Origin of the sequence: Microbacterium halimionae (assembly GCF_011761265.1) — a bacterium.
GTDB classification, from domain to species: domain Bacteria; phylum Actinomycetota; class Actinomycetes; order Actinomycetales; family Microbacteriaceae; genus Microbacterium; species Microbacterium halimionae.
The window spans coordinates 171,211-227,738 of the sequence record NZ_JAAOZB010000002.1; the positions used below are offsets into that span (position 1 = coordinate 171,211).

Annotated in this window: 58 protein-coding genes, 2 tRNA genes and 3 pseudogenes (2 of these 63 only partly in view); 42 read left to right on the plus strand and 21 right to left on the minus strand. The window is 63.6% G+C overall.

The genetic code is table 11. The features are described 5' to 3' along the window. The 6 genes from FHS06_RS08535 to FHS06_RS08560 form a co-directional block, all read left to right on the plus strand. Window positions 1–491, plus strand: partial view of an aspartate kinase gene (locus FHS06_RS08535; protein ID WP_167048418.1) — the final stretch only. 796 nt of this gene lie to the left of the window's left edge; the window shows 491 of its 1,287 coding nt (coding positions 797–1,287); its start codon lies off the left edge, out of view; its stop codon occupies window positions 489–491. Window positions 492–590: 99 nt separating this feature from the next. Then, window positions 591–1,661, plus strand: coding sequence for an aspartate-semialdehyde dehydrogenase (locus tag FHS06_RS08540; RefSeq protein WP_167048420.1), 1,071 nt, complete (start codon window positions 591–593; stop codon window positions 1,659–1,661). Beyond that, window positions 1,654–3,174: a malate:quinone oxidoreductase gene (locus FHS06_RS08545; RefSeq protein ID WP_208388212.1), complete on the plus strand. Its 1,521-nt coding sequence runs from the start codon at window positions 1,654–1,656 to the stop codon at window positions 3,172–3,174. Before FHS06_RS08540 ends, FHS06_RS08545 begins: the two co-directional genes overlap by 8 nt. A gap of 12 nt (window positions 3,175–3,186) precedes the next feature. Continuing rightward, window positions 3,187–3,783, plus strand: a complete 597-nt coding sequence (locus tag FHS06_RS08550; RefSeq protein WP_167048424.1) for a thymidine kinase — start codon at window positions 3,187–3,189, stop codon at window positions 3,781–3,783. 114 nt (window positions 3,784–3,897) lie between these two features. Then, complete coding sequence (locus FHS06_RS08555) at window positions 3,898–4,617, plus strand: FadR/GntR family transcriptional regulator (protein ID WP_310734785.1); 720 nt, start codon at window positions 3,898–3,900, stop codon at window positions 4,615–4,617. A gap of 12 nt (window positions 4,618–4,629) precedes the next feature. Then, window positions 4,630–5,889 (plus strand): alpha-hydroxy acid oxidase, encoded by a 1,260-nt coding sequence (locus FHS06_RS08560; RefSeq protein ID WP_167048426.1) that lies wholly within the window; start codon window positions 4,630–4,632, stop codon window positions 5,887–5,889. Here FHS06_RS08560 and FHS06_RS08565 read toward each other — a convergent pair. From FHS06_RS08565 to FHS06_RS08585, 5 genes are all read right to left on the minus strand, one after another. Beyond that, window positions 5,886–6,659 (minus strand): HAD-IIB family hydrolase, encoded by a 774-nt coding sequence (locus tag FHS06_RS08565; protein ID WP_167048428.1) that lies wholly within the window; start codon window positions 6,657–6,659, stop codon window positions 5,886–5,888. The two genes, FHS06_RS08560 and FHS06_RS08565, sit on opposite strands and share 4 nt — an antisense overlap. A 59-nt stretch (window positions 6,660–6,718) precedes the next feature. Further along, window positions 6,719–6,792 (minus strand) — tRNA-Pro (locus FHS06_RS08570). A gap of 16 nt (window positions 6,793–6,808) precedes the next feature. After that, a complete protein-coding gene (locus tag FHS06_RS08575) occupies window positions 6,809–9,307 on the minus strand; it encodes a hypothetical protein (RefSeq protein ID WP_167048430.1) in 2,499 nt (832 codons plus the stop codon). 102 nt (window positions 9,308–9,409) lie between these two features. Further along, entirely contained in the window at window positions 9,410–10,339 is a 930-nt protein-coding gene (locus FHS06_RS08580; RefSeq protein ID WP_167048432.1) for a metallophosphoesterase, read from the minus strand. Continuing rightward, window positions 10,336–12,939 (minus strand): transglycosylase domain-containing protein, encoded by a 2,604-nt coding sequence (locus tag FHS06_RS08585; protein ID WP_167048434.1) that lies wholly within the window; start codon window positions 12,937–12,939, stop codon window positions 10,336–10,338. The genes FHS06_RS08580 and FHS06_RS08585 overlap by 4 nt, the downstream gene beginning before the upstream one ends. 97 nt (window positions 12,940–13,036) lie before the next feature. Between FHS06_RS08585 and sp36 the strand changes: the two genes are divergently transcribed. Both sp36 and FHS06_RS08595 read left to right on the plus strand, forming a co-directional pair. Then, entirely contained in the window at window positions 13,037–13,252 is a 216-nt protein-coding gene (gene sp36, locus FHS06_RS08590; RefSeq protein ID WP_167048436.1) for a Sp36 family protein, read from the plus strand. 1 nt (window position 13,253) lies between these two features. After that, complete coding sequence (locus FHS06_RS08595) at window positions 13,254–13,721, plus strand: RidA family protein (protein ID WP_167048438.1); 468 nt, start codon at window positions 13,254–13,256, stop codon at window positions 13,719–13,721. Between the two features lie 11 nt (window positions 13,722–13,732). On the opposite strand, the pseudogene FHS06_RS08600 reads toward FHS06_RS08595, so the two are convergent. Beyond that, window positions 13,733–14,015, minus strand: a pseudogene (locus tag FHS06_RS08600) (AMP-binding enzyme); the annotation flags it as partial. 84 nt (window positions 14,016–14,099) lie between these two features. On the opposite strand from FHS06_RS08600, the gene FHS06_RS08605 reads away from it, so the two are divergent. Next, window positions 14,100–14,516, plus strand: a complete 417-nt coding sequence (locus tag FHS06_RS08605) for a hypothetical protein (protein ID WP_167048440.1) — start codon at window positions 14,100–14,102, stop codon at window positions 14,514–14,516. 18 nt (window positions 14,517–14,534) lie between these two features. Here FHS06_RS08605 and acs read toward each other — a convergent pair whose 3' ends face one another. Next, the gene (gene acs, locus FHS06_RS08610) at window positions 14,535–16,514 is read right to left on the minus strand and encodes an acetate--CoA ligase (protein ID WP_167048443.1); all 1,980 of its coding nucleotides are present in this window, start codon (window positions 16,512–16,514) and stop codon (window positions 14,535–14,537) included. A 366-nt stretch (window positions 16,515–16,880) separates the two neighbouring features. On the opposite strand from acs, the gene FHS06_RS08615 reads away from it, so the two are divergent. From FHS06_RS08615 to FHS06_RS08675, 15 genes are all read left to right on the plus strand, one after another. Further along, window positions 16,881–17,912 carry a TadA family conjugal transfer-associated ATPase gene (locus tag FHS06_RS08615; protein WP_167048445.1) on the plus strand — a complete coding sequence of 344 codons (1,032 nt, stop codon included), beginning with the start codon at window positions 16,881–16,883 and terminating at the stop codon, window positions 17,910–17,912. After that, on the plus strand, window positions 17,909–18,790 hold the full coding sequence (locus FHS06_RS08620) for a type II secretion system F family protein (RefSeq protein WP_167048447.1): 882 nt from the start codon (window positions 17,909–17,911) through the stop codon (window positions 18,788–18,790). The genes FHS06_RS08615 and FHS06_RS08620 overlap by 4 nt, the downstream gene beginning before the upstream one ends. A gap of 50 nt (window positions 18,791–18,840) precedes the next feature. Next, window positions 18,841–19,095 carry a DUF4244 domain-containing protein gene (locus FHS06_RS13980; protein WP_243845426.1) on the plus strand — a complete coding sequence of 85 codons (255 nt, stop codon included), beginning with the start codon at window positions 18,841–18,843 and terminating at the stop codon, window positions 19,093–19,095. A gap of 26 nt (window positions 19,096–19,121) precedes the next feature. Further along, window positions 19,122–19,430, plus strand: a complete 309-nt coding sequence (locus FHS06_RS08630) for a TadE family type IV pilus minor pilin (protein WP_310734786.1) — start codon at window positions 19,122–19,124, stop codon at window positions 19,428–19,430. Beyond that, on the plus strand, window positions 19,430–19,747 hold the full coding sequence (locus FHS06_RS08635) for an Rv3654c family TadE-like protein (protein WP_167048451.1): 318 nt from the start codon (window positions 19,430–19,432) through the stop codon (window positions 19,745–19,747). The genes FHS06_RS08630 and FHS06_RS08635 overlap by 1 nt, the downstream gene beginning before the upstream one ends. A 118-nt stretch (window positions 19,748–19,865) precedes the next feature. Further along, window positions 19,866–22,589: a type I DNA topoisomerase gene (gene topA, locus FHS06_RS08640; protein ID WP_310734787.1), complete on the plus strand. Its 2,724-nt coding sequence runs from the start codon at window positions 19,866–19,868 to the stop codon at window positions 22,587–22,589. Continuing rightward, window positions 22,586–23,209 (plus strand): dTMP kinase, encoded by a 624-nt coding sequence (gene tmk, locus FHS06_RS08645; protein ID WP_167048453.1) that lies wholly within the window; start codon window positions 22,586–22,588, stop codon window positions 23,207–23,209. Before topA ends, tmk begins: the two co-directional genes overlap by 4 nt. Before the next feature lie 110 nt (window positions 23,210–23,319). Further along, a complete protein-coding gene (locus tag FHS06_RS08650; protein ID WP_167050232.1) occupies window positions 23,320–24,465 on the plus strand; it encodes a DNA polymerase III subunit delta' in 1,146 nt (381 codons plus the stop codon). Continuing rightward, window positions 24,462–25,997, plus strand: a complete 1,536-nt coding sequence (locus FHS06_RS08655; protein WP_167048455.1) for an alpha/beta hydrolase — start codon at window positions 24,462–24,464, stop codon at window positions 25,995–25,997. The genes FHS06_RS08650 and FHS06_RS08655 overlap by 4 nt, the downstream gene beginning before the upstream one ends. Before the next feature lie 65 nt (window positions 25,998–26,062). Continuing rightward, window positions 26,063–26,138, plus strand: a tRNA-Thr gene (locus FHS06_RS08660). Window positions 26,139–26,526: 388 nt separating this feature from the next. Further along, window positions 26,527–26,754 (plus strand): MarR family transcriptional regulator, encoded by a 228-nt coding sequence (locus tag FHS06_RS13795; protein ID WP_208388135.1) that lies wholly within the window; start codon window positions 26,527–26,529, stop codon window positions 26,752–26,754. 9 nt (window positions 26,755–26,763) lie between these two features. Next, entirely contained in the window at window positions 26,764–26,997 is a 234-nt protein-coding gene (locus tag FHS06_RS13800; RefSeq protein WP_208388137.1) for a hypothetical protein, read from the plus strand. A gap of 340 nt (window positions 26,998–27,337) precedes the next feature. Beyond that, window positions 27,338–28,474 carry an alanine racemase gene (gene alr / locus FHS06_RS13990; RefSeq protein ID WP_243845427.1) on the plus strand — a complete coding sequence of 379 codons (1,137 nt, stop codon included), beginning with the start codon at window positions 27,338–27,340 and terminating at the stop codon, window positions 28,472–28,474. Between the two features lie 8 nt (window positions 28,475–28,482). After that, window positions 28,483–29,427 carry a D-alanine--D-alanine ligase gene (locus FHS06_RS08670; protein WP_310734788.1) on the plus strand — a complete coding sequence of 315 codons (945 nt, stop codon included), beginning with the start codon at window positions 28,483–28,485 and terminating at the stop codon, window positions 29,425–29,427. Continuing rightward, window positions 29,424–30,455, plus strand: a complete 1,032-nt coding sequence (locus FHS06_RS08675; RefSeq protein WP_167048459.1) for an acyltransferase family protein — start codon at window positions 29,424–29,426, stop codon at window positions 30,453–30,455. The genes FHS06_RS08670 and FHS06_RS08675 overlap by 4 nt, the downstream gene beginning before the upstream one ends. Window positions 30,456–30,492: 37 nt before the next feature. Here FHS06_RS08675 and FHS06_RS08680 read toward each other — a convergent pair whose 3' ends face one another. The 5 genes from FHS06_RS08680 to FHS06_RS14205 form a co-directional block, all read right to left on the minus strand. Beyond that, a complete protein-coding gene (locus FHS06_RS08680) occupies window positions 30,493–31,047 on the minus strand; it encodes a YdeI/OmpD-associated family protein (protein WP_167048462.1) in 555 nt (184 codons plus the stop codon). Between the two features lie 13 nt (window positions 31,048–31,060). Then, a complete protein-coding gene (locus FHS06_RS08685) occupies window positions 31,061–32,095 on the minus strand; it encodes an aldo/keto reductase (protein ID WP_167048464.1) in 1,035 nt (344 codons plus the stop codon). 25 nt (window positions 32,096–32,120) lie between these two features. Then, window positions 32,121–32,537, minus strand: coding sequence for a DUF1761 domain-containing protein (locus FHS06_RS08690; RefSeq protein ID WP_167048466.1), 417 nt, complete (start codon window positions 32,535–32,537; stop codon window positions 32,121–32,123). 41 nt (window positions 32,538–32,578) lie between these two features. After that, window positions 32,579–33,034 (minus strand): VOC family protein, encoded by a 456-nt coding sequence (locus tag FHS06_RS08695; RefSeq protein WP_167048468.1) that lies wholly within the window; start codon window positions 33,032–33,034, stop codon window positions 32,579–32,581. Window positions 33,035–33,195: 161 nt separating this feature from the next. After that, a complete protein-coding gene (locus FHS06_RS14205) occupies window positions 33,196–33,783 on the minus strand; it encodes a TetR/AcrR family transcriptional regulator (RefSeq protein WP_167048470.1) in 588 nt (195 codons plus the stop codon). Window positions 33,784–33,897: 114 nt separating this feature from the next. Between FHS06_RS14205 and FHS06_RS08705 the strand changes: the two genes are divergently transcribed. Continuing rightward, window positions 33,898–34,302 (plus strand): Dabb family protein, encoded by a 405-nt coding sequence (locus FHS06_RS08705; RefSeq protein ID WP_167048472.1) that lies wholly within the window; start codon window positions 33,898–33,900, stop codon window positions 34,300–34,302. 140 nt (window positions 34,303–34,442) lie between these two features. Next, window positions 34,443–34,889: a hypothetical protein gene (locus tag FHS06_RS08710; protein WP_167048474.1), complete on the plus strand. Its 447-nt coding sequence runs from the start codon at window positions 34,443–34,445 to the stop codon at window positions 34,887–34,889. A gap of 22 nt (window positions 34,890–34,911) precedes the next feature. Here FHS06_RS08710 and FHS06_RS08715 read toward each other — a convergent pair whose 3' ends face one another. Genes FHS06_RS08715 through FHS06_RS08725 form a run of 3 tightly spaced genes read right to left on the minus strand, consistent with a single transcriptional unit; the run spans window position 34,912 to window position 36,154 of the window. After that, window positions 34,912–35,616 (minus strand): hypothetical protein, encoded by a 705-nt coding sequence (locus tag FHS06_RS08715; protein ID WP_167048476.1) that lies wholly within the window; start codon window positions 35,614–35,616, stop codon window positions 34,912–34,914. Then, window positions 35,606–35,785 (minus strand): hypothetical protein, encoded by a 180-nt coding sequence (locus FHS06_RS08720; RefSeq protein WP_167048478.1) that lies wholly within the window; start codon window positions 35,783–35,785, stop codon window positions 35,606–35,608. The genes FHS06_RS08715 and FHS06_RS08720 overlap by 11 nt, the downstream gene beginning before the upstream one ends. A gap of 36 nt (window positions 35,786–35,821) precedes the next feature. Then, window positions 35,822–36,154: a hypothetical protein gene (locus FHS06_RS08725; RefSeq protein WP_167048480.1), complete on the minus strand. Its 333-nt coding sequence runs from the start codon at window positions 36,152–36,154 to the stop codon at window positions 35,822–35,824. Here FHS06_RS08725 and FHS06_RS08730 point away from each other — a divergent pair. Together FHS06_RS08730 and FHS06_RS08735 are read left to right on the plus strand one after the other, a co-directional pair. Beyond that, window positions 36,141–36,806, plus strand: coding sequence for a response regulator transcription factor (locus FHS06_RS08730; RefSeq protein ID WP_167048482.1), 666 nt, complete (start codon window positions 36,141–36,143; stop codon window positions 36,804–36,806). The genes FHS06_RS08725 and FHS06_RS08730 overlap by 14 nt on opposite strands. A gap of 77 nt (window positions 36,807–36,883) precedes the next feature. After that, on the plus strand, window positions 36,884–37,987 hold the full coding sequence (locus tag FHS06_RS08735; RefSeq protein ID WP_208388139.1) for a sensor histidine kinase: 1,104 nt from the start codon (window positions 36,884–36,886) through the stop codon (window positions 37,985–37,987). Window positions 37,988–38,354: 367 nt separating this feature from the next. On the opposite strand, the gene FHS06_RS08740 is transcribed toward FHS06_RS08735, so the two are convergent. From FHS06_RS08740 to FHS06_RS08750, 3 genes are read right to left on the minus strand one after another with little or no spacing between them, the layout of a single operon-like run. Beyond that, the gene (locus tag FHS06_RS08740) at window positions 38,355–38,738 is read right to left on the minus strand and encodes a cupin domain-containing protein (RefSeq protein WP_167048486.1); all 384 of its coding nucleotides are present in this window, start codon (window positions 38,736–38,738) and stop codon (window positions 38,355–38,357) included. A 14-nt stretch (window positions 38,739–38,752) separates the two neighbouring features. Continuing rightward, a complete protein-coding gene (locus FHS06_RS08745; protein WP_167048488.1) occupies window positions 38,753–39,706 on the minus strand; it encodes an alpha/beta hydrolase in 954 nt (317 codons plus the stop codon). Continuing rightward, window positions 39,703–40,344: a TetR/AcrR family transcriptional regulator gene (locus tag FHS06_RS08750; protein ID WP_167048490.1), complete on the minus strand. Its 642-nt coding sequence runs from the start codon at window positions 40,342–40,344 to the stop codon at window positions 39,703–39,705. Before FHS06_RS08750 ends, FHS06_RS08745 begins: the two co-directional genes overlap by 4 nt. A gap of 110 nt (window positions 40,345–40,454) precedes the next feature. Between FHS06_RS08750 and FHS06_RS08755 the strand changes: the two genes are divergently transcribed. The 3 genes from FHS06_RS08755 to FHS06_RS08765 are packed head-to-tail and all read left to right on the plus strand — an operon-like array spanning window position 40,455 to window position 42,873. Continuing rightward, window positions 40,455–41,231: an SDR family oxidoreductase gene (locus FHS06_RS08755; protein ID WP_167048492.1), complete on the plus strand. Its 777-nt coding sequence runs from the start codon at window positions 40,455–40,457 to the stop codon at window positions 41,229–41,231. A gap of 2 nt (window positions 41,232–41,233) precedes the next feature. Next, window positions 41,234–42,232 carry an aldo/keto reductase gene (locus tag FHS06_RS08760; protein WP_167048494.1) on the plus strand — a complete coding sequence of 333 codons (999 nt, stop codon included), beginning with the start codon at window positions 41,234–41,236 and terminating at the stop codon, window positions 42,230–42,232. Then, complete coding sequence (locus FHS06_RS08765; RefSeq protein ID WP_167048496.1) at window positions 42,229–42,873, plus strand: SDR family oxidoreductase; 645 nt, start codon at window positions 42,229–42,231, stop codon at window positions 42,871–42,873. The genes FHS06_RS08760 and FHS06_RS08765 overlap by 4 nt, the downstream gene beginning before the upstream one ends. A 74-nt stretch (window positions 42,874–42,947) precedes the next feature. On the opposite strand, the gene FHS06_RS08770 is transcribed toward FHS06_RS08765, so the two are convergent. Next, a complete protein-coding gene (locus FHS06_RS08770; protein WP_167048498.1) occupies window positions 42,948–44,324 on the minus strand; it encodes an amidohydrolase family protein in 1,377 nt (458 codons plus the stop codon). Window positions 44,325–44,412: 88 nt separating this feature from the next. On the opposite strand from FHS06_RS08770, the gene FHS06_RS08775 reads away from it, so the two are divergent. Beyond that, the gene (locus FHS06_RS08775) at window positions 44,413–45,036 is read left to right on the plus strand and encodes a TetR/AcrR family transcriptional regulator (protein WP_167048500.1); all 624 of its coding nucleotides are present in this window, start codon (window positions 44,413–44,415) and stop codon (window positions 45,034–45,036) included. A 46-nt stretch (window positions 45,037–45,082) separates the two neighbouring features. Here FHS06_RS08775 and FHS06_RS08780 read toward each other — a convergent pair whose 3' ends face one another. After that, the gene (locus FHS06_RS08780) at window positions 45,083–45,736 is read right to left on the minus strand and encodes a TetR/AcrR family transcriptional regulator (RefSeq protein WP_167048502.1); all 654 of its coding nucleotides are present in this window, start codon (window positions 45,734–45,736) and stop codon (window positions 45,083–45,085) included. 151 nt (window positions 45,737–45,887) lie between these two features. Here FHS06_RS08780 and FHS06_RS08785 point away from each other — a divergent pair, with 151 nt between their 5' ends. From FHS06_RS08785 to FHS06_RS08800, 4 genes and pseudogenes are all read left to right on the plus strand, one after another. Continuing rightward, a complete protein-coding gene (locus tag FHS06_RS08785; protein WP_310734789.1) occupies window positions 45,888–47,237 on the plus strand; it encodes an MFS transporter in 1,350 nt (449 codons plus the stop codon). A 26-nt stretch (window positions 47,238–47,263) separates the two neighbouring features. Beyond that, entirely contained in the window at window positions 47,264–49,525 is a 2,262-nt protein-coding gene (locus FHS06_RS08790; RefSeq protein ID WP_167048504.1) for a glycoside hydrolase family 3 C-terminal domain-containing protein, read from the plus strand. Between the two features lies 1 nt (window position 49,526). Next, complete coding sequence (locus tag FHS06_RS08795) at window positions 49,527–50,720, plus strand: glycoside hydrolase family 1 protein (RefSeq protein WP_310734790.1); 1,194 nt, start codon at window positions 49,527–49,529, stop codon at window positions 50,718–50,720. A 252-nt stretch (window positions 50,721–50,972) separates the two neighbouring features. Further along, window positions 50,973–51,857, plus strand: a pseudogene (locus tag FHS06_RS08800) (ADP-ribosylglycohydrolase family protein). Between the two features lie 10 nt (window positions 51,858–51,867). On the opposite strand, the gene FHS06_RS08805 reads toward FHS06_RS08800, so the two are convergent. After that, on the minus strand, window positions 51,868–52,323 hold the full coding sequence (locus FHS06_RS08805; protein WP_167048468.1) for a VOC family protein: 456 nt from the start codon (window positions 52,321–52,323) through the stop codon (window positions 51,868–51,870). Window positions 52,324–52,421: 98 nt separating this feature from the next. Between FHS06_RS08805 and FHS06_RS08810 the strand changes: the two genes are divergently transcribed. The 6 genes and pseudogenes from FHS06_RS08810 to FHS06_RS08835 form a co-directional block, all read left to right on the plus strand. Beyond that, entirely contained in the window at window positions 52,422–53,417 is a 996-nt protein-coding gene (locus FHS06_RS08810) for a helix-turn-helix transcriptional regulator (RefSeq protein WP_167048510.1), read from the plus strand. 28 nt (window positions 53,418–53,445) lie between these two features. Beyond that, window positions 53,446–53,754: a PfkB family carbohydrate kinase gene (locus tag FHS06_RS08815; RefSeq protein ID WP_167048512.1), complete on the plus strand. Its 309-nt coding sequence runs from the start codon at window positions 53,446–53,448 to the stop codon at window positions 53,752–53,754. 42 nt (window positions 53,755–53,796) lie between these two features. Continuing rightward, a complete protein-coding gene (locus FHS06_RS08820; protein ID WP_167048514.1) occupies window positions 53,797–54,159 on the plus strand; it encodes a carbohydrate kinase family protein in 363 nt (120 codons plus the stop codon). 2 nt (window positions 54,160–54,161) lie between these two features. Next, window positions 54,162–54,462, plus strand: a pseudogene (locus tag FHS06_RS08825) (SDR family oxidoreductase); the annotation flags it as partial. Then, window positions 54,439–55,947: an alpha-hydroxy-acid oxidizing protein gene (locus FHS06_RS08830; protein ID WP_310734800.1), complete on the plus strand. Its 1,509-nt coding sequence runs from the start codon at window positions 54,439–54,441 to the stop codon at window positions 55,945–55,947. The pseudogene FHS06_RS08825 and the gene FHS06_RS08830, both read left to right, overlap by 24 nt. Before the next feature lie 217 nt (window positions 55,948–56,164). Further along, window positions 56,165–56,528 carry the 5' portion of a hypothetical protein gene (locus FHS06_RS08835; RefSeq protein WP_167048516.1) on the plus strand. The gene runs 89 nt beyond the window's last position, so only the first 364 of its 453 coding nucleotides appear in the window; it begins with the start codon at window positions 56,165–56,167; the stop codon falls past the right edge of the window.

Consider the following 56,528-nt stretch of genomic DNA (forward strand, 5'->3'; position numbering starts at 1 on the left):
CCACCGACCTGAGCCAGGCCAAGATCACAGTCATCGGTGTGCCCGATGTTCCGGGCAAAGCTGCCGAGATCTTCAAGATCGTCGCCAAGAGCGGCGCGAACGTCGACATGATCGTGCAGAACGTTTCGGCGGCGACGACAGGTCGCACCGATATCTCTTTCACACTTCCCAAAACTGATGCACCTGCAGCCCTCCGCGCGTTGAAGGGCGAGCAATCTGAGGTGGGCTTCGAAAGCCTCATTCACGACGATCAGATCGGAAAACTCTCCGTCGTGGGAGCCGGTATGCGCACGCACTCGGGTGTGTCAGCGACACTGTTCGAAGCGCTGAGCGTATCGGGCGTGAACATCGAGATGATCTCCACGAGCGAGATTCGTATTTCGGTAGTGGTCCGGGGAGACGACCTGGCGAACGCGGCGCGCATTGTGCACTCCGCCTACGGTCTCGATGGCGACGTCGAAGCCACCGTCTACGCCGGTACAGGTATCTAGTCCAAAGCTCGAGGGCGTCGTGTGAGAGCACGGTAGAATCGGGCAACCCTGCGCGGAAAATCAACGGATGCTGCGCGCCCGTCACACTCGAGGAACACCATGACCCGCATCGCAGATTCAGGAATCTCCGTCGCCGTTGTCGGCGCCACCGGCCAGGTTGGCAAAGTCATGCGGGAGATTCTGCTGGAGCGCAACTTTCCGATCGGTGAGCTGCGTTTTTTCGCGACAGCGCGTTCTGCCGGCACCTCAATCGATTTCGGCGGACACAGTGTGATCGTCGAAGACATTGCGACTGCTGACCCGCACGGAATCGACATCGCGCTCTTCTCCGCGGGGGCGACCGGTAGCCGTGCTCACGCGCCTCGTTTTGCCGAGGCAGGTGTCACGGTGATCGACAACTCGAGCGCGTGGCGGATGGACCCCGAGGTTCCGCTCGTGGTGAGCGAAGTGAACCCGCACGCAATCGACGAAGCTCACAAGGGCATCATCGCTAACCCCAACTGCACCACGATGGCCGCCATGCCGGTCATCAAAGCTCTGCACGTCGAGGCGGGCCTTGAACGCCTCATCGTGAGCACGTACCAGGCAGTGAGCGGTTCCGGTCTTGCCGGTGCCCAGGAGCTTCTCGGCCAGGTGGAAGGTGTACTCGCGCAGAACAACACCCTCGCGCTTGTTCACGACGGTTCGGCTGTCGATTTTCCTCAGCCTGAGAAGTACATTGCGCCGATCGCTTTCGACGTCATTCCGTTTGCAGGAAATCTCGTCGACGACGGTTTCAATGAGACCGACGAAGAAAAGAAGCTTCGCAATGAAAGTCGCAAGATCCTCGAGCTTCCAGATCTCCGCGTTGCAGGCACGTGCGTGCGAGTTCCGGTGTTCACTGGCCACTCCCTGAGTATCAACGTGGAGTTCGCGCGCGAGATCACCCCTGACCGTGCTCGTGAAGTGCTGGCTTCTGCCCCGGGCGTTGCGCTCGAAGAGGTACCGACGCCACTGCAAGCCGCGGGTACCGACCCGAGTTACGTCGGTCGCATCCGCGCCGACCAGTCAGCTCCCGAGGGTCGCGGTCTCGTGCTCTTCATCAGCAACGACAACCTGCGCAAGGGTGCTGCTCTCAACGCTGTGCAGATCGCCGAGCTGGTTTCCGCGCGTATCACGGCAGCTGCCTAACCGGCTCTCGCACTCATCCTCCGCACGTAGACTTGATACCGTGACTGAATCCGTCGACGTGCTGCTCATCGGTGGCGGCATCATGAGTGCCACGCTGGGCACATTCCTGTCTGAACTGCAGCCGGATTGGAAGATCGTTGTCCACGAACGGTTGGGCGATGTCGGGCTAGAAAGTTCCAACGCCTGGAACAACGCTGGTACCGGACACGCGGCGCTCTGCGAGCTCAACTACATGCCGCCGGCTGCCGATGGATCTGTTGATCCGGCCAAGGCCGTGTCGATCAATGAGCAATTTCAGCTGAGTCGCCAGTTCTGGTCGTCGCTCGTAGACGATGGCGTGCTTGATGAGCCGTCGACCTTCATCAATTCGACTCCCCACATGACTTTCGTCACAGGCGAGAAAGATGTCGCGTACCTCAAGAAGCGTTACGAAGCTCTCCGGACCCAGCCACTGTTCGCGGGCATTGAGTACAGCGAAGACTCACGCGTTATCAACGCGTGGGCCCCGCTGTTGATGCAGAAGCGCCGCAAGGGCGAACCGTTTGCGGCTACGCGAGTTCCAGCTGGAACTGACGTCGACTTTGGTGCTGTGACGCACCAAATGTTCGACAACCTTCGCGATCGTGGCGTGGACGTGATCACAAACCGCGAGGTGAAGAACCTCACACGCATGAAAGACGGCAGCTGGCGTGCCAAGTATCGCAACGTGATCGGCGGTACTCCCGGTTACATCAACGCCCGCTTCGTGTTCGTAGGAGCAGGCGGTTGGGCAATCAAACTGCTGCAGAGTTCCGGTATTCCTGAAATCAAGGGGTATGGGGTTTTCCCGATCGGTGGGCAGTGGCTGAAGACGAGCAAGCCCGAGTTGGTCGCGCAGCACCAGGCGAAGGTGTACTCGCAGGCTTCTGTGGGAGCACCCCCGATGTCGGTTCCGCATCTCGACACCCGCGTTGTTGATGGTGAGACATCTCTTCTGTTTGGTCCGTTCGCCACGTTCAGCCCCAAGTTCCTGAAGCACGGCAAAGTCTGGGACCTCGTCACTCAGGTGCGTCCTCACAACCTTGGGCCGATGCTGAAGGTTGCTGTAGACAACCCGGGGCTCATCAAGTACCTCGTGAGCGAGTTGCTGAAGGACCACGCGAAAAAGGTCGACAGTTTGCGGGACTTCATGCCGACGGCAAAAGACGAGGACTGGGAGTTGCTCGACGCAGGTCAGCGGGCGCAAGTCATGAAGAAGGACCCGAAAAAGGGTGGCGTCTTGCAGTTCGGCACCGAGGTCGTCGCTTCGAAGGATGGCTCGATCGCGGGTCTCCTCGGTGCGTCGCCTGGCGCTTCGACAGCTGTGTCGATCATGTTGGAGCTGTTGAAGTCGTGCTTCCCCGATCGAATTTCCGGCTGGGAGCCGCGCTTGCGTGAGCTCATCCCAAGCTACGGCGACACCTTGAACGAGCGCCCGGCTGAAGCTGCCGAGACACTCCGCATAACGTCCGCAACTCTTCAGCTTTCGGCTTAGGAGGAGCGGCCGGTGGCCAAACTCTATTTTCGCTACGGCGCGATGAATTCGGGTAAGTCGACGGCGCTCTTACAAGCGGCGTACAACTACGAAGAGCGAGGACAGCGTGTTCTGCTGGCCAAGCCTGAGATAGACACGAAGGATGCCGGGCGCATCTCGAGTCGATTGGGCGTCTCGCGTGAGGTTGACTTTCTCATTCGTCCTAATGACGACGTGCGCGCGCTTTTTCGTGAGCATCGTCACGAGGGCGTGGCCTGCCTCCTGATCGACGAGGCGCAGTTTCTCACCCCGGTACAGGTCGATGATCTCTTGCGCATCGTCGTCTTCGAGGGTGTTCCGGCCTTGGCATACGGCATCCGCACCGATTTTCGCACCGAAGCCTTTCCGGGTTCGAGACGCCTCATGGAGCTTGCTCACAGCCTCGAAGAATTGAAGACCATCTGCCGGTGCGGGCGTAAGGCGCTCTTCAACGCACGACTTGTAGAGGGACGCTTTGTTTTCGACGGCGATCAGGTGGCAATCGACCAACTGACCGCTGACAGCGTCACGTACGAATCGATGTGTGCCGAGTGCTACCTGACTGAATCAGGCGGACGACTCGCCGTCTGAACGATTCTGAGCGGCGGACTGGACGCGAGCGGGGTGAGGCGGAGCCGACTTGCTACCTTCGCTTTGCTTGGTCAGACCACAAGCGCTATTGTGGTCTGACCATTGGAGGAAAATGTGACGATCATCGAAGAAGATGTGCCCACCCGAGCATGGCGATCGGTACTTGAAACGATCGAATCGCAGCTGCTTGAAGGTCTTTTAGCTCCTGGAGACCGGCTGCCGTCTGAGCGTGAGCTCGCAGCGAAACTCGGCGTCGGACGCTCTAGTGTGCGCGAAGCCTTCCGCGTGCTCGAGGTACTCGGGCTCATCCACACTGCGACCGGAAGCGGACCTTCTGCCGGTGCGATCATCATCGCCACACCGCGTGGTGGCATGGCGGCGCTTCTTCGACTTCAGGTCGCGGCTCAAGGCTTTCCGCTCGAAGACGTCGTGGCAACCCGCCTCATGCTGGAAACATCAGTCGTCGCAACGCTCGCGAACGAGACCGAACGCGATGTGGCGTCGATCAAAGAGATTCTCGATGCGATGGACTCCGTGACGCTGGAGCGTAGCGAGTTCGTGGCGCTTGATGCTCAGCTTCACGTCGCTTTGGCCGAGGCCACCGGGAACGTCGTGGTCTCCGCGATGATGGCGGGCCTGCGCTCCGCGATCGAGTCCTATGTGCAAGCCGGGGCTGCGGCACTTCCCAACTGGGAAGAGGCAGCGGCGAACCTGCGTCATGAGCACCGCGAGATCTTTGCGGCTATTAATGAGGGCGATGCGGCATCCGCTCAAACCCTCGTGCACGATCACATCACCGGCTACTACGCGGGTATTTCCCGCCACACTCTTTAAGGAAGGACCACGATGGTCTCGCGACAGCTCCCCAAGGTGCCCGAACTTCTAGAACTCATGCAGTTCAAAAAGCCCGAACTCAACGCGAAAAAGCGTCGGCTCGATCAGGCTCTGACGATTGCCGATCTACGAAAGATCGCTAAGCGCCGCACCCCGAAAGCGGCATTCGACTACACCGACGGAGCGGCAGAAGGCGAGCTGTCCCTCGCGCGCGCGCGCCAAGCATTCGAAGACGTCGAGTTTCACCCGGGCATCCTCAAGCCGGCGCCCGATGTCGATACTTCAACGACGATCCTCGGCGGGCCAAGTGCCCTGCCGTTCGGGATCGCACCGACAGGATTCACCCGTTTGATGCAGACCGAGGGTGAGAGCGCGGGAGCGGGAGCCGCGGCGGCCGCAGGGATTCCCTTTACGCTTTCGACCCTTGGCACGACGTCGATTGAAGATGTGAAGAAAGCAAACCCGCACGGCCGCAACTGGTTTCAGCTTTACGTCATGCGTGACCGCGAGATCTCGTACGGCCTGGTGAAGCGAGCGGCAGAAGCTGGATTCGATACGCTGCAGTTCACAGTAGACACACCCGTCGCTGGCGCGCGTCTGCGGGATAAGCGCAACGGGTTCTCTATTCCGCCGCAGCTGACGGTTGGCACAATCGTCAATGCGATCCCGCGCCCGTGGTGGTGGGTTGACTTCCTCACGACACCGAAGCTCGAGTTTGCTTCGCTGTCGACGACCGGCGGCACTGTGGGTGAGCTACTCGACGCTGCCATGGACCCGACCATCAGTTATGACGATCTCGACATCATTCGTGAAATGTGGCCCGGCAAGATCGTGATCAAGGGCGTTCAGAATCTCGCGGACTCGAAGCGACTAATCGACTCCGGCGTCGATGGAATCATTTTGTCGAATCACGGCGGGCGTCAACTCGACCGGGCTCCGATCCCGTTCCGACTGTTGCCGGAGGTCGTCCGCGAAGTAGGTCGCGACGCAACAGTGATGGTCGACACCGGGATTATGAACGGCGCCGATATCGTGGCTTCCATCGCTCTTGGCGCGAAGTTCACATTGATCGGTCGCGCGTACCTTTACGGTTTGATGGCCGGTGGGCGTGAGGGCGTCGATAAGACGATTTCGATCTTGCGCAGCGAGATCGAACGCACGATGCAGCTGCTCGGGGTCGCGAGCCTCGAAGAGCTCCAGCCCAGTCACGTCACGCAGTTGGCGCGACTTGTTCCAGTTTCTGAGGCCGCGCGCGCAGTCGCTGAGCTTTAGCGGAGTTCGAGGGTGGGGAGGAGCCGGTCGAGATAGTCGGCCGTGTCTTCCCACCCCTCGACGGCGTGGCATTCAACGCCGAGTGTGAGTACGGGGTAGTCGTTGCCATCGGGATCGAGTCGGTCGCCCACAAAGAGCATGTCGTCGAGCGAGATACCGGTCTGCTCAGCGAGCTTCGTCATGCCGTATGCCTTGTCGATGCCGCGGTGCGTGATGTCGACCGACGTTGAGCCACCGGAACGCACTTCCAAATCCGGGATGCGGGCGGCAACTGCCTCCCGTAACGAATTTTTCTTAGCGCCTGTGGGGTCCCACGCCATCTTTGCCTCGAGTGGGGCGCGTTGCCCAAGCGCTGAGAACGTGATCTGTGAACCTCGGTCTTCCAGGATGTCACCCCACGTTTCCTCTGCCCACAGGTCCAGGCGGCGAGCTTCTTCTTCAACGGCTGCTAGTGCGCGCGTCTTCTCGTCGTCACTCAGTGTGTGTGCGTAAACGGTGGTGATACCTGAGACCTCGAGGCGATAATACTGCGTACCGCACGTCGGCATGAGGTGAAAAGCAGACAGGACCTCTTCTGCGGAAGGGGGGAGTTTCTCGACGACCTGAGTGCGGAACTGCGCGAGTTGGCCACCGGAAATAATGGCGACTTCGACACGCTGCGCAAGAGCGACGAGGAGTTCGCCGATGCGAGGATCGATTTCACTCTTCGATGGAGCGAGGGTGTCATCGAGATCAAATGCCACAAGCTTAGGTGTGCGAGGGGAGGGCATCTCAGGCTCCTGTCGTCGGTATGCGAGAGGCTCCACCTTACGGCGGAGCCTCTCTGTTGTCGGGGTGACAGGATTTGAACCTGCGGCCTCGTCGTCCCGAACGACGCGCGCTACCAAGCTGCGCCACACCCCGTATCAACCACACAACTCTACCGTGATTCCAGCGTGGCGACGAATCGTCCGCTTCGCGTCCGCCGTGCACGTGAGATGGCCAACAGCCCGAAGCCGATGGCGAGGGCTGCGGCCCCCACAGCGCCCAGGTGACGGAGCGTCATCCCATTGCCGTCGAACGGGCCTGTGACGGCAAGATCGCTAACGATTGTCGATTCGTGTTCTTCCCCGCAGGTACCTCGCACGAGCACCTGCGTCTCAGTATCCGGCGAGGTGCGGTAGCGGAGTTCAGCTATCCAGTGCTTCGTGCCCGACGTGGGCGAACTCACATCCGGCGAACGGTACTCGCCGCTGCCGGTTATCGGAACGCTAGCGGTCTCGAATTCGAGCGTGTCGTCTGTGCAGACCGGGGGTGTGTCGCGCTCGTTGTGAAACACGTAGAAGACGATCTCAGCGTCGGTATCTGCGGCAAGGCCTGTCACCTTGGCGGTGTCGTAGAACGGTTCGTCGACCCCCGCTCTTTCAAGCGCTGTCGTTACGACATCTGGAGCTGTGACCGTCGTCGTTTCGTTTTCGAGGCCGCATTCGCCCTGCGAGAGCAGACGGCGTTCGCCGCCGCCTGCGGGGGAGTACCAGAGGTACTCGATCCAGTAGTAGGTGCCGTCGTGGTGGGCGCGAACCCCGGGCGAAACATGGTCGCCCTCAGCCGTGACAGTGATCGGTGCTGTCGTTTCGACGAGTGTCTCTGGAGTGCAAGCCGCGGCCGGGTCTACATCTTCTTCGGCACGGTAGACCTCGAACGTCAGCTCGGTTGCTCCGCTTTGCGGCACCGGGCCCGCAACGTGCGCTGTGTCAGTGATGGCTGCCCCGAAGTCGGCTTCGGGGAGTGCCGTCGTGGTCACCGTCGGAAGAGGTGCGGTGGTTGTCTCGTTCTCGATGCCGCACGCACCGAGGTGCACGGTTCGACCATCGGTGTCGGTGGCGTGTTCCTGCCAGTAGTACGTGCCGAAGTCCGGAACCTGTGGTGCCTCGATTGTGATGGTGCCAGATTCAGGCACCGGCACCGGCTCTGTTGTTTGCCACACGAGGTTTTCGGGCACGCACGCGTTGGCGGGCTCGACGTCCTCCGGGGCGCGGAAGACGGATGCTGTCACGAACAGTCCGCCCAATGGAACAACACCCTCGACGATGATGTCGTCTGTCATCGCACCGCCGACCGCGGCAACGTGCTGCGCTCGAGACGAGATCGCAGTGACCATGGTGACTTGACTCACTTCGCCGAACTGCTCCGTCCAGCTGTAGTCGTCGGGCAAGGTCGCCGCAACCTCTTCGCTCTGCGTGGTTGCATCGATTTTCCACACTGCAGTGTAGAAACCAGGTTCTGGAAACTCCCACTCTGACTCGACCCGGTAAGGCACGGTCGGCCCGCTCGAGGTCTCGCTCGTGAGCGCGAGGGTCCCGACTTCTTCGGCGTCGCTGGGCACCTCGTCGGACAGTACAGGTTCGGACTCGGTGCGATAGACGGTCGCCACCGCCGAGATCGGTAGATACTCGCCTGCACCGTTTCTCGCCCAAGCGCCCTCTGCGCTGGCAAAAGTGACGTCGTCGCTGTAGGTGCCGCCGGCGACGTAGCGGGATACGACCTGAGTTGTGATGACGGGGGAGAACGTTGTCTCGCGATCAACGGCATCCTCTGCAGCCATCGAGACCTCGACACGACCAGCGGGGCCCGCCGTGTCTTGACCGCCTGGCGTGGAATAGTGGCGCACTGCTCCCGCGAATCCTCCGCTGAACGCGCCCGACGCGCGTACCCGAAACGGTGTTCCGGCTGTCGGGGCATGAGCTTGGATCTCGTAGCTGGTTCCGGGCACGGCGGTTTCGATGCTTGCTGAACCGTTCTGAGCGAACACACCGTTTTCAAGCGTGAGTTTTCCGCTCGCATTCGGCACGTCGGTCTGGGCCGTTAACGTGCCACGCATCGGATCCTGTTGATTGATCGTCAGCTCGAGTGAGCCGGATCCACTTGATGGAGATGCCGGAGTGTTGGTCGCTTCTGTGTAGTACGAGGCGGCAAGGTCTTGCACGGCTTGGTCATGTTCGGGGGCAAGGGACGAGAACGTCCAGTGAATGGCGCCCTGCAAACTATCGCCCTGATAGCCGAATGCGTGCAGAGTTTCGTTCCAATTCGCGATTGCTTTCACTGCCCACCCCACGCTCGCCGCCTGCACCGGGTCACTCGTTTGGCCGTACTTCGAAATCAGAAGATTTATCCCGGTCAGCTGTTCGGTACTCAGCCCCGCCGCAGACGAACTGATGCCGTGATCGACGGTGTTCCCAGTGGGTGCGGGCTGACCGGGCACTATGCAGTACGTGTGCACGCCACCCACGACCATAGAGCCGTGCCAGCCGTAGGTCGAGGTCGGTGCCCACGTGCCGAATCCGCTGCCCTGGGATGCGGCTTGCACCGGGAGGGAGATCAGGATGCCGCCCGTCGCTAGGGCCGCCACGATCACTATCGCCACAAGGATTCTTCGCATACCAACGATGGTTGACCGTCAGTGATCTCGCTCACCGGCCGGGGCGGAGCGCTGTGGAAAACCACTGCACCTTTCGGGGCTGTGGAGAGAAAGGTGATGAAGCTACGCGCGGGGCAGAAGCGTCAGCAGAGACGCTTCTGGGCGGCATCCGAATCGAACCGGTGCGTAGATCGAGTGGCCGATGCCGGCGCTGACGTTTAGGGGAGCAGCGGTGCCGCCGTGAGACCAGGAACTGAGGCCGCGCGCCTGGTCGAGTGGAATGTCGCAGTTTGCAACGAGCGCCTTGGATGAGCCGGGAATCCGCACTTGTCCACCGTGCGTGTGACCGGCTAAAATCGCGTTGGCACCGAAATCGACGAATGCGTCCAGCACTCGGCGGTACGGCGCGTGTGTAACTCCGAGTGTTAGATCGGTGCGCTTTTTCAGCTTGCCGATCTCAGGTGCAAGTGACGGGATGTCATCCCACTGCCGGTGCGCGTCGTCTACGCCGAAGGCGTTTATCCTCAGGTCTCCGATACGAAACGTCGCCGTTGAATTGTTGAGTCCGCGCCATCCGAGTTCGTCTTGCAAGAAAGTGTCGAGCGCGTGAGTGTCGAGCGGTGCCGCCGCGGGCGTGTGAGAAGAAGGACCGAGGAAGTATCGCAGCGGGTTGCGCGGGGAGGGCGCGACGAGGTCATTCGAGCCGTGCACGTACAAGCCCGGCACTCCTCGAAAAGCACTCAATGCTCCGCGGATACCTTCGAGCCCACGCGGATGCCCCAGGTTGTCTCCAGTATTGATCACAAGATCGGGCTTGAGGCCTGCGAGAGACGCAATCCATTCTTGTTTGCGATGCTGCCAGGGTGCCATGTGAGCATCAGAGATGTGAAGTACTCGCAGCGGCTGTGATCCGGGAGGCAAGACGTGCACGTCGCGTGTGCGCACGGTGAAGAGGTAGCGCTCGATCCCGATGCCCCAGACCGCCGTGCTTACGCCGGTTGCCCCCACCGCTGCGAGAGCGGTGAGGGCAACCTTTGTACTACGTGATGTCATGGGCAGGTTGCGGCTTTGTAGTTGATCGCCACGGTTGCGCCCCGCGCGACGACTGTGCCGCCGGCCGGGTCAGTGCCGGTCGCTGTCTTCGTCTTGTCCGCGGGCTTGTCTTCGTCGCCACCCGATCCGCCGGTCTTGGTACACGTGCCGACCACGGGGTTGAGGCCAGCGCCCGAAAGCGTTTGCTGCGCTTGTGCGAGCGTTCCTGTCACGCCTGGTACCGCGACGCCGTTTCCATTGCTGGGCGTGATCGTGACGGACGTACCGCCAGCGACTTTTCCGGCACCCGGGCTCTGGTCGACGATGATTCCGGCGGACTCGACAGCGTCGATTGCATCGCCGACACGAACTTGGAAGCCCGCGTCTGAAAGAGTCTGCGTCGCCTGGTCGATCGACTGCCCGATGACACTCGGCAGATCGCGATAGACGGTGCGTATCAAGGTCGAGTCAGGGTCGGGGAAGTTCTCTCCGCCGAATGCGACGTCGGCAGCGTGTTGAATATCGCGAGCGATGGCATAACGCAGACTCGAAAGCTGACGACCGTTCGAATATCGATTGAACAGATCATTCGTGCCGTTCGAGTTCCCAACCCATACCGCCGTCGTCACGTTCGTGGAAGACTCGATCATCCACGTCTGGTAAGACTCGTGTGTTCCGGTCTTGCCAATGAGTGGCGTGCCGTCGAAGGGGTTTCCCTGCCACCCCGTTCCGTCGCTCGCCATGACGCCTTGGAGTGCGTACGCGGCAGTTGCCGCAACTTCGGGAGTGATGACCTGATTGCATGACTTTTCAGCCAGTTTCAAGTCTTCGCCGTCAGCGTTGGTGACTCGATCGATGGCCGTCGGCTCACAAAAGATGCCCTTGTTCGCGATTGTGGCGTATGCACCGGCCATGGCGATGGGGGACACATTGTCCGAGCCGATCACCGTGCCGGCAGTTCCCATCGTGATCGGCTTTCCGGTGCCGAGAGCCACTCCCATTTTCGTGGCGTCGTTGGCGATGTCGCACAGGTCGAGTTCTGAAGCCATGGCGAGGTACCCGGAGTTCAACGACTGCGCGGTAAACCTCATTGGGGTGCCTACCGAACCGCCGACGTTGCCGAAGTTATTGATCTTGTCGTTCGAAAAGTTCACCCAATCGCCTTCGCATGAGTTCGTCATGCGCTGGAACACGCGATTTCGTCCGTCGAGTACTTCATTTACGGAGTGTCCCTGCTCGAGCCAATCCACAAGCGTGAAGAGCTTGAATGTTGAACCGGCGTTGAACCCGTCTGAGTTGCCGTACTGGCGGTTGCCCGCGTAAACGAGGGAGCTGTAGTTCGGATCGTCAGCGAGCGCCGCGTCTTCGCTGAACTTCGTGTTTTGTGCGATCGCGAGAATACGACCACTAGATACCTCGATGTTGACTGCTGTGGCGCCGAATTTCATGTTATCCACCGATGTCGGTGCATAGACATTCATCGAGTCCTGAGCTTGATTCTGAAGGCGCCAGTCCAGCGTCGTGTAGATGTTCAAGCCGCCGCGCTTGAGCGTGCGGTCACGTTCGTCTTGTGTCTCACCGAGCGCGGTATCTTGGCCAATCCACGATACGACGTACTGGCAGAAGTAGGCGGCATCCCCGGCAGCGGCACAGCCCGTGGTCGGGTCGGTAATGTTTGGCTCGATCGGCGCGGCGACGGCCTCGTCGTGCTGCTCTTGAGTGATTTTTCCATCACTCAGCATCCGGTCTAGAACATAGATCTGGCGGTCTTTTGTCAGTGAGTAGCCGTCTTCGGCGCTGTTGATGGGGTTTCCATCGCGGTCGGTCGATGACCCGCCTGGCATATCGATGCGATAGGTGTTGGGGTTCTGAACGATGCCGGCGATGACAGCAGCCTGACCCAGCGTCAGGTCTGAAGCCGAGACATTAAAGTAATGACGGGCGGCTGCTTCGACACCGTAGGTCGTTCCACCGAGGTTCACAATGTTGAGATACCCGAGAAGAATTTCGTTCTTGGAGTACTCCTGCTCGAGCGCGATTGAATACCGCATCTCTTGGAGCTTGCGCTCGATACCGTCGGAGCCGTTCGAGTTCGTGGCAGCGGTGAAGCACTGCTGCTTCTCTTCATCCGTGGCCGCGCTGCTCTCACAGCGCTGGATGAGGACGTTTTTCACGTACTGCTGGCTGATCGATGACCCGCCCTGCAGCTGACCCGACCCGCTGAGGTTGCTCAGGAGTGCTCGTGAAGTACCGATGAGGTCGATACCGCCGTGCTCGTAGAAGCGCGGGTCTTCACTCGACAGCAGCGCGTCGTACATAACCGGCGCGATCTCGTCGAACGTTACGGGTTCACGGTTCTGCTCATAAAACTGGGTGAGCTCTTGATACTCACCCGTGTCTTGGTTCTTCGTGTAGATCGTCGAAGGCAGCATCAAGTCATCGATGGCCAAGTAGTCAGGCATGTTCTCGAACATCGAGATGGCACTTGACGCTGCGGCGCCGGTGACTGCGACGGCAGGAGTGATTGTGGCGGTGATAAGTACGCCGGCAGCGACGCTGAGACCAACTAGTCCTGCGAGGCCGCCGAGCACACCGCTGGCAGTCCGTTTCTTCTCGGGCATAGGCTTGATGCTAGGCCAGATACCTGGGGAATCCCTTGATCACGCGCGCACCAGCGCAGCCTATGCCCTCACCGAACCGCGAACATCCGGAGCTCCGATGACCACGTGGGAATACCTCACCACTCCTCTATTGATCCACAACACCGCCGCGATCCTCAATAACTGGGGCAAACAGGGCTGGGAACTTGTGCAGGTCGTGACCGGCCCAGAAGGCGGACTTGTCGCCTATTTCAAGCGACCCACCGGGGGTGGAACTGCAAACGCCGGACTGGACGCTGCAGCTGTCGCCGCTCAGCAGTTCGAGGGGGAGTGAGATGAGCGTTTCAGCATCCCTCGCGAACCTCGGTATTGATCTTCCTGACGTTGCCTCGCCCGTCGCGTCCTACATTCCAGCGACGACACACGGTGATCTGGTCTTCACCTCGGGTCAATTGCCGTTTGTAGCTGGTATTTTGCCAGCTACCGGCAAAGTTGGTGAGGGACGCGGCCACGTGGACTCCTCGGACGCCAACCAGTACGCACGAGTGAGCGCCCTCAACGCGGTAGCTGCCGCTGCCGCTGCAGTCGGAGGCGTCGACCGACTCACAGGAGTGGTGAAGGTTACGGGGTTCGTGGCATCCGCTCCCGAATTCACTGGCCAGCCTGGCGTCATCAACGGTGCCAGCGAACTCCTTGGAGAAATCTTCGGTGAAGCTGGCACACACGCTCGTTCTGCTGTGGGAGTCGCGGTGCTGCCGCTCGACTCGCCCGTCGAAGTCGAGGTCATCTTCTCGTTCGAGTGACGCGAACCCGGTTAGCGCACTTGAGCGCTGATCACGCTCATAACGGCGGTATCGGCGAGGGTCGTGGTGTCTCCGACATCGCGGCCCTCTGCCACATCCCGCAGTAGTCGACGCATGATCTTTCACGATCGTGTCTTTGGCAGTTCGCCAACGATGTAGACGTCGCGCGGTTTCGCGATGGGGCCGATTTGCTCACCGACCCGTGTTCGAAGGGTGCACGCCAGCCCGTCGAGCGAGTGCGCATCGAGATAGCTCTGTTTGACGGATCACAAAAGCGACGACCGCCTGGCCCGTCGGCCAAAACGAGACCACGGAGCCATTCGTAGGCGCCTTCATGAACCGTCCGGTCGCGGTGTTCCTCGCGTATCGTCATCTGACATGAGCACTACGGCGACAGGCCAACCGGCCGTACCGGCGAGAGATCGCGGATGGAGGAGCGTCGGCTATGCCGTGGCGTTCTGGCTCTTTGCCGTCGCCGGCTTGCCCATCATGACCGGTGCATGGTTCTTGCTTCCATTGGCCTCCCTTGAAGAAGCCACTGAGCAGCCGAAGGCGCTTGCCGCGGGCACGACTATGGCGGGGACAACCCTCGTGATGGGCGTACTGCCGCTGGTCGTGGCGCATATCATCGGTTTCGTGATCCTCTGCACGATGGGTGGTGCGGGCAAAGTGAACCGTCGCGTTGGGATGCTGTGGGGGGCTGTAGCGGTCGCTACGGCATCGCTCATCGGGCTCGCCGTCGTGTGGGTGCTATCCGGCGGGGAACTCATCTACATGGTCGAGTACGTTCCCTGATGGCTCAGCCGCCGCGCCTCACTTCTTGCCGGTCACTTTCGACTGGATCGTGCTCATGACCATCGTGTCTGCGAGGGTTGTCGTGTCTCCAACCTCGCGTCCCTCCGCCACGTCACGGAGGAGACGGCGCATGATCTTCCCTGAGCGTGTCTTCGGCAACTCGGTGACGATGTAGATGTCGCGAGGGCGAGCGATCGGACCGATCTGTTCGCCTACCCATGTGCGAAGGTTCTTCACCAAGGCGTCCGTGTCCTTCAACACGTCCTTGTGACTCTCTTTGATACATACAAAAGCCACCACCGCCTGGCCGGTGGCCTCGTCCGACGCCCCGACAACTGCAGCCTCTGCAGTTGCTTCGTGCGCAACAAGCGCTGATTCAATTTCGGCGGTGGAGAGTCGATGTCCTGAGACGTTCATCACGTCATCAACTCGGCCGAGCAACCAGATGTCGCCGTCTTCGTCTCGGCGAGCGCCGTCGCCAGCGAAGTAATACCCCTGCGCTGCGAACTTCTCCCAATACGTCTCCACAAAACGGTCGGGATCGCCCCAGATTCCTCGCAGCATGCTGGGCCATGGTTCGGTGACGACCAGGAGACCGCCATCGCCGTTCGCAACGGTTTCGCCGGCCTCGTTCACGACCTCGATCGCGACTCCGGGCACGGCTACCTGTGCGGAACCGGGCTTGGTCTCGGTCACTCCGGGAAGCGCCGAAATCATGATGGCTCCGGTCTCGGTTTGCCACCACGTGTCGACGATGGGGGCAAGGTCTGCGCCGATCACGCTTCGGTACCACATCCATGCTTCCGGGTTGATTGGTTCACCCACCGACCCGAGCAACCGCAGTGAACTGAGATCGAACTTCTGCGGGATATGGCGACCGATCTTCATGAACGATCGGATAGCGGTGGGCGCCGTGTAGAGGGTTGTAACTCGATACTTTTCGACGATCTCCCACCAGCGCCCAGGGTGGGGGCTGTCGGGCGTTCCCTCGTAGATCACCTGTGTCGCGCCGTTGGCGAGTGGCCCGTATGTCACATAAGAGTGGCCCGTGATCCACCCGACGTCTGCAGTGCACCAGTACACGTCAGATTCGGGTTTGAGGTCGAACACGTTTCGATGTGTGAACGCCGCCTGGGTGAGGTATCCGCCCGAGGTGTGAACGATGCCCTTCGGCTTTCCTGTCGTGCCGGATGTGTAAAGGATGAACAGCGGATTTTCGGCGGGAAAAGCTTTCGCGGTGTGGGCAGCGGAGGCCGCAGGAACAACGTCATGCCACCACAGATCGCGGCCTTCTTGCCACTCGACCTCGTTGCCACCGCGCCGCACAACCAGCACGTTTTCGACGGTTTCCTGCACCCCGTTGCCGCGGTCGGCAAGCGCCATATCGACAGCCGGCTTGAGAGCGGAAACCTTGCCCTTTCGGTATCCACCGTCGGCGGTGATGACGACCTTGGCACCCGCATCATCGATGCGTGCTCGCAGGCTGTCAGCAGAGAATCCGCCAAAGACGACCGAGTGAACGGCTCCAATGCGTGCGACTGCGAGCATTGCGACAATCGCTTCGGGAATCATCGGAAGGTAGATAGCGACTCGGTCATTGACTGAGATCCCGAGGTCTTCCAGAACGTGTGCGACCCGACTGACTTCGTCAGTGAGCTCTGCATAGGTCACTTGACGTTCGTCGCCGTTTTCGCCTTCCCAGAGCAGCGCGGTTCGGTCACCGTTTCCGGCCTCGACGTGACGGTCGAGACAGTTGTACGCGACGTTGAGCTCACCGTCAGCGAACCAGGTTGCAAACGGCGGATTCGACCAGTCGAGAACTTGCTCAAACGGAGTGTGCCAGTGCAGCAACTCTCTCGCCTGGGTTGCCCAGAAATCATCCCTGTTGGCATTCGCTGACTCGTAGAGGTCAGCCGAGGCCACGGCCGCCGCTGCGAATTCGGCTGAGGGTGCGAATTTGCGGGATTCGTTCATGAGGTGATCGATCTGTGTGCTCATCGAGCGCTCGCTCCTTTGCGACTATCGTGCGCGTCACTCTATCTCGCACGTCAGCGCCCGTTCCACCTGTCATGACGCCAGGTTTCAGCAGGCCCGAGGTCTGAGCTGATATATCAGTGCGCGATCGGCTGAATTCGGGCTCGTGGATGTTCATCACTGCGTAAAGTTGTTACGGCCGAACTTTGATTCTGGCTTCGCGGCGCTTGACCACCCCCCTGATGCATGCGTCGCGCGGGCGGCATCCCATTCCCCCATGGGATGTCGCCCATTTCCTTTCTTCCTCCCCATTTGCCGAAGAACGATGCGGTCTCCACGAGGGTTCAGGTTCGTTCCCGAGCGTGCAAGCCGGGTTCGTAGCCTCGAAGGATGCCGCAGCCGTTTGTCGTTCAACCACGTGTATCTCAGGGCGTGTCTTCGACCCCGCAGAGGGGAGAAGGCATCCGTCGGCACGTCGAGCGTTCGCACTTCGCCGAAATACCGGCGTTGCGTCCATTGGTGCGCTGGCTGAGCGACCCCGAAACGACCGATGTGTTCGTCAATGGTGCGGACGGACTCTTCGTAGATCGCGGCAACGGCGCCGAACGCGTTCCGCAGTGGCGTGCAAGTGTTGACGACGTTCGCGAACTCGCTGTGGCGCTGATCGGTCTCGGCGGACGACACCTCGATGACGCAACACCCTGCGCTGACGTGCGCCTCGAATCAGGGATGCGGGTGCACGCCGTGTTGGCACCGGTCGCTCCCGCTGGTGCGACGATTTCGATCCGAGTACCGCGCTTTGATGCGCCCGATCTTGACGAGCTCCAGCGTCGAGGAGCGTTCGATGCTGCGCAACGCGCTCACCTCGAAGAAATCGTTGTTCGCCGACGGAACGTCCTCATTACGGGTTCAGCCGGTAGCGGGAAGACGACTCTTCTGGCTGCAATGCTGCAGCGAGCTGTGGCATCCGATCGCATTGTGACGATCGAGGACGTGGCGGAGCTCGCGATATCTCACCCTCACCACGTGCGGTTAGAAGCGCGCCAATCGAACCTCGAGGGTGCGGGAGGGGTAGGGCTCGCTCAGCTCGTGCGTGAAGCTCTGCGTATGCGACCCGATCGGCTCGTCGTGGGGGAGTGCCGTGGCGCTGAAGTGCGCGAACTGCTCTCGGCCCTGAACACCGGACACGACGGCGGTGCTGGCACACTGCACGCGAATAGCCTGCGAGATGTGCCCGCGAGGCTTGAAGCGCTCGGGTCGCTCGCGGGATTGGACGATCGTGCGCTTGCGCGTCAGGCTGCAAGCGGACTCGACACCGTCATTCATCTGGAACGCACTCGCGAGGGTCTTCGCCGCATCGCCGGTTTCGGCACCCCCGCCGTTGAAGACGGTCGCCTGGTGATTTCTGAGGACTCGCGATGAAGCTGCTGCGGCGCCCGAGCAGCACCGAGCCTGACCGCTCAGCGGCGGCTGAAGCCGTGCTTCGCTTGGCAGTTTTGCTTCAGGCCGGTATTCATCCGAAGCGGGCCTGGCAATACCTTGCCTCAGCGGGAGATCCGGTCGCTCAGCGTGTGGAAAGCGGGAGCGATGTCGCTACCACCCTGCGAGAGATCGGACCGGATTGGCAACCGGTGGGCGCAGCCTGGAAAGTGGCCGAAACTGTGGGAGCGCCGCTCGCCGACAGTCTCCGCGCCGTCGCCGGTGCGCTGCGCGACGCCGAAGAGTGCGCCGATGAGGCCAGAGTTGCGCTCGCGGAGCCCGCCGGGACCGCGCGACTGATGTCGTGGCTGCCGCTTGTTGCGGTGGGACTTGCGCTCGCTCTCGGATTCGACGTCGTGGGAGTTTTTATCTCTCAACCTGTCGGTGCTGTGTGCGTCATCGCGGGCCTTGCGCTCATGCTGTGCGCTCGCCGGTGGACGCGAAAGCTCGTGCGTGCGGCTGCTCCGCCACCGGGCGTACCCGGCCTCGACGCTGAGCTCATGGCGATTGCTCTGTCAGGCGGTGTCTCTTTGGAACGCGCACGCTCAGTCGTGAGCGGTGCGACGCAGGTGGCGACAACCGAGTCAACCGCCGACACCCTCGCACTTTCACGCTCGGCAGGAGTGCCGGCCGTCGAGCTGCTTCGCGCGTCGGCAGCGCTCGCGCGTCATCGTGCGCGAACCGACGGCGGGGTGCGCGCAGCGAAGCTGAGCTCACGACTGCTGTTACCGCTTGGCGTCTGCACACTTCCGGCTTTTCTGCTCCTCGGGGTTGCCCCGATGTTCCTCAGCGTTCTCGCGTCGACACCGATGTCGATTTGAGTTCCCGCTGTAACAAGAGTGCCCACCGTGACCGAATCGAGGAGAATCTCATGTTCCACATCCCGTCCAGAACGAGCAAGATCAGAGTGCCGCAGCTCTCACGTCGTCGTGCAGAACGCCTGTACCGAAGACCCGCCGCCCGAACAGGAATCATGCGTGATGATGAGGGGGCAGCGACCGCTGAGTACGCGATTGCGACGATGGCGGCTGTGGCATTTGCCGGTTTGCTCGTCGTGATCATGCGCTCCGATGAAGTGCGCGGCATCCTGGAGGATCTCGTGCGCCGCGCCCTGACCGTCGCATGAAGCAGCGGTGGGGCGAGCGTGGTTCGGTGACTGCCGAGTTCGCGGTCGCCCTGCCCGCTGTGCTCGTCGTCGTCGCTCTCGCGGTCGGTACGCTCGGTGCGGCTTCACGCCATGTCCGTCTGCAGGATGCCGCGGCAGACGCCGCGCGTTGGGTCGCTCGCGGCGAAGATAGCGACAGCGCGCTGGGTCTGGTCGGTGAAGCGGTCTCTGGCGCATCGGCGTCGATCGAGTATCGCGGCGATCTGGTCTGCGTCATAGCGAGTGCTCCAGCTGGCGCAGCCCTGACGTTCGTTGATCTTCGCGCCTCGTCATGCGCACTCGCGGGGGGACTCTGATGGCGGGCACACTCTCGGTGCTGGGGATCGTCGCGGGAGCCGCGGTGCTGAGCGTGGGGCTTGTGACGGCCGGAAGTGCTGCCGTCGCGGGGCAACGGCTCGCGAGCGCTGCGGACTCAGCAGCGCTTGCTGCGGCAGACACGGCGTCGGGAGCCGAGATCGGTGTGCCATGTGATCGCGCCGCCGAAGTGGCCGCCACATTCGGGGCCGCTGTGTCGTCGTGCGCACTCGACGGCCTGATCGCCACGGTGAGCGTGACCGGGACTTTCTTGCGCTGGCAGACCTCGGCGACGGCTCGCGCTGGACCACCGCCGTGAGCGCTACACCAGATCGCGAAACGCCCGAAATGATTGCGCGCGGGGCGAACCTGGTGCGGCGATGCGCTGAGGTCACAGTCTGTGGTGTGTATGGTGTGCAACGAAGAAAGGACCACACGTGGCTACCGGCAGCAAGGCTCAGGGCAAGAAACTCGTCATCGTAGAGTCGCCCACAAAAATGACCTCCATCCAGGGGTACCTCGGCGATGGCTATGAGGTGTTGAGTTCTGTCGGTCATATCCGCGACTTGGCCAGCAAGAAAGACATCCCCGCCGACAAAAAGGCGGCGTACGGCAAGTACTCGATCGATGTCGACAATGATTTTGACCCCTATTACGTGGTCAACGACCGCAAGACGAAGACTGTCGCTGAGCTGAAGCGGGCGGTGAAGACCGCCAACGAAGTGTTGCTCGCTACTGATGAGGACCGCGAAGGCGAGGCCATCGCGTGGCATCTGCTCGAGGTGCTGAAGCCGAAGGTTCCTGTCAAGCGCATGGTCTTTCACGAGATCACCAAAGACGCCATCAAAGCGGCCGCCGAGAACACGCGAGAGCTTGATCTCGCGCTCGTTGACGCTCAAGAAACTCGCCGCGTACTCGACCGTCTGTTCGGGTGGGATGTTTCCCCGGTGCTCTGGCGCAAGGTCGGTTCGGGTCGCGAAGGCGCAGCTCTCAGCGCCGGACGCGTGCAGTCAGCCGCAACGAGGCTGGTTGTCGAACGCGAACGCGAACGTATGGCGTTCGTCTCAGCGTCGTACTGGGACATCGAAGCTCTTGCGCTGAAAGGCACGGATGCCTTCTCCACTCGTCTCGTGCGGGTAGACGGGGCTCAGCTTGCGCGTGGCACCGACTTCGACGACTCCGGTCAGCTCAAAAAGGCTGTGCTCGTTCTCAGCGAAAAAGACGCCCAGGAGCTTGCCGCTGCTGTCATCACCGCGGGTGAGGCATCCGTTTCGAGCGTTGAGGCAAAGCCCGGCACACGCAGCCCGAAGGCCCCGTTCACGACCTCGACAATGCAGCAGGAGTCCGGTCGCAAGCTCTCGATGAGTGCGAAGCACGCGATGAGCGTTGCTCAGCGGCTGTATGAAAAAGGTTTCATCACCTATATGCGTACCGACTCGCAGTCGCTGTCGACGCAGGCGATCACGGCGGCCCGCGAGCAGGCCGTGGCGCTCTACGGCGACCGTGCCGTTCCGGCGAACCCCCGGGTGTACCGCAGCAAGTCGAAGAACGCTCAAGAGGCCCACGAGGCAATTCGTCCGTCGGGTGAGCATTTCCGCACCCCAAGCTCGGTCGCCAGCAGTCTCGACCGTGACGAGCAGCGCCTCTATGACCTCATCTGGAAGCGCACTGTCGCAAGCCAGATGTCCGATGCCAAGTATGAAACGACGACAGTCACGATGGCCGTCGAAGCCGGCGGCAAGAAGGCTGAATTCACAGCCTCCGGCACCGTTTACACGTTCAAGGGATTCCTCGAGGCGTACGAAGAAGGCAGTGACGAGAAGCGAAGCGATGCCGATCGGGCATCCGATCAGTCGCTCCCGGCTCTCGCCGTCGGCGATGTGCTCGGCGTGAAAGACGTTGAAGCGAAGAGCCACGCAACCACGCCGAAGCCGCGTTACACCGAGGCGAGCCTCGTGAAAGCGCTGGAAGAAAAGGGCATTGGTCGCCCCTCGACGTTCGCGAGCATCATCGACGTCATCCTCGACCGTGGCTACGTCAGTAAACGCGGTCAGGCGCTCGTTCCGAGCTGGCTCGCATTCAGCGTTGTACGCCTTCTCGAAGAGCACTTTGCCGACCTTGTCGACTATGACTTCACGGCGGCGCTCGAAGATGACCTCGACGCGATTGCCCGTGGTGAGCAACAGCGGACGTCGTGGCTGAAGGAGTTTTACTTCGGCTCTGAGGGGCACGTGGGGCTTCGGAACATCGTTGACAACCTCGGTGAGATCGATGCGCGAGAGCTCAACTCGACGCCGATCGGCGACGTCGCGACTCTGCGGTTCGGTAAGTACGGTCCCTACCTCGAAGTGCCAGATGCGACCGATCCAGAGGCCAAGGCGCGCATCGTCAATGTGCCAGAAGAGCTTGCTCCGGATGAGCTGACACCCGCCAAGGCGCAGGAGCTCATCGATGCTCCCGTCGCGGGCGACCGCGTGCTCGGAGAGAACCCCGAGAACGGGAAGCTGGTTGTCGTTAAGGACGGCCGCTTCGGCCCGTACGTGCAAGAGCTCGAGCCTGAAGAGCCTGAGGCGGTAGACGAAGCAACGGGCGAAGTCACCGAATCTGCGCCGAAGAAGAAGGCGACAAAAAAGACCGCGGCGCCTAAGCCTCGCACCGCGTCGCTCTTCAAGAGCATGTCGGTCGACAGCGTCGATCTCGAAACTGCGCTGCGGCTGCTCGACCTACCTCGCGTGGTCGGCAAGGACCCGGAGTCGGGCGAAGAGATCACGGCCCAGAACGGCCGCTATGGTCCGTACCTCAAAAAGGGCGCTGACTCGCGCTCGCTCGATAGCGAACAGCAGATCTTCGACATCACTGTCGAAGAGGCCGTCGAGGTTTACAAGCTGCCGAAGTACGGTGCGCGCCGCGCCTCGAGTGCCCTGAAAGAGTTCGACGCCGACCCGGTTAGCGGCAAGCCGATCAAGATCAAAGATGGCCGTTTCGGTGCCTACGTGACTGATGGCGAGACGAACGCGACGATTCCTCGTGGCGAGACTCCCGATGACGTCGATTTCGAACGCGCCAAGCAGCTGTTGGCAGATAAGCGCGCCAAGGGGCCTGCCCCGAAACGCACAGCCCGCAAAACGACAGCTCGCAAGACCACCGCGAAGAAAAAGTGACTGACCGAGGGGTGTGGATCACGCTCGAGGGCGGCGACGGAGTCGGCAAGACGACTCAGGCGGCGCTGCTTGAGGCGTGGTTGGGCTCGAAGGGCCGCACTGTTGTACGCACCCGCGAGCCCGGCGGCAGCGAGGTCGGCACGCTGATCCGCGAGATCGTGCTCCACCATCGCGGCGATGTCGCGCCCCGCGCCGAAGCGCTGCTTTACGCGGCTGATCGCGCCCACCACGTCGCAACGGTGGTGCGCCCAGCGCTTGAGCGCGGCGATGTGGTGTTGCAAGACCGCTACCTGGACTCATCGGTTGCGTACCAGGGCGCGGGACGTGTACTCGACCCCGCAGAGGTTCGTTCGTTGTCACTCTGGGCGACAGAGAACGCGCTGCCCGACATTACCGTGCTGCTCGATCTTGACCCGGTGGCCGCCCGCGAGCGTTTAGATGCCGCAGACAAACCCTTCGACAGGCTTGAAGCTGAGAAGGCCGACTTCCACGCGCGGGTGCGGCACGCATTCCTATCGCTCGCTGAAGCCGAGCCGGAACGCTTTCTGGTCGTGGACGCAAGTCGCGACCCGGCCGACATTTCTCGCGAGATTCAACAGCGCATGACGGCGCTCCTCTAGGGGCGATTCTCCAGCGCTGCTCCGCTCGGGGAGGAACGTCAGCGGTCGACAGTAGGCTGGTCGGCATGGATGCTCCCACCCCGACGGTGTCGCCCGCTGGGGCGCCCAATATGTCGCTCGGTGATGTGCCCTGGGGTGCTGTGTGGGGGCAAACGGATGCCGTCGCCACTCTGCGTGCGGCAGCATCCGACCCGTCCGCTCTCACCCACGCGTGGCTTATTACCGGTCCTCCGGGCTCCGGGCGTTCAACTCTTGCGTACGCGTTCGCGGCGGCCCTGATCGCTGAGCCCGGTGACACAGCGGCCATGCGCCAGGTGATCGCGCGCACCCATCCAGACCTCACAGCTCTTCGCACCGAGCAGGTGATCATCCGCATCGAAGAAGCTCGCAAGCTGGTGGAGCGCGCCTACTTTTCGCCGTCGGTTGGGCGATACCGCGTGATCATTGTCGAAGACGCTGATCGCATGGCCGAGCGCACGTCCAACGTGTTGCTGAAGGCGCTCGAAGAGCCGCCAGAGCGCACTGTGTGGGTGCTCTGCGCCCCGAGCGACGCCGACCTCTTGCCTACGATTCGATCACGCGTGCGCACGCTGCGGTTGCGTGAACCGGAGATCGCTGACGTAGCGCGCCTCATCGTCGAACGCACTGGCGCCGATCCTGCTGTCGCCGAACAATCAGCCCGTCACGCTCAGCGTCACATTGGAATGGCGCAGCGACTCGCGACGGATGCCGCAGCCCGAGACCGTCGAAATGACACCTTGCGCTCTGTGCTCGGGGTGCGCGGTGTGGCCGACGCGGTCGAGGTTGCAGCTCAGGTCGTGAAGGCCGCGACCGAAGACGCGAAGACTCTGACTGCGGAGCGTGATGATTCTGAGCGCGCTCAGCTGCTGCGCACAGTGGGAGTGCCGGAAGGCGCAGCTGTGCCTCCCGGAGTGCGCGCACAGGTCAACGCACTTGCCGACGAGCAGAAGCGGCGCGCCACGCGAAGTCTTCGCGATGGAATCGACCGCGTCCTCACCGACTTGCAGGCACTGTTTCGTGACGTGGTCATGATGCAGTTCGGTCGCACAGAGGGGCTCATCAACATTGAGCTTGCGGACCCTCTTCACGCGGTTGCCCTGGCTTGGCCACCCACTCGCACTCTGGCTGTGCTCGATGAGATTGCCACGACGCGGCGTCACCTTGAGCAGAACGCTGCCCCCGCTCTCGCGCTAGAGAGTTTGTTCATCACTGTTGCGACCGGGAGAACCCCATGACTTTTTCGCTTCGTCGTTCGGCTCTTGCGCTCGTTGCAGGGGGTGCGGTTGTGGCCGTGGCCTTGTCTGGCTGCTCATTCAAGCAAGACTCCACACCAGCACCCACTCGTGCTCCTTCGACATCGGGTGTTGCCGCTGAGCTGCTGCCCTACTATGAGCAGGCTGTGGAGTGGACCGAGTGCAGTGACGTCTTCGAGTGCGCGACAGTCACCGCTCCACTCGATTGGAGCGACACCTCAGCTGGCGATATCGATCTCGCTATCATTCGGCACACTGCGACAGGCACTGATCCGCTGGGATCTCTTCTCGTAAACCCAGGAGGACCCGGCGCGAGCGGCGTGGCGCTTGTGCGCGACTCGCTCGATTACTCGGTCGGTGCCGACCTGCAGGTGTCTTACGACGTCGTGGGGTTTGACCCGCGTGGGGTGGGGGATTCGACAGCGGTCAGTTGCTATGACGCATCCGGGATGGATGCGTATCTCTACGATCTGCCAACGGGCGCGCGCGGAAGCGACGAGTGGACGGCCGAACTGGATGCGGCGAACGCTGACTTTGCGGCGGCCTGCGATGCCAACAGTGACGGCATCCTTCCCTACATCACGACCGAGAATTCCGCGCGCGACATGGACCTCTTGCGGGGTGTGCTTGGTGATGACCAACTCAACTACCTCGGCTATTCGTACGGCACGTTCCTCGGCGCGACGTACGCGAAGCTCTTCCCCGAAAATGTTGGCCGACTCGTGCTTGACGGCGCTATCGATCCGGCTGTTTCTGGCCTCGACGTCGGCACAACTCAGGGCATCGGCTTTGAGTCGGCGCTTCGTGCTTACATGGCCGACTGCCTCGCTGGGGAAGACTGCCCGTTCGCTGGCACAGTCGATGATGCAATGGCAGACCTCGGCACGCTCCTCGCGAGTGTGGACCGCTCACCGCTTGCAAACGCAGATGGCCGGATGCTCGGCTCGAGTTCGCTGATGACAGCAATCATCGCGGCGCTGTATTCGCAGGGCAGCTGGCCATATCTCACCACCGCGTTGACGAGCGCTCTGGCGGGCGACCCGAGCGTCGCTTTCGTACTCGCCGACTTCTACTACGCACGCGAAGACGGCGTGTATACCGACAACTCCACTGAGGCCTTCGCGGCTTACAACTGCATGGACTATCCGCTTGACTACACGGCCGATGAGAAAGCTGCCGCGCAGGCACGTCTCGAAGCCGATGCTCCAACGATTGCCCCGTACTGGTCGGGACCAGATCAGTGTGAGGAATGGGTTTACCCAGCCACGGGCGTGCGCGAAGAGATCACAGCGGCGGGCGCTGCTCCAATCGTGGTTGTCGGGACGACGAACGACCCGGCTACACCCTACGAGTGGTCGGTGGCGCTCGCTGATCAGCTTGAGTCAGGCGTGCTCGTCACGCGCGTGGGCGAGGGGCACACGGGTTACAACAAGGGCAACACGTGTGTGGACGACATTGTCGAAAACTACTTTTTGACAGGTGACGTGCCAGCGGAAGATGTTGTCTGCGAATAGTTCGGTTCGCGGGTGTTCGTTTGGGCATGTAAGATCGATGATCGTGCATAGCGCAAGCTACGCGCGCCACCTTAGCTCAGACGGCAGAGCGATTCACTCGTAATGAATAGGTCAAGGGTTCGATTCCCTTAGGTGGCTCCAACTCCCAGGGCCAAATATCCGCATGATTGTGCGGTTGTCGAGCCCGTTCCGCCCTGTCCGAATGGGGCGCTGCCCACACTTTGCTCCCACATTCGAGCTCAGTGAAGCCGTGCGGGTCGTCGCGAACAGGCCCGAATCCACTCGAAGCGGCCGGCGACGTGCGTCGGAACTCCATCAAACGAGTCGCGTCAGCCGTTGGGGAGGGAGCCATGGCAGTCACCTTCGCTCACAGGTTTCTGGCGGAGACTTTCGGATGGGCCTGCGGAGCCGCTCGGGCGGATTATGACGACTTACGGCGACGCGGGAGAATCATAGATTCACGGCAACAGGAAGTCGTGTGAGCACATCGGAAGCGGCCGCAGTCCCGCCAGGGTCCCCTTATTCGCTGATGAGCGAAGAACAGGTGCGCGCCTGGTGCGCCTACATGAAGGTGCAACTCAGGCTGGTCTATGAGATGAATCGCCAGCTTCAAGCGGACAGCAACATGTCGCTTCCCGATTATGACGTTCTGGTCGCGCTGACAAGCGATCCCGAAGGAAAACTGCGCGTCGCGGCGCTGGCGACCCGCCTGGGGTGGGAGCGAAGCCGCGTCTCGCACCACGCGCGGCGGATGTAACAACGATCGTTGCTTGAAACGAGCACCGCAACCGATGATCGACGCGCAACCGACGTGCGTATAACAGAGGCGGGATGGCGGGCGCCCCGTGCGGCGACCCCATCTCACGTTGCGCTCGTGAAGTCGGGCTTCTTAGATGCGCTCGCCCCGGATGATCTAGAGCAGCTTGCCGGGATCATGGAGCGGATCTACGACCAGCTCATCGACAACGGGACGCTCCCTCGTCCGGTCGATCACCCCTGACGGGGCTCGTTCTGGTTAGCCCGTTGCCCGAGGCGATGATCGAGCGGGCGACACCGTCTCTCGAGGGACGGGGATATCTCGGTCGAGTACGGCGAGGTCGTAGGAGCTGGTTCCTCGACGATAAGCACTTTCACGACGCAGCTCCCATGTGCTCAGAGCTCGCGCACCCCGAGATATCGGCAGCATATGCAAAAGCGCATACGCCGCCGCAACAGGCCGCCTTCTTGACTGAGAACATGAACACACACACAGGCCTCAGACAGCGACGCCTCACCGCCGTCATCGGTGTCGCTTTGCTCGCCGCCGCCGAGAACCCGACCGTGGACCTGAGGACTGAGCGATGATGACCGCGCTCACGACTCCGCGCCCCACGCTCTCGCGCATGCACGCACCGACTCTCCACACGCTCCCCAGTGCGGTCGCGGCGAACGTCGAGCGGATGCGGTTGGCCACCCATGCCCGCCTCATGGCGGTCGTGAAGGCCGATGGATACGGTCTCGGATCAGTCCCCGTCGCCCTCGCCGCGATCGGCGCCGGCGCCGAATGGCTCGGCGTGACCGATGCCAAGGATGCCGCAGAGCTTCGTGATGCGGGCGTCGAGGTGCCGATCCTCGCATGGCTGAACCCGGCGGGGGTCGACGTCGCGCAGGTCATTGCGGATCGCGTCGATGTCGCGGTCGGCTCCGTCGACGAGCTGCGACAGCTGATCGCCGATGCGTCGTCGCTGCCTGATGGACGCGTGCGTGTGCACCTGCATATGGACACCGGCATGTCGCGTGGCGGCGTGCGGCTCGAGGACTGGGCCGAACTACTGCGGACGGCGCGTTCTGGACGCGGTCGCATTGAGGTGGTCGGCGTAATGGGGCACCTTCCAGACGCCGACGCCGCCGACCCTGCGATCAACGCCCCGGCGGTGCTGCGCACGTGCCAGGCGAGGGATGCCGTGCTGCGCGCAGGGTTCGGTCCGCTGATCGTGCACCTCGCGGCGACGTCGGGCACGCTGACGGATCCGGCGACGCACTTCGACATGGTTCGCGTCGGCGCCGGGCTCGTCGGCATCGACCCGTCCGAGACGGTGTCGTTGCAGGGGGCTGCGCTGCTGACGGCGTCGGTCGTGCACAGCAGCACCGTGCCTGCGAGAACCCCCGTCGGGTACGGCGGGGCGTACGTGACCGAGGGCATGACCCGCCTCAGCGTGATCGGCGTCGGTTATGCCGACGGCATCCCGCGCGAGCTGGCGCTGGGCGCGGCCGTCGCGATCGACGGCATCCGATGCCCGATCGTCGGGCGGGTGTCGATGGATCAGATCGTCGTCGACACCGGCGATCTGACCGTACCTCGAGGCGCGACAGCGGTGGTCTTCGGCCCGGAGGGCGGTGCGGTGCCGAGCGTGCAGGAGTGGGCGAGGTGGGCTGGAAGCATCCCGCATACCGTCGTCACGGGCATCGGTCCGAGGGTCGAGAGGGCGATCGCGTGAGGGTGCTAGTGATTGGCGGAGGGCAGAACCCCGAGCACGACGTCTCGCTCGCCTCGGCGGCCGCGGTAGCCGAGGCGCTGCGGGTCCGGGGCTACGACGTCAGCACGGTGACGATCTCGCAGGAGGGCGTTTGGGAGGTGGCGGGCGTCTCGGAGGGCGCCACCGCCGCGGAATCTCTCGCACTCGCCATGCCGCTGATCGCTGCGGCCGACGTCGTATTCCCTGCAGTGCATGGAGCGCTCGGGGAAGACGGCGTGCTCGCCGCTTTGTGCGCTCTCGCCGGGGTTCGCGTGGTCGGGTCCGGTCCGCGCGCGGGAGCGATCGGCATGGACAAGTGGGCGACGAAGCTCGTCGCCGCCGCTGCGGGACTGCGCACGGCCCGGGGCCGGGTCGTCAATGCGGCCGATTGCGGGGATGCCGTTTTCGATGGCCCCGTGGTCGTGAAGCCCGTGTCGGCCGGATCGAGCTACGGCGTCTCGCTCGTGCGCGAGGAAGCCGAGCTCGGTGCGGCGATGCGGGCGGCCGCGCGATTCGATCGGCGGATCCTCGTCGAGGAGGTGATGCAGGGCAGGGAGATCGACGTTGCCGTCATCCGCGAGGGCGGCGGGGTGCGCTGGGCAGCCCCACCCCTGGAGATTCACACAACGGGGCTCTTCGACACCGCCACGAAGTACGGCGGCAGTGCGCGGTTCACGGTGCCGGCGAGACTCTGGGCTGCTGAAACGACTTCGCTCGCGCGCGCCGCGCTGTCCATGTTTGACGCTTTGGGCTGCGCCGGCGTCGCGAGGATGGACTTCTTCCTCACTGCCGAGGGGCCGGTGCTGAACGAGGTCAACACGATGCCGGGGATGACCGCGGCATCGCAGGTGCCCCGCATGTTCGCAGCGGCCGACGTGTCGTACGTCGACCTGGTGACGCGCCTCGTTCGCGCCGCCGAGGTGCCGGAGGGGTGACCGCGCGCGTCGGCTGGCCGGATGTCGCTAAGGGAATCTGCATCACCCTCGTGGTGCTGTGGCACGTGATGACGAAGCACGCGATCGACGCCGACAGAGCGGGGGCGATCACCCATGCCTGGGCGACGCTCAACGCACAGTTGCTGCCCCTGCGGATGCCATTGTTCTTTCTGATCTCGGGGATGTTCGCCGGCCGCGCCGTGAACGCTGCCGACGGCAACTCCTGGCGACGTCGCGCCGGCCGCCTGGCCGCGGTCTATGTCGTCTGGGTCGTGATCCAGACGTTCGTGCTCGCGCTCACGCCAGACTTCGACACTGCCAGCGCCGAGAACGGGTGGCAGCTGCTCGCGCAGCTCACGATAAGTCCTACGAACCTGTGGTATTTACTCGCGCTTGCGGTGTACCTGCTCGTCGCCCGCCTGGTGCGGCACGCGCCGACTGTCGTGTTGCTGCCTGGCGCGTTCGTGATCGCGGCCGTCGCGGCGGCGGGTCTCCTCCCCGACCTCGGCAACTTCTGGCAGGTCGTGCAGAACCTGTTCTTCTTCCTCGCGGGGCTGCGGTTGAGGGCCGCTATCGAGCGGTTCGCAGCGGGAGCTTCTCTGCTTCGGACTGTCATGCTCGGAGCGGCGTATGTCGCGGCTCTCGGTGCGGTCGGGATGTTGGGAATACGTCAGCGGACCGGTGTGTGGCCGCTTCTTGCCATCGTGGCGGTCGCGTTCGGTGTCGCGGCCTGCGCGATGATCGACCGACACGTGCGTGTCGTCGCCCGGCCGTTGCGGTGGGTGGGACAGCGCACGCTGCCGATCTACGTGATCCATATGATCCCGCTCGCCCTGATCGATGGCGCGCTGCGCACAGGGGGCTGGGCCGCAACTCCGGTGGTCGAGGTCGTCTGGCCGATGGTGCTCACGGCGGTCGTGATCGCAATCTGCCTCGCGGTGCACGCGGGCCTCCAGCGAGTGGGGCTCGGGGTGCTCTTCGATCCGCTCCTGCTTATCGACCGGGCATCATCACCGCGGTCTCAATGAGCGGCCGCCCACCTGTGACTAGTTCTCTGAGAAACGCTCATCCCGCAAGCTGGGCGACGTGGCGAGCGATCCGTGCGGCTCGCACTGCGTCGGTGCGTGCGTTGACGACGTCGAGCAGAATCGGGTACCGAGCCGATCTGCTCAGCGTGAGGAACGCGGCTTCCGCGCCAGGTTGGTCCCGAAGAGCAGAAAGCAGATCTTCGGGGACGTCGATGGTTGCCGAGCCTGCGTATGCCCGATCCCAGCGCCCGTCAGCTTGGGCTCGTTCGATTTCGGCGAACCCGCGGGCGCGCATTCGACCGCGGGCGATGAGTCCTGCGACGAGCTCCACATTCCGCTGCGACCACATGGACCTCGGTCGGCGTGGAGTGAAATGCTGACGGTAGGTCGCGGCGTCTACGGCGTTCTTCCGGCCATCGATCCAGCCGCTGCAGAGCGCCTCATCGAGCGCTTGAGCATAGGTCAGCGAAGTCGGGACGTAGGATCCTTTCTTGGAAAGGGTCAGCCACACCCCGTCGCTCGTATCCTCGTGCTCGTTCAGCCACGATCGCCACGCATCCGCGTCGCGCACGGTCAGGTCATCCGGTTTCATCGTCTGACTGTCCTCATTCCGCGGCGCGATCGTGCTCGGCGCGGCGACGCAGGCTGGTGTCGGACAACGATTGTGGGACGTACCCGACTTCGCTGAATCCGACGTCGGTGCCCGGCGGGACGATCTCGTCGATCCGGTCGAGCAGATCGTCGTCGAGGCTGATATCGGCGCCGGCGAGGAGGTCGTCGAGCTGCTCCAGGGTGCGGGGTCCGATGATGGCAGAGGTCACGGACGGGTGCGCCATGACGAAGGCCATCGCGAGGTGTGTCATCGAGATGCCGGCCTCGTCTGCGGCAGGCGCGAGCTGCTCGATCGTCGCGGCTTTGTTCAGGTCGCTCATGTGACGCGGACCCCATAGGGCCCGTCCCGGCGAGAGAGACCTGTCGTTGTCGGCCCGGTACTTGCCGGTCAGCAGGCCCCAGGCGAGCGGGCTCCACGTGAGAACACCCATGCCGTACCTATCGCAGACGGGCAGGACCTCGCGCTCTATGCCGCGGGCGAGGATGGAGTAGCTGGGCTGTTCCGTCCTCAGGCGCCCGAGACCTCGTCGCTCGCTGATCCATTGAGCTTCGACGATGTCCGATCCCAAGAAGCTCGACGATCCGATCGCGCGGACCTTGCCCGCGGCCACCAAATCAGTGAGGGCGGACAGAGTCTCTTCGAGATCAGTCGCCGGGTCGAAGTGGTGGATCTGGTAGAGGTCGATGTGGTCGACCTGCAGCCGTCGTAGCGAGTCCTCGACCGCAGTGACGATCCACCGCCGGGACGCGCCGCGACGGTTGGGGTCGTCGCCCATCGGCCCGCTGAACTTCGTCGCGAGGATGACGTCGTCGCGACGACCTTTCAGCGCCTCGCCGAGGATGACTTCGGTCTGGCCCCAGCCATACACATCGGCAGTGTCGATGAAGTTGATACCCGCGTCGAGCGCGCGGTGCAAGATGCGGGCGCAGTCATCGGGATCGGGTGTGCCTGCCGGCCCGAACATCATCGTGCCTAGGCAGTAGGGACTGACCTGCAGGCCGGTGCGCCCAAGGGTTCGCATTTTCATAGCCGCGCTCCGCTCGGTGCGTCAGTCACTGCCAGAGGGTGAGGATGATGCTCGCGGCGACGGTGCAGATGATGAAGTACGGGGCGTTGATGAGTGTGTACAGCAACGGACGGGGAAAGTTCGGGTTGATGGCGATTGTCAGTGTCTGAGCGACGAGGTAGCCGATCGAGACGACGAGGCCGAACACGATGCCATCGCCCAAAGTGTCGATCTCGAGTGCGCGCAGCAGGATGGCGCTCGTAATGACGACAAGAAGGCTCGCGATCAGCGGCCCGACGATGAAGAGGATGCCTGGTTTAGGTAGCTCGCGGTTCTCGTTACCGAGGGCGACCTTGTAGGGGCGCGCGACGATGACGGTGAAGTAGAGGCCGCCGAGCACGGCGAAGACGATGGTGGCGACAATGACAGCAAGCCAATTGATGTCGGACAGGACAGTAAGCACGGGTGCTCCTCAGGAAAGTGATCTGAAACGGATAGGGGAGTTCAGGCGGTGGTGACGTTGATGCTCCAGGTGACGCCGAAGCGGTCGGTGAGCATGCCGAAGCCGGCGCTCCATGCCGATGCGGCCAGGGGCTCGATGATGGTCGCGTCGGCCGACAGTGCGTTCCAGTAGCTCTGGAGTTCGTCGAGGGTGTCGGATCCGATCGACACGAACAGGGCTTGGTCGGTGATGGTGGTGTTGTTCTCCCGTCGGGTCGAGCCGCCGCCGGCGATGCCGCCGTCGGTTTGGCCGGGGATGTCGTAGCCCATGATTTGGAAGCCGTTCTCGGCGGCGACGAGGCCGAACACGACTTTGTCCGAACCGGGGATGTCGGCGGGCATGCCGAAGTCGGCGTAGGTGTTGATGACCGCGTGGCCGCCGAAGACGGACTGGTAGAACTCCAGCGCCTGGCGTGCGTCGCCTCGGAAGTTGAGGTGGGTGGTGGTCTGGATGGTCATCTCTGCTCCTTGAGTGAAGGGGCCGTTTCGGCCTGATGCATTCACTCTCCCAGCCGTGTAGGTCCGTTACTGTCCTAGACCGGACCTAGGGCGCAAAGATCACGACGAAATCGCTCCCGACACTCCGCTGAGCCATGGGTGAAGATGTGAACCGGCCACGCCTAGGAGATGGAACGCCAGCCGCTCAGCAGGAGCCGCAAAGCGTTCACTCCGAGTCGCCGTGCCCGCGCCTGCCCGATCGACTCGAGGCGTCCGAGCGCTGCGATACCGTACAGCGTGCCCCAGATGATTTCGTAGGCCTGGGGGACCTCGAGTGTGACCTGATGGGTCTCGGCCCAGTCGTCGATGAGCTTCGACAGGACACCGATGACGGACTCCGCAGCGGCCCTGCGCTCGGCGGCACCGAGCGCGGTGCCGTTCATTGCTTCGAAGAGGTGCGCGTTCTCACCCGCGAATCGCAGGTACTCCGAGGCGGCCGCGGCTAGGCGAGCGTCGATGTCCGCATCGTGCGATGCAGTCTCCAGTCGTCGCACGAGCTCGTCGTACCCCTGCCGCACGAGCTCACCGATCAGGGCGTCCTTATTGGCGAAATGCTGGTAGATGATCGGCGCCGTATAATCGACCGCCTCGGCCACGCGGCGCATGGTCACGCCAGGCGCCCCCTCGGTCTCGAGCAGCTGTAACGCCGCTGCCAGTATCCGTCCGCGCACTACGACCTTCTCCCGATCCCGTCGTTCGCTACCAGGCACTTCACCCGCCTCTCCGTCATCTCGAACGATATCTGGTCCTGCGTTGACAACCGCTCCGATGCATGCCAGTCTAACAGCGTTAGAACTTCTAACAACGTTAGGAAACGAGGAATTATGATCTTCCACATCAATCGCGCAACGCTGAAGCCCACGACGACTCCCGAGCAAGTCGAGGCTGCTCTTGCCGGGTGGCGGACGATGGGCGAGACGATCCCGTCCGTGAAGTCCTACGTCGTAGGGCGGGATTACGGAGGCGACTACGCCTACAGCTGTGTCTTCGTCCTCGAGGACCTCGCCGGTCTCTTCGAGTACCTGACGCACCCCGCTACTTACGCCACCGATGCGATCGGCCTCGAACTCGTCGAACGCCTCGACATCTTTGACGTCAGCGACGACAACGACCCCGATCTCGGCAGCAAGATCGAAGAACTGCACCGGCGCCGCAACGACGACAATCCCACCATCGTGGACCTCCTCAGCGGGGTCCCCGCCTTCCGTGGCGCGGGTCTGGAGAGCTGAACTCGTCCACCCCGTCGGGGTCCGGGATTCGCCGATCGTCGGACCCTTTTGCGGCGACCGACCGCCCGCAACTGATCGAAACACGACACCGGCTCGACGGGACGTTCCTGGTCGAGCACGACAAGAAAGAAGTGATTGACATGAGTGCAGTACGTAATGAGACGAGCCAGGGTCCGCGGTCCGTGCTGGCCGATCGAGTTGGTCGGAGCCTGATGGGCTTCAACGCCCTACTCACGGTTGGAGCGCTGATCTACGGGGTGACCATGCTGCTGCAGGCCTCTCCTGACACTTTGGTTGTGGAAGCGTGGCGCACCTTCGGGTTCCTGGTCTTCCTCTCCTTGAACCTCATGGTCGCCATATGGCCGCGTCAGATCGCAGGCGCATGGGAACTGATCCTCCTCCACAAGGTGGCGGTCACAGTATTCGCTGCGGCGGTCGGCGGTGCGAATGAAGCGCAGGCAACCGCTTGGATCGATGGGTGGCTGGTCATCACCACCATCTCGGCCTACGTGCTGTGCCGTGGATGGCTGGCCTGGCGGACACTCAGCAAGAACGCTGTCGGTGCCCCGGACCCGGCCGTCCGGTAGTCCCGGTCCGGCCGGGACGCAATCAGGAGCTCAAGGCGACCGACGGAGGCGTACGGGCGGCGCGGATGGCGGGATGCAGACCGGCGATCGCTCCGATAGCAATGGTGGCCGCGACTGCGGTGACCAAGATCCAGAGAGGCACCACCGGTACCCATCCATTGCTGGTGGCGATCGCACCGCTCACAGCCGCACCCAAGGCTGCGCCGGCGAGGAGCGAGATGGACCCCAGAGCCAGAAGCAACTCGGTGAAGACGTCATCAACGGCCGTGCGCGCGGCGAGGGCGTCGGAGGGTCGGGATACGACGACGTCTGCGGAGGCGGCCGCTTGGATGGATGGCGGGAGCAATTCCCTCACGGCGAGCACGTCAGCATCGCGCGAGCGCTCGTAGACGCGGGTGGGGTTTCCCGAGTCGTCGTATCCGGCGAGGGCGATCGGAATCCCCACCAGCGCGGCGATATCCAGCTCTTGCGCGAGAGCAACGGGTTCGAGGATCCCGACGACGGTGGTGCTCTGGCCGTCGAGCCAGACCTGGGTTCCGGCGTCCCGCACTCCGAGGCGTTCCGCGGCAACGGCACCGAGCACTGTCGTCGGCAGTGCGGCGGTAGCGGGGTTCAGCCAGGGGCCGGTTCTCATCTCGGCGCCAACGATTGCGGGCAGATTTAGTTCGCTCGCGGTGACGGACAGTCCGCCTGTGCGTGCCGCGTCGACAAGCGAGTTACGGTCCACGTGGACCTCGCGCAGATCGGCCGTAGCGGCGGCGCCCGCTCCGCCAACCCGAAGTGATGACCATCAGCTGCCCGTCTGCGGCCGCCACCACAGCAGCCGCCTGGACAGCTGACCGCAGCTCGGCATCGAGGTTGTCAACAGCTGGCAGGCCCTCATCGAAGGGAGACACCGACTGCGCATCAGAGATGAAACCGTCGGCCGCGGTCTAGGCGTCAATATCGAGAAAGACCGTCGCCGCGGTCGAGATGCGCTCCTGCAGCTTCGCCCTGCCGTCGCTGACCGCGCAGGCCGCTAGACCCACGGTCAACGTCGCGACAAGCACAACGGTCGCACGTGCCCGGCGCCGGCCGAGCGGCCAGTGAAAGTGGTGATCCATGATTCCTCCCACGACTGCCGGTTCGACGGGCGCTGTGGGAGCAAGCTCATCAGCACGGGTATTGCAGCGGCGTTGCGCCGTTTCAACACATTTCTGCAATACTCCAGCTGGCACACTGAAGGCTTCAACCGAGCGCGAAAGGGTCGTGATGCGCGTACTCATCGTCGAAGACCAGCCGTTCCTGGCAGAGGCGCTGCAGGACGGGCTCCGTCACGAGGCGATCGCTGCCGACGTGGTGCTCGATGGCGACGAGGCACTCGAGCGTGTCAGCGTCAACGACTACGACGTCGTCGTGCTCGACCGCGACATCCCGGGCACCCACGGAGATGAGGTCTGCGACATCATCTCCCGCGAGCATCCCACGGTGCGAGTGCTCATGTTGACCGCGGCCAGTCGACTGTCCGACAAAATGACCGGGTTCGGACTGGGCGCCGACGACTACCTCACCAAACCGTTCGAGCTGGAGGAGCTCATCGTCAGGTTGCACGCGCTTGCACGACGACCGACGGCCGCGACGCCGCCCGTGCTCGAGTTCGGTGACCTGCGACTTGATCCATTCCGCCGAGAGGCGTATCGGGCTGGCCGATACCTGAAGCTCACCCGCAAGCAGTTCGCGGTGCTGCATCTGCTCATGCAGGCGGACGGCGGAGTAGTCAGCGCTGAGACCATGCTCGAAAAGGTGTGGGACGAGAACGCCGACCCCTTCACCAGCGCGCCACGAGTCACCATGTCGACCCTCCGGAGAGCGCTAGGAAAGCCGGAGATCGTCGCGACAGTTCCGGGATCCGGATACCGACTGAGCGAACCTCGATGACGAAGATCGCGGCGGTATCCCGACGGCCGCGTCCGAGCGGTCGGCGGCCCGGCCTATCGGTCAGACTCAGGCTGACCTTGAGTTACGCGGCCTTCGTCGTCGTGGTGGGTGTCGTCCTTTTCGCGGTGGGAATCCTGCTTCTCCGCTTCGTTCCCGAAGGGAACCTCGTAGGAAGCGATGGAGACGTCATTCCGTCCAGGTCGGATCTGATGGACGTGTTCATCCGGTATGCCCTGGACGCGCTGCTCCTGCTGAGCGTGCTGGGTTTTGGAGGCGGTTGGCTCCTCGCCAGACAGATGCTGAAACCGCTCACTCGCATCACCGCCGCGGCGCATGCCGCTCGGGACGGGTCGCTCGACCATCGCATCCGCATGCCAGGTCGCCAGACCGAGCTCGCGGAGTTGTCCGACACCTTCGACGACATGCTCGATCGGCTGCAGAGAACGCTGGAGGCACAGCAACGGTTCGCTGCCAACGCATCACACGAACTGCGCACACCCCTCGCCGTGACGGCGACCATGCTGGATGTGGCGTCTCGACACCCCGAGAAGCAGAACTACGACGAACTCGTCGAACGCCTGCGCGCCACCAATGATCGGGCAGTCAGACTCACGGAGGCGCTGCTCCGCCTGGCGGATGCAGACGCGATCGATGCCGTCGCTGAGCCTGTCGATATCGCTGTACTGGTGCGGGTGGCGCTCATCGAAAGCGCCGATGAAGCTACAGAACGAGGCGTCACCGTCACCTCCGCACTCCACCCGGCGATATCGATCGGCGACGAGGCTCTGCTCAGCCAAATCGTCACGAACCTTGTCCACAACTCCATTCGGCACAGCGGAAAGCAGGGGCAAGCCCTCGTCAGTACCCGATTCGATCCTGACCACGGGACCGCGATTCTGCGGACGGAGAACACTGGACCGATTTACGAAGCCGACACCATCGCACGGCTCCCCGAGCCGTTCCTGCGAGGCGCAGGGCGAGTGGCTGGCCCCCAGCAAGGCTACGGGCTAGGCCTCGCCCTCGTCGAACGCATCGTCGCTGCGCACGGTGGATCCTTCGATATCGCCCCGCGCTCGAACGGAGGACTCATCATCACCGTCGCCCTGCCGGGTGCGGGAGCCGATGGTTTCAGTCGTCCAGAAGTGCGACCGCACGCGTCCAGCCGGCCGAGGCGCCGCTGATGTTTGCCGGGAAACAAGAGATAGTGAATCCGGACGGTGGCAGGGCATCGAGGCCGGTCAGCTTCTCGATCTCGCAGTAGGCCGCTTCCATTCCCGCCTTGTGCCCTTCCCAGACGATGCCGGGATCACCCGTCTCGGCGAATCGCTTCGCGGTGTACGAGAAGGGCGCGTCCCCGCTCCACCCGTCGGTGCCCACGGTCACACGAAGGTGCCACGATCGCCACGGTTCGGGACCGAAAGATCGCTTCGCGAGTACGCCACAACCGCTGACACGTGCGCGTGGGTCGGTGAGTGGAGATAGGCCCCCTGTGTCGAGCCCCGTCGCTGTTCCGCGTTTCCGTGGAGGGCTTCGTTCGATCAATGGAAGTCAGCGAAAATCGCCGACCTGCTGCTCGACCGGCACAGTGCCGTCGACGACGATGTCGCCTGTGTGCGCGGTAGTGACCGTCTCGATGAGGACGATCTCCACTTCCTCGTCGGCGACGGGGTTATGCTGCACGCCCCTGGGCACAACATAGAACTGCCCCGGGGTGAGGACGACCTGCACGTCGTCGGGCAGCTGGATCCGGAGCCTGCCCGTCACGACCAGGAACATCTCATCCTCGGCTTCATGGGCGTGCCAGACCAGCTCGCCGAGCAACTTGGCGACCTTGATGTACTGGTCGTTCACCCGCCCGACAACCCGGGGAGTCCAGTGAGCGCGCACCTGTCGAAGCTCGGCGGCGATATCCATTCCCTGAAGAGCAGTCATGGAACGATTCTGGTTCAGAAACTCTGCAAAACGCGCACGCGCTCGTCACGGTGACGGACGGCCGAAGGCGATCCGAGCAAGAGAACATCGAATGCGTGCGGGTAGCCGGAGCGAACGTGAAGGTCGGTTGCCACGCCGGCCCGCCACAGCTGCTGGGCGTAGCGGACGTCCTCGTCTCTGAATATGTCCAGTTCGCCGACCTCGATATACGCCGGAGCGACCCCACGCAGATCGGGTGTGCGTGCGGGAGCGGCGAGCAGATGATCCGCCGAGTCGCGCGGCACGTCGTCGAGAAGCGACTCCCATGCCGTCCGGTTGAACTCGTACGAGAACATTGCGGCGGCGGGGCTCAGTTCTACATCCGGAGAAACGGTCCGGTCATCGAGCATCGGGTAGATCAGAATCTGACGCGCCAACTCGATCCCGGTATCACGCGCGAGGACGGCTACTCCGGCCGCGATTCCGCCTCCAGCGCTGTCGCCCATGACAGCGATACGAGCGGGATCGATATCGAGCGTCTCGTGGTGGTCGATCAGCCACTCCACGGCGAGCAGTCCATCGTGCACGGCAGCTGCGCCTCCTGCTTCGGGGGCGAGTCGGTACTCGACCGACAGGAATGGAACGCCGGCCCAATCCACCAGCATCCGGACGAGCGGATCGTAGAGATCTACACTTCCGGCGATTCGGGCGCCGCCGTGGAAGAAGACGACCGCAGGTCCACCCGCTGACTCATCCTTGCGATACCAGCGCAGGTCGACGCTGGTTCCGTCGGCGTGCTGCGCTGTGAAAGCGCTTGTCTGCACGGAAGGAGTGCTGGGCAGCGCTGCCAGTTGACTCAGGCCGTCGTTGAGGATGAGCCGCAAGCCGTAGACATCTCCCGGGTGCCATGCGGCGAATCTCGAGGATCCGCGCGGTCCTGCGCCCGCCGCGAGCACCTGCTGGATGTAAGGGTCGAACTGCAGGGTCATCGGGAGTCTCCGTCCCGCGTCATGTAGCGGGCGAGGAATGTCTCGACCGCGCTCTCGACCGTCTCGGCGATCGCGCGGTCGGTGGGGGACCACTCCTGCAACAGGAGCTGGGGCCACAGAACGAAGTTCGAGATCATTCCGAGAAACTCCGTCGTCGCCCGGACGCCGTCCGGCACTCGGAGTCGACCGCCGGTCGCCTCCGATTCGACGTAATCGCGCACGAGCTCGAAGAACGGTTCCTTGCCGAGATCGAACTGCACCCGGCCCAGCTCGGGGAATCGTGGCGCCTCAGCGATGACCATCCTGTGCAGGCCCGCCATCCCGGGGCGGTGGAGGAGCTGGGCGTAGCGGTGTCCGAGGGTTTGTAGCGCGACCCGGGGGTCTCCGAGTTCAGGGGGCGACATGCCGGCGCCGGGATCGGCTGCCCAGAACTGCAACACGATCGCTTCGAACAGGTCGGCCTTCGTCGGAAATTGCTTGAACATCGTCGCGGTGGAAACACCCGCACGCTCGGCGACGCGAGCGAGTGATGTCTTGTCATACCCGAGTTCCGAGAACAGATCGGTGGCAGCCCGCAAGATGAGCGCTCGCTTTTCGGCGGCAACCTGTTGGTGATACGTCGATACCCCTGGTGTCATAACGCAACGATATCAGAGGCGAGTGACTTGACTCACTATACGTTGACGGCATAGTGTTCCGAGTTGACCGACTCACCACTGGGTCGGAGGTTGAGGTAGGGGAGTAGAGAATGACGAAACGATTCGAAGGTAAGACGATCCTGATCAGCGGCGGGGCGGGGGGACAGGGCGCGGCGCATATGCGTGCGTACCTGCGTGAGGGAGCGAATGTCGTCATCGGCGACATCGCGGACGAGCGCGGCGCGGCCCTGGTCCGTGACGAGCCGCGAGCGGACTACGTCCACCTCGACGTCCGATCCGAGGATGACTGGGCCAACGCCGTCCGTGTCGCTGAGGTTCGGTTCGGGCCGATCGGTGTCCTCGTGAACAATGCCGGCGTCCCGAGCCCCGCAGCCCTCATCGAGCACGGGCGCGTCGACGATTGGCGCCGAATCATCGACGTCAATCTGACCGGACAATACCTGGGCATCCGGGCTGTGGTGCCGTCGCTCCGCCGGAACGGCGGTGGCAGCATCGTGAACATCGCCTCCATGGCGGCGGACACCGGCATCGCATTCCTGGCGCCCTACGTCGCGAGCAAGTGGGGCCTACGCGGTTTGACGCAGACCGCTGCACTGGAGCTGGGACGGGATAATATCCGCGTCAACGCGATCCATCCGGGCGTCGTTCGCACGCCGTTCATCACGGATCCGGTGACGCCGGACGAGCCACCGGTCAGCGAGATCTTCTCACCCGACGCGCTGGCGATCACGCGCATTGCGGAGCCTGAAGAAATCTCGGACATGGTCCTCTTCGTCACGTCTGACGAGGCGGCATTCGCGACGGGGTCGGATTTCGTGGTGGATGGTGGTCTTCTGCTCGGACCGGCAGTGCCGCGAGAGGCATGAGCATGCGGCAACGAGATCTGGGCCGCGGGCTCCGCGTTTCGGCAGTCGGCCTGGGCACGATGGGGATGACCATGGCCTACGGGCAGTCCGACGATGCCCGGAGCATCGCCACCATCCAGCGCGCATACGAGACCGGAGTGACGCTGTTCGACACGGCAGAGATGTATAACGCCTCCGTACCCGGCAGCAACGAACGGCTCCTCGGCCGGGCCGTCCGCGGCTTCCGTGACGAGGTGACCCTTGCGACGAAGTTCGGTTACGACATCGACGCCGATCAGACGGCGGCGCCTGTGTTGGACAGCCGACCCGAGCGGATCCGGGCGGTCGTGGACAACAGTCTGCGGTATCTCGGTACGGACAGGATCGACGTGCTCTATCAACATCGTGTCGACCCGGATGTGCCGATCGAAGAGGTCGCGGGCGCTGTTGCGGAGCTCGCGGCGGAGGGAAAGGTCCTTCACTTCGGACTCAGTGAAGCCAGCCCGGGCATCATCCGTCGCGCGCACGCCGTGCATCCTGTCACCGTTCTGCAGAGCGAGTACTCGATGTTCGAGCGCGAGGTGGAAGCGGTTCTTCCGACGATCCGCGAACTCGGCATCGGGCTGGTGGCCTACGCACCTCTCGGCCGAGGCTTCCTGACCGAAACCGTCAAACCGTCAAAGGAGTACGAGGTCGACGACATGCGTCGGTTCGATCCGCGCTGGCAACCGGAGAACTTCGAACGCAATGTCGCCGCGGTGCGGGAGCTGCGGCATATCGCGCAGCTGGCGGGTGTTTCTCTCCCGCAGCTCGCCTTGGCGTGGGTGCTTCACGAGGGTTCGGACATCGTGCCGGTCTTCGGCACGCGAACTCCCGAGCGGATCGACGAGAACGCCGCAGCTGTGGATGCGGCGATCGCACCCGAGTTGCTCGAGCGCGTGCGCGAGCTGCTACCGGACGGCGCGTTCGACAGCCGGTACACGGATGGTCACATGCCCACCTCGGTCAACGTGTGGTCGTGACGACGGTTGCGGTGTTCGGAGCATCCGGACAGACAGGTCGCCGGGTCGTAGAGCGGCTGCTCCGGGAGGACTGCGACGTTCTGGCGATCAGCCGGCGCGATACACGGACGGGCCAGCGCCTGCGCAGCGCTCGAGTCGACCTGAGCTCGGCCTCAACAGCCCTGCTTCGGGGCGTGCTGGATGGCGTCGACGCGGTGGTCTTCGCGGCGGGCGGAGATTCTCTTCGAGTAGATCGGGATGGAGCCATCCGGACCATCGAGGCGGCCGAGCAGGCGGGGGTAGGCCGATATGTGCTCCTCACGGGCATGGGCGTCGGTCGGGATCGCCCGGCCGAGCTCTACGGCGGATTCTGGGACACCTACTTCAGCGCCAAGGAAGAGTCAGAGCGTCGCCTTCGCTCATCACCCATGCAATGGACGATCCTGCAGCCCGGCGAGCTGCTCAATTCACCGGGACGTGGCCGCGTCGAGTTCGCCCCCACGGGCACACTGGAGATCGGCGCGATCTCGCGGGAAGACGTGGCCGCGGTCATCACCACGGTTCTCTCCCGAGACGATTCCGCGGGGCGCTCGTGGGAGATACTCGAGGGCACCGAGCCGATAACCGACGCCATCACGCTCGCGTCGAAGCGGCACGCCTGATGACGATGGAATCGCCGGTGGCGACGACGCACCAACAGATAACACGATGAGCTCCGTTGTCTTCTCCCGGGCAGTCAGGCCGGGTGCCCCGTCACGAGCGATTGTGTCGGGAGTGCGTCGCGCTCGATGCGTTCCCCGTCCTTATAGACGGCGTCGATTGCGCGCAGATGACGGATGTCCGCGGTGGGGTCGGCATCCAAAAGCACGAAGTCGGCGAGCTTGCCCGATTCGATGGAGCCGAGAGTATCGGCCTTCCCATAGGAGCGAGCGACGTTGATGGTGGCGGCAGAGATCGCCTCGAGCGGGGTCATGCCTTTCTCGACCATGCTGCGCGTCCAGTGGAAGTGATCGTTGCCCAGCGTCCAGGGGCGGTCTTCGCGCTCGGCCTCGGTGAGATCGGCAAGATGGTCATTGCTGGAGCATCCTGCGTCGGTTCCCATGATGATCTTCGCGCCGGCACCGATGAGCGTGCGCTCGTTCTCCGAGAACGCGCCTCCGCCGAGGACCGCCGCCCAGCTGCCTGCCTCCTCGAGGGCGTGTCGGTGTTGTTCGTGCACGGTCTGCAGCTCAGCCCACGAGTCGCTTGCGACGATCTTGTCGACCAGCTCGTGAGGGTAGGGCTGCCCCATCGTGTAGTTGGCGTGAATGAGCACGTCCGCGCCCAGCTCGACCGACGTTTCCAGAGCCTCCACCGAGAGGCTGTGGGTGAGTACCGGCACTCCGGCTGCTCGGGCCTCCTCGACGATGACGTCCAGCACCGGCCGGCTGAAGGTCTGGTAGCTGCGGTCCAGACCGACTGTCATGAAGATATGGTCGCTGACGGCGATCTTCAACAGGTCGACTCCGCGCTGCAGATAATCTCGGACCGCCGCGCGAACCTCTTTGCGGGGCAGCAGGCTCAGCTGGTGGCCGACTCCGGCCTCGAACTGCGCGTCGATTCGGTTGACGAACGACTGCGTCGCCGCGCGTCGACCGGCGAAATGGAAGTCGGCGCTGAACGGCCCGCCCATCCCCACGATCGCGCCTGCCGCGAAGATGCGGGCGCCCTGTGCTGTCCCGGCATTGATGCGGTCGCGGGCGCCGAGCACGTGGTCGACCGCGTTATACGTGTCGAAGACCGTGGTGACGCCGTTGCGGAGCACCAGTTGGGCGGCCTCCTCGATCACCTCGACATACCTGCCCTCCCACCGCGCGAGGTATTCGATCGTGCCCGGCCCGACCATGAACATCCACGCGTCGAGCAGGTGGACGTTGCCGTTGACGAACCCGGGGATCATCCATTTGCCGGTGCCGTCTACCACCTCAGCGCCCTCGGGAGTGCGGATATCGCCGGCGCGGCCTGACGAGAGAAACCGACCGTCTGCGACAAGGATCGTCGCGGGCCGGACCGGGACGCCGCCGAGGCCGTCGATCAGAGTGACGTTCGTGATGGCAAGTGTTTGCGTTGTCATGCCCCTGCTCCTTTGCGTTGTTGGACAAAGGTATACGAAACGATCGATTCGGTAAAGCAGTAAGTTTGCGCTCTCATACACTGGGCTGGTGGACGCGGGGACAAGTGGCGCCATCGATGGGCGCGCAAAACGGTGGGAGGACCACCGACCGACGCTTTTACGCGCCGCCACGGAGTACGCGCTCGACACGGGAGTGTCGAGTCTCACGCTGCGACCACTTGCGCAGGCGATCGGAACGTCGATCACGTCGCTCATCCGGCAGTTCGGCAGTAAGGACGAGCTCGTCCAAGAGATCTGCCGCGATCTGCAAACTCGCATGGTCATCGCGCTTCATGACCGGTGGCGAGCGACCTCCGGTGATCCGGCGGAGGCCCTGCGTGCCCTATGGGGCATGTGGCTCACCCCCGAATACATGCGCCAGTTCGCGTTCCTCTTCGAGTTGTACGGCCTGGCCCTGAGGGATCCCGAGCGGTACGAGTGGTTTGCAAACTCCGTGGTGGAGGAGTGGATGGAGCCGTTTGAGCAGGCCCTCCTAGCGAATGGTCATTCCCGTGCTCATGCGCGAGATCTCACAACTCTCGTGCTGGGGATCGTGCGCGGCCTTCACCTAGACCTTGCTGCAACAAACGACCTAGACCGCGTAAATTCTGCGTTCGAGTTCGCGCTGGACTCGCTGGCACCCGCCTGGGCGACGCCGGGTGACGACCGATGAGCATGAGGAGCTCGTCGAACAGTGTCAGGCGGGGCCCGAGCGGGCTTCAGCCGCTGCTCGGTACGTTCCCCGCGACAACAAAGGAAGGGTGTCCCTCTCGCAGCCGAGGCACGACGCTCTGGAGGAACCGTTGCAGCGTGTCCGCGGGGTCGACGGCACCGGGCCGGTACAGCCATTGCAATTGCAACCCATCGGACATCGCCACGTAGGCAGCGGCGAGCTCGTCGGGCGTTAGTGTCGAGTCGATTTCGCCGGCCGCATCAAGCGCCACGAACGACGACGTCGCATACCTGCGGATCTGGTCGTAGCGCTCCACGTAGTGCTCGTGCGCGGGGTGGTGAACGGAGCTGGCCTCCGCAGACAGCGTGGTGTGAAGCTCCACGATGCCGGGGGTGCGGCTGTCCTGCGCGACTCTTTCGACGAGGTGGAGAAGTGCCTCGAGGCCGGGCGCAGGTGTCGATGCGACGCGCGCTTGCTCCTCGTGCCGCTCGAGCACGGCGCGGAGGAGTTCGTCCCGGCCGGGGAAGTGGTGAACGAGACCGCGCTCGCTGATGCCCGCGCGATCGGCGATGTCGCGCACCGTCGCGGCGTGGTACCCGGCTTCACCGAGCACCGCCTCGCACGCATCGAGAATCCGCTCTCTCGTGGCCGCCGACTTCGCGTACGGTCCCCGCGTTCGACGTCTGACTGCTTCCGCCATTGCGACTCCTTTGCCTCGGATTGTAGTGCCGCCCCGGTCCAGGAATGAATATACCGCTCGCCGCGGTTTTCTGTTACGGTGATGGAAATCGCGGCAGACGGTATTTTCGTCGCGGCTCGACAAAGCAGTCACTATTGACGAAGGAGTCATCGTGTCAGAAGAGGTTCCCCCACAGATCCCGGCCCCATTCGCCGCTACCCAGCAGGCTGCGGCGATCGGCGAAGGTATCGCGGAGCATTCGCCTCAGGGCGATGATCGCCCCAAGGTCAGCGCTGGCTACATCTGGTTGATGGTCGTCGCCGCGCTGGGCGGTTTCATGGCACTGGTCGCGCCGGTCGGCCTGTCCCTCGCCCTGCGGGTGCAGGAACTCGTGCCCGACAGCGTGGAGGTCCTTGGACTGGTGGTCGGCGCGGGCGCGATCGTCGCGGCGATCTCACAGCCTCTGGTCGGTATGTGGAGTGACCGAACCCGCACGCGATTCGGGCGCCGCCGACCGTTCGCGCTGGGCGGTGCGATCATCGGCATCATCGGTCTGTCCGTGATGGCGGTGTCGCCGAACGTCGGCATCCTCACCGGCGGCTGGATGGTGACCCAGCTCGGCTTCGGTTCCGCCGTGGGCTCCTTGCTGCTCTCGCAAGCAGACCGGCTGCCGGAGTCGCAGCGCGGCAAGGTGGCTGGTTACTACGGCTTCATTCAGATGATCGCCGCGGTCGCCGGAGTGGGCGTTGCGAGCGCGTTCATCGGCAACAACTATCTGGTCTTCCTCGTACCCGGTGGCGTGGGCCTGCTCGGGTTCGTTCTCTGGTTCCTTTTCAGCAAGGAGCACAGTAGCCTCAACCTCCCTCACGTCCCGAAGCTCACAGCCGGTGAAGCCCTGGGCAACATGGTCTTCAACCCCGCCCGGTATCCCGCATTCGCGTGGAACTGGCTGGGAAGGATCCTGTTCAACTTCGGCGTGAGCTTCGCGACCACGTTCACGTCATTGTTCTTCGCCTCGCGTCTGAGCGAGGGTGGCCGTGTCGCGGACATCGGCGGACTCATCGCGTTCCTTTCCCTCATCGGCGTCGTCGCGACCGCGGGCGGTGCTCTCGGCGGTGGGCTGCTTTCTGACCGTCTGAAGCGGCGGCGCATCTTCGTGCTCATCTCGGGTATCGCCTTCACAGTGGGAGCCATCGTGATGGCATTCGGCGGCGCAAACGCGGCGATCCTGATCACCGGGTCAGTCCTCACCAGCATCGGGCTCGGCGTGTTCTCCGCGGTGGACCAGGCAATCGTGTTGGACATCCTCCCGGAGAAGAACACCGCGGCCGGCCGATTCATCGGCATCAACAACTACGCCACTTCCATCGCGCAAGCCGTCGCGCCGATAATCGCGGCCCCTCTGCTGCTTATCGGCGTCACAGGCGCCGACAAGAACTACGGGCTGCTGTTCATCATCGCGGGAGCGTTCACTCTCGCCGGCGGCGCCATCGTCATGCTCAAGGTTCGCGGCACGCGCTGAGCGAAACATCAAGGAGACCCACTCACATGAACACGACTACGCAGACGCCCGCAACGCGGCTAACGACTGAGCAGAAGGCACAACTCACCACCGGCGCCTCGTTCTGGGCGACCGCATCTGCGGGGGATCTCGCCGCCGCTGTGCTGAGCGACGGGCCGCACGGCGTCCGCGCGCAGTCCGGCGCGGGGGACCACCTCGGGATTGCTGCGAGCGAGCCTGCTACCTGCTTCCCGCCGGCGGCAGGGCTCGCTCAGAGCTGGGACGAAGATCTCGTCCAGCGCGTCGGTGAGGCGCTGGGCGCGGAGGCGCGGAAGTACGGCGTCGGTGTTCTCCTCGGGCCGGGGGTCAATATCCGTCGCGACCCGCGCGGTGGCCGCAACTTCGAGTATTACTCCGAAGATCCGCACGTCTCAGGCCGGATCGGAGCCGCCTGGGTGAAGGGTGTGCAGTCGCGCGGTGTGGGCGCGTCGGTGAAACACTTCGCCGCCAACAACGCCGAGACGGACCGGATGCGCTCCGACTCGCGCATCGACGCGCGAACGCTGCACGAGATCTACCTGCGAGGATTCCAGCACATCGTCCGCCACGCGAAGCCGTGGACAGTCATGTGCTCCTACAACAAGCTCAACGGTGTCTCCGTCCCCGAGAACCGGTGGCTTCTCACCGATGTGCTGCGCCGCGACTGGGGCTTCGATGGCGTTGTCGTCAGCGACTGGGGCGCGATCACCAACCGTGTTGCGGCGTTGCATGCTGGGACCGACCTGCAGATGCCCGGCGGTGGCGATGCCTCCGTGCGCACAGTCACCGACGCGATCGCCGCTGGCGCGCTCGACGTCGTGGACTTGGAGAATGCCACGGCCAACGTCGTGACCCTGCTCGAGCGGGTCGCTGAGGGCACGGCCGCGCCGACGGTCGAAGTCGACTTCGACACCCACCACGCGTTGGCCCGTGAAGCCGCGGCGCGCAGCATCACGCTCCTCAAGAACGAGTCCAACCTGTTGCCGCTGCCCACGGACCGCTCTCTCGCCGTGATCGGGACCCTCGCTGCCACCCCACGGTTCCAGGGGGCCGGGAGTTCGCGGGTCAACGCAACACGAGTGGACATCCCGCTCGACGAAATCCGCATCGGAACACGTGCCCCCGTGACCTACGCCCCCGGAATCGCCGCGCCGGACGAATCGGCAGACTCTCAGACACTGCTCACTGAGGCCGTCGAGGCTGCCCGGCTGGCCGACGTCGCCGTCGTCTTCGCCGGACTCGGTGAAGGGCAGGAGTCGGAGGGCTTCGATCGTGAGGATATCGAGCTGCCCGCCGACCAAGTCGCCCTCATCCGCGCCGTTGCCGCTGTCGCACCGGCGACGGTCGTCGTGCTCACACACGGAGGCGTGATCCGCCTTTCCTCCATCACCGCTGACGTCCCCGCCATCCTCGACACGGCACTTCTCGGCCAGGCCGGCGGCGGAGCGATCGCCGATGTCCTGTTCGGCCGGGTCAACCCGTCCGGGAAGCTGACCGAGACCGTACCGGTGCGCCTCGCCGACGCCCCGTCCTACCTCAACTTCCCCGGGGAGCACTCGCAGGTCCTGTACGGCGAGAGCTTGTTCGTCGGCTACCGCGGGTACGACGCCCGCGACATCCCGGTGAGCTTCCCGTTCGGCCACGGATTGTCCTACACGACGTTCGAATACTCGGAACTGCGCGCGGACGTTCGTAACGGCGACATCCAGGTGAGTATCGAGATCACCAACTCGGGTACGCGAGCGGGTCGCGAGGTCGTGCAGTTCTACGTCACCCGTGACGGCTCATCGGTGCGTCGCGCGCCGCGTGAGCTGAAGGCGTTCTCCTCCGTGGAGCTCGAACCGGGCGAAACGTCGATCGTGTCCTCGGTGATCGCGCGCGAAGATCTCGCGCACTGGGACGATCGTTCAGATCGGTGGCTTATCGAGGGTGGGGAGTGGACGATCAGTGCAGCGGCATCCAGCCGGGACATCCGCGCTGCCGCCGTCGCATCGATCGAGGGCGACGATCTTCGTCCGTTGCTCACCGAATCTTCCACGATGGCGGAGTTGCTGGAAGACCCGGTCGCCGGTCCCATGGTCGCCAACATGCTCGGCGGTGCCGAAGAAACCGAACACATGAATGATCAACTCGGCATCGACATCGCCCGCATGATGGGAAGCATCCCTCTGGACCGCATCGCCGGATTCGGCCGCGGCGGCGGAGATATGGAGCGACTTCGCGGACTGCTCGACCACGCGAACGCCGCTCGCGGCGGAGAGGGTGCGTAAGGTGGCCGGTTTTCTGTGGGGCGCGGCCACCGCGGCTCACCAGGTCGAGGGTGGCAACACGGCCTCGGACTGGTGGGCAGTTGAGCAGGGTGCGAACGGGATGCTCGAGCCCAGTGGTGATGGCTTGGACAGCTACCACCGCTACCCCGAAGACATGCGCCTCCTCGCCGAAGCGGGGCTTGATACCTACCGGTTCAGCATCGAATGGGCGCGGATCGAACCCGAGCCCGGCGTCTTCTCAGCAGACGAGCTCGCGCACTACCGAGGCATGATCGACGAGGCTCTCCGCCTCGGGCTCACTCCGGTCGTCACGCTGCATCATTTCACCCACCCGCTGTGGTTTGTTCGCGCGGGAGGGTGGAGGGCCGAGGGCGCGATCGACGCATTCCGACGATACGTGGATAAGACCTGCGAGATCCTCGAGGGCGTCGAATGGGTCTGCACGATCAACGAGCCGGCGGTGCTGACGCTCATGATTCGCATGCACGAGGCCTTCCTCAACCCTGCGCAGCATCTCGGCGGCCCTCGCCCCAGCCGACTCCCGCTCCCCGACCTCGACATGGGGCGGCGGCTGGGCGAGGCGCACGTCGCGGCCCGGAAGATCCTCCGCGCACGTACCGACGCGAAAATCGGGTGGACGATCGCGATGCAGGCGCTCACCCCGACCCCAGGCAACGAGGACACTTACCGGGCGGCGAAATACGCGTGGGAGGACATCTATCTCGAACACTCCCGCGATGACGATTTCATCGGTGTCCAGTCCTACACCAGTCAGCTCGTCGATGCGGAGGGCGTCGTCCCGCACCCGCCGAGTCCCGACAACACCCTCACCGGGTGGGCATACCGGCCTGACGCACTCGGTATGGCCGTGCGAGATGCCGCGGCGGCCGCCCCTGGCGTCCCCATTCTCATCACGGAGAACGGCATCGCCACCGATGACGACGACCGCCGCATCGCATACACCGCCGCAGCACTGGATGGTTTGTTCGCTGCCATGGCTGACGGCATCGACGTCCGCGGTTACCTGCACTGGTCGCTGCTCGACAACTACGAGTGGGGGCACTGGGGACCGACATTCGGCCTGATCGCCGTTGACCGTGCCACCTTCGCCCGCGCACCCAAGCCCAGTCTCGCGTGGCTCGGCAGCATCGCACGAGGGACGGGCAGTCATCGTCTCCCCAGCACGTCCGCCTGATCGCACCCGCGCGGTCATATTGCGTTCGCCTTCCCGGGTCCGTGGCCACATGCGTATCATGTAGCCCGAAAATGATGGCGAAGCTGGCTCATCGAACGGCTGGCACCGCGAATGAAAAGGGAAGGTAGCGCGACGATGTCCCGCAGATCGAGGGTGATCGTCCCTCGGAACCCGGCCGGAGCAGTTCTGGGTCGGCCCAGCGAACTCGGGCGGCGATGATGACTGGCCCCGACCTCTCCCACGACGCGGGCGATCACACGTTGCGCCATCGCGCGTAAGGGAGGTCGCATCACTCCGGACGATTTCGCCAGCGCCTGGCTCGAACTCTTGGACCCTGAGGAGTTCTGGTTCAACGAGCGCATGGTGCTGTCAAAGCTCCGCATGGGTATGGATCCGTGGAACACAGGGCGCGGAACACCGCCTACGGGTTGCGCGTCGATGTGTATGGCGCCGATCGGGATCGTGAACGCCGCCAACCCGTCGCAGGCGTAATCCGACGAGATGCGCATCGCAGCGATCAACCAGGACGGCGAGAATCGGAGCGGCGCCGCAACTCTCGCCGCTGCGATGGCGGAGGCATTCCGGCCGGGTTCGACGATCGAGTCGATTCTCGACGTCATGGAGACGCACAGCGACTTCGTGATTCGGCGGGCAGTGCTGCTCGCGCGATCCCTGGCCGAAGAAGTCGGAACCGCGGCGGGATTCACGGAGCTGTTCTACGAGCGGATGCTCGACCGCACCTGGCCTGCCCCCATGGGAACGGAACCAGGACAGTGGTCACTTGAACGTCCGTGGAGCGCGAGCAGCATCGAGATCGTGCCCGCCGTGGCCGGTCTCATCGCCGTCGGCGGAAGCGACGTGAACGAGAGTCTCATCGATGCCGCGAGCTTCGGCAGGGACTGCGACACGATCGCGAGCATCGTCGGAAACATCCTGGGGGCCTCCCACGGTGCGAGTTCGATTCGCGCGTCCTGGATTTCAGAGTGCGAGAACGTGAATCGGGATCTGCTGTCGCGGCTGGCTCCGTTCGTCGAGCCGACCTTCGACGCCATGGCCGGCGACCCTCGCCGAATTGCTGGGATCCTGAGCACGAGAGGCAGGCCGTGGCGCGGGCCGGATGGGCCCACGCCACGGTAGTCGGGATAGTTCAGGCGGTGGTGACGTTGATGCTCCAGGTGACGCCGAAGCGGTCGGTGAGCATGCCGAAGCCGGCGCTCCATGCCGATGCGGCCAGGGGCTCGATGATGGTCGCGTCGGCCGACAGTGCGTTCCAGTAGCTCTGGAGTTCGTCGAGGGTGTCGGATCCGATCGACACGAACAGGGCTTGGTCGGTGATGGTGGTGTTGTTCTCCCGTCGGGTCGAGCCGCCGCCGGCGATGCCGCCGTCGGTTTGGCCGGGGATGTCGTAGCCCATGATTTGGAAGCCGTTCTCGGCGGCGACGAGGCCGAACACGACTTTGTCCGAACCGGGGATGTCGGCGGGCATGCCGAAGTCGGCGTAGGTGTTGATGACCGCGTGGCCGCCGAAGACGGACTGGTAGAACTCCAGCGCCTGGCGTGCGTCGCCTCGGAAGTTGAGGTGGGTGGTGGTCTGGATGGTCATCTCTGCTCCTTGAGTGAAGGGGCCGTTTCGGCCTGATGCATTCACTCTCCCAGCCGTGTAGGTCTGTTATTGTCCTAGACCGCGATTAGGGTTGAAGAATGACGACGACGGAACGACTGCTCAATCTGTTGTCGCTGTTGCAGACCCGTCGCGACTGGCCGGGGTCGCTCCTGGCGACTCGGCTGGACGTCAGTGACCGCACGGTGCGTCGCGACATCGACCGCCTGCGGGAGATGGGCTACAGCATCCAGGCTACGATGGGCCCGGACGGCGGCTACCGCCTCGACGCGGGCAGCGAACTTCCCCCCCTGCTCCTCGATGACGACCAGGCCCTGGCAGTGGCGATCGCTTTGCGCGCCGCGCCCGCTATTGGCGCGGGAATCGAAGAGGCCGCCATTCGCGCTCTCGGCACGATGCGGCAGGTGATGCCGGCGCGGTTGCGGTACCGGCTCGACGCGCTCGAAATCACCACGATCGGTCGCGCCGGCGACGCGACACCCGGGGATGTTTCGCTCGATGTCCTCGTCGCGCTCGCTCAGACCATCCGTGACCGGCAGGTGCTCCGCTTCGACTACACCCCCCGCGTCGCGGCCCAGAGCGAGGTGGGCGAGCCGCTGCAGGCCCGGCGCGTCGAGCCGCACCACCTCGTCACATCCCATGGGCGGTGGTACCTCGTCGGATGGGACCTGGACCGTGAGGACTGGCGCATCTACAGCGTCGATCGCATCCATACACGCATGCCACACGGCGCCCGCTTCACACCGCGTGCTGTGCCGGGTGGCGACGTCAACGATTTCGTCTCGGCCCGCTTCAAGGGTTCCGACGTGAACGAATGGGCCTGCCGTGGGACCGTGCTTCTGCACCTCCCCGCCCGCGATGTGCTCCCCTTCGCCGGCGACGGAACAGTCACCGCCATTGACGACCAGACCTGCACACTAGAAGGAGGCTCGTGGTCCTGGGGTTCGCTGGCCGCGTCCTACGGACGATTCGAAGTGCCGATGGAGGTCATCGATCCTCCCGAACTCGCGACCGCTTTTGCCATACTCTCGGAGCGCTATTCTGCGACGAGCGCGAACTCGCTACCTCGAGACTGAGCCGGCCTCACTGACCGACTCGGGCGTCATGAACAGTGCCTACCTGCCGACCGAGCGCTCCACCCGACAGGATTTCATGCAGGTACATCGAAGCGTCATGCTGGCAGTCGGCGAAACGATGGTGATGATTGCGCCCGCGTCCATCGCGTCGGCCATAGATGCGACCGATTTCATGGTCGACGCTGGTGGTGCCGAGTCCAATGTCGCGTCGCACGTGGCCGCACTTGGCCTGGAGGCTCGTTGGTTCAGCCACGTCGGTGACGATGCCTTCGGTCATTACGTGGTCCGTCAGCTCGCCGAGCGGGGCGTGGACGTCTCGACGGTTGTGTTCGACTGAGGGCACCCCACGGGGATCTATGTCAAGGATCCGAGTCGCGGAGTGGTCTACTATCGGGCCGGCTCGTCGGCGGCGCATCTCAGCGAGCGCGACGCCGACGCGGTCTCACTGTTCGAGGTGGATGTGCTGCACGTCTCGGGTATCACGGCGGCGCTCTCCGACTCTGCAGCGTCGTTCCTTGATCGTCTGATCGGTCGCGCCCGAATGCCGGGGGTGATCGTGAGCATCGACGTGAACTATCGTCCGGTGCTGTGGCGGATGGGGAGAGCCGCTCTTGCGCTCGACGCCCTTGCGCGCCGTCCGACATCCTGTTCACGGGGCGGGATGAAGCCGAGGACCTCTGGGCGACGTCTGGGGTCGACGACATCCAGCGGCGCTTTCCGGATGTGGGCGAATTGGTCGTGAAGGACGGCGCGGTCGGCGTGGCCGCGAACGTCGCCGACGCCGCGGGGGTTCAGGCCGCGATCGACGCGACACTGCTCGCGTTCGGCAGCATCGACCTCGTGGTCAACAACGCGGGTCTGTCGCTGTCGAAGCCCCTTCTCGAAACCACCGAGAAGGACTGGGACCTGCAGCACCACGTCATGGCGAAGGGGTCGTTCCTCGTCGCCAAGGCTGCCGCCAAGGCTCTCATCAACCAGGGGATGGGTGGGGGGATGTCATCTACATTCGTCCAAGAACTCGGTGTTCGCCGGCCCGAACAACATCATCGGCGTGGACTCATGGGCCGTCGACTACGCGCTGTTGCGCGACGGCTCGATGCTCGACAACCCGTTCCACTACCGCGACGCGCGCACGGCCCGGGGCGTCGATGCAGTGCACGCGCGCGCGCCCCACGCCGACCTGTACGCCCGCAACGGTCTGCAGTTTCTGCCGTTCAACACCCTGTATCAGCTCGCCGCAGAACGTCAGGCGTTTCTCGAATTCGCCGATCGGCTGCTGCTCATTCCCGACCTCTTCGCCTACTGGTTCACGGGCACGGAGCGCGCCGAGGCCACGAACGCGTCGACCACGGGGTTGTTCGGTGTCCGTGACGGTGCATGGGACCGCGACCTTCTGAGCACTCTGGGTCTTCCCGCGAAGCGCCGCACGCCCAAGGCCGCCTTCGACTACACGGACGGCGCCGCCGAGGGTGAGTTGTCCCTCGCCCGCGCGCGCCATGCGTTCGAGGACATCGAGTTCCACCCGGGCACCCGGCGTCCCGCCGAGCACGCCGACACGTCCGTCGAGATCCTCGGCGGACCCAGCGCCCTGCCGTTCGGGATCGCGCCGACCGGATTCACTCGTCTGATGCAGACGGGGGGCGAGATCGCGGGCGCATCCGCTGCTGCAGCCGCCGGCATCCCATTCACCCTTTCTACCCTCGGCACGTCCTCGATCGAGAGTGTGAAGGCGTCCAACCCGGCCGGACGCAACTGGTTCCAGCTGTACGTGATGCGCGAGCGCGAGATCTCGTACGAACTCGTCCGTCGCGCAGCTGCGGCCGGGTTCGACACCCTGATGTTCACCGTCGACACCCCGATCGCCGGAGCGCGGCTGCGCGACAAACGCAACGGCTTCTCGATCCCGCCGCAGCTGACGCTCGGAACGATCGTGAATGCGATCCCGCGGCCCTGGTGGTGGGTGGACTTCCTGACCACACCCAAGCTCGAGCTCGCGTCACTGACCGACACCGGGGGCACTGTGGGCGATCTGCTCAACGCGGCCATGGACCCGACGATCAGCTTCGACGACCTCGCGGTCATCCGAGACCTGTGGCCGGGAAAGATCGTGGTCAAGGGTGTCCAGAACGTCGAAGATTCGGTGCGCCTGGTCGATGCCGGTGTCGACGGCATCGTGCTGTCGAACCACGGCGGCCGCCAGCTCGACCGGGCGGCGATCCCTTTCCACCTGCTGCCACAGGTGGTGCGCGAAGTGGGACCGGACGCCACCGTGATGGTCGACACCGGCATCATGAACGGCGCCGACATCGTCGCATCCATCGCGCTCGGGGCGAAGTTCACCCTCATCGGCCGTGCCTACCTCTACGGGCTGATGGCCGGCGGACGCGAAGGTGTCGATCGCGCCATCCACATCCTGCGCAGCGAGATCGAGCGCACGATGACGCTGCTGGGTGTGTCATCGCTCGACGAGTTGCAGCCTTCGCACGTCACGCAGCTGACGCGTCTGGTGCCCCGCGCGGACACCAAGTGACTCCGGCTCGCGTGTGGACGCAGTGTTGAGACGCTGCCGTCACCGTTGTTTTGAGGCACCACCCACGAAGCTGCTGCTCGTGCCCACCGCGTGCCTACGAGCCACCCCAACCGACCCGAAGGCGCTGATCGAACTGGGCGTGGAACCCGCGTGAATCCGCCGTTCGTAATCGAGCACGACCGCCGGAACGGCACGGGCTAGGGTACGATTCGCTTAGGTGTCTCCACAACAAGGCGTACGCCTGGAGGCTGCGATGGAACACGTCGTAGACATGCTGCTCGAGATTATGTCTTGGGTAGGTATCGGTACTGGCATTCTCGTCAGTATCGCGGCCGTTATCCTCCATCTTGCCGATGGGCATTGGGTGCCAATACGCGCTTATGTCGATAGGGATGTCGACACCGATAGCGATACCGATAGCGATGAAACTGTCGCGCGTTGGTTTGACGACACAGGCAAGGTTGGCCGGGTTGTCTTGCGACCTGAGCACATCGAGCGCGTCGACGGCGACATGATCGATATCTACTGCCGGCGCGGAAGCCTTAGTCGCTATCGTGTGACACCCGGGTGGCCCCTCGCTC

Bases quoted from the DNA above. Each gene is read 5' to 3' on its own strand.
- FHS06_RS08705 (WP_167048472.1), top strand. From the start codon at position 33,898: ATGATCTTCCACATCAATCGCGCAACGCTGAAGCCCACGACGACTCCC.
- FHS06_RS08790 (WP_167048504.1), top strand. From the start codon at position 47,264: ATGAACACGACTACGCAGACGCCCGCAACGCGGCTAACGACTGAGCAG.
- FHS06_RS08560 (WP_167048426.1), top strand. From the start codon at position 4,630: ATGGTCTCGCGACAGCTCCCCAAGGTGCCCGAACTTCTAGAACTCATG.
- FHS06_RS08595 (WP_167048438.1), top strand. From the start codon at position 13,254: ATGAGCGTTTCAGCATCCCTCGCGAACCTCGGTATTGATCTTCCTGAC.
- FHS06_RS08580 (WP_167048432.1), bottom strand. From the start codon at position 10,339: ATGACATCACGTAGTACAAAGGTTGCCCTCACCGCTCTCGCAGCGGTG.
- FHS06_RS08565 (WP_167048428.1), bottom strand. From the start codon at position 6,659: ATGCCCTCCCCTCGCACACCTAAGCTTGTGGCATTTGATCTCGATGAC.
- acs (WP_167048443.1), bottom strand. From the start codon at position 16,514: ATGAGCACACAGATCGATCACCTCATGAACGAATCCCGCAAATTCGCA.
- FHS06_RS13795 (WP_208388135.1), top strand. From the start codon at position 26,527: ATGAGCGAAGAACAGGTGCGCGCCTGGTGCGCCTACATGAAGGTGCAA.
- FHS06_RS08805 (WP_167048468.1), bottom strand. From the start codon at position 52,323: ATGACCATCCAGACCACCACCCACCTCAACTTCCGAGGCGACGCACGC.
- sp36 (WP_167048436.1), top strand. From the start codon at position 13,037: ATGACCACGTGGGAATACCTCACCACTCCTCTATTGATCCACAACACC.
- FHS06_RS08815 (WP_167048512.1), top strand. From the start codon at position 53,446: ATGAACAGTGCCTACCTGCCGACCGAGCGCTCCACCCGACAGGATTTC.
- FHS06_RS08575 (WP_167048430.1), bottom strand. From the start codon at position 9,307: ATGCGAAGAATCCTTGTGGCGATAGTGATCGTGGCGGCCCTAGCGACG.
- FHS06_RS08760 (WP_167048494.1), top strand. From the start codon at position 41,234: ATGCGGCAACGAGATCTGGGCCGCGGGCTCCGCGTTTCGGCAGTCGGC.
- FHS06_RS08745 (WP_167048488.1), bottom strand. From the start codon at position 39,706: ATGACCCTGCAGTTCGACCCTTACATCCAGCAGGTGCTCGCGGCGGGC.
- FHS06_RS08635 (WP_167048451.1), top strand. From the start codon at position 19,430: ATGGCGGGCACACTCTCGGTGCTGGGGATCGTCGCGGGAGCCGCGGTG.
- FHS06_RS08650 (WP_167050232.1), top strand. From the start codon at position 23,320: ATGTCGCTCGGTGATGTGCCCTGGGGTGCTGTGTGGGGGCAAACGGAT.
- FHS06_RS08680 (WP_167048462.1), bottom strand. From the start codon at position 31,047: ATGAAACCGGATGACCTGACCGTGCGCGACGCGGATGCGTGGCGATCG.
- alr (WP_243845427.1), top strand. From the start codon at position 27,338: ATGATGACCGCGCTCACGACTCCGCGCCCCACGCTCTCGCGCATGCAC.
- FHS06_RS08770 (WP_167048498.1), bottom strand. From the start codon at position 44,324: ATGACAACGCAAACACTTGCCATCACGAACGTCACTCTGATCGACGGC.
- FHS06_RS08740 (WP_167048486.1), bottom strand. From the start codon at position 38,738: ATGACTGCTCTTCAGGGAATGGATATCGCCGCCGAGCTTCGACAGGTG.
- FHS06_RS08710 (WP_167048474.1), top strand. From the start codon at position 34,443: ATGAGTGCAGTACGTAATGAGACGAGCCAGGGTCCGCGGTCCGTGCTG.
- FHS06_RS08780 (WP_167048502.1), bottom strand. From the start codon at position 45,736: ATGGCGGAAGCAGTCAGACGTCGAACGCGGGGACCGTACGCGAAGTCG.
- FHS06_RS08655 (WP_167048455.1), top strand. From the start codon at position 24,462: ATGACTTTTTCGCTTCGTCGTTCGGCTCTTGCGCTCGTTGCAGGGGGT.
- FHS06_RS08750 (WP_167048490.1), bottom strand. From the start codon at position 40,344: ATGACACCAGGGGTATCGACGTATCACCAACAGGTTGCCGCCGAAAAG.
- FHS06_RS08755 (WP_167048492.1), top strand. From the start codon at position 40,455: ATGACGAAACGATTCGAAGGTAAGACGATCCTGATCAGCGGCGGGGCG.
- FHS06_RS08730 (WP_167048482.1), top strand. From the start codon at position 36,141: ATGCGCGTACTCATCGTCGAAGACCAGCCGTTCCTGGCAGAGGCGCTG.
- FHS06_RS08620 (WP_167048447.1), top strand. From the start codon at position 17,909: ATGAAGCTGCTGCGGCGCCCGAGCAGCACCGAGCCTGACCGCTCAGCG.
- FHS06_RS08540 (WP_167048420.1), top strand. From the start codon at position 591: ATGACCCGCATCGCAGATTCAGGAATCTCCGTCGCCGTTGTCGGCGCC.
- FHS06_RS08615 (WP_167048445.1), top strand. From the start codon at position 16,881: ATGCCGCAGCCGTTTGTCGTTCAACCACGTGTATCTCAGGGCGTGTCT.
- FHS06_RS08685 (WP_167048464.1), bottom strand. From the start codon at position 32,095: ATGAAAATGCGAACCCTTGGGCGCACCGGCCTGCAGGTCAGTCCCTAC.
- FHS06_RS08605 (WP_167048440.1), top strand. From the start codon at position 14,100: ATGAGCACTACGGCGACAGGCCAACCGGCCGTACCGGCGAGAGATCGC.
- FHS06_RS08810 (WP_167048510.1), top strand. From the start codon at position 52,422: ATGACGACGACGGAACGACTGCTCAATCTGTTGTCGCTGTTGCAGACC.
- FHS06_RS08725 (WP_167048480.1), bottom strand. From the start codon at position 36,154: ATGAGTACGCGCATCACGACCCTTTCGCGCTCGGTTGAAGCCTTCAGT.
- FHS06_RS08585 (WP_167048434.1), bottom strand. From the start codon at position 12,939: ATGCCCGAGAAGAAACGGACTGCCAGCGGTGTGCTCGGCGGCCTCGCA.
- FHS06_RS08695 (WP_167048468.1), bottom strand. From the start codon at position 33,034: ATGACCATCCAGACCACCACCCACCTCAACTTCCGAGGCGACGCACGC.
- FHS06_RS13980 (WP_243845426.1), top strand. From the start codon at position 18,841: ATGTTCCACATCCCGTCCAGAACGAGCAAGATCAGAGTGCCGCAGCTC.